Origin of the sequence: Microbacterium sp. 5K110 (assembly GCF_005774735.1) — a bacterium.
Classification (GTDB): domain Bacteria; phylum Actinomycetota; class Actinomycetes; order Actinomycetales; family Microbacteriaceae; genus Microbacterium.
In genome coordinates this window covers 1-42224 of record NZ_VBUM01000022.1, presented here as the reverse complement: position 1 = coordinate 42224, position 42224 = coordinate 1, and the positions used below count along the sequence as shown (strand labels likewise).

The 42224-nt window shown below is 71.2% G+C and carries 42 protein-coding genes and 1 pseudogene; 19 read left to right on the top strand and 24 right to left on the bottom strand.

The window, feature by feature from the left end:
- Positions 1-1138, top strand: a pseudogene (locus FE256_RS18145) (hypothetical protein); the annotation flags it as partial.
- A 188-nt stretch (positions 1139-1326) separates the two neighbouring features.
- On the top strand, positions 1327-2541 hold the full coding sequence (locus FE256_RS07415; protein ID WP_252370936.1) for an isochorismate synthase: 1215 nt from the start codon (positions 1327-1329) through the stop codon (positions 2539-2541).
- 3 nt (positions 2542-2544) lie between these two features.
- Here the strand turns inward: FE256_RS07415 and FE256_RS07410 are convergent, their stop codons facing one another.
- Genes FE256_RS07410 through FE256_RS07400 form a run of 3 tightly spaced genes read right to left on the bottom strand, consistent with a single transcriptional unit; the run spans position 2545 to position 5663 of the window.
- Positions 2545-3402, bottom strand: coding sequence for a polyphosphate kinase 2 family protein (locus FE256_RS07410; RefSeq protein ID WP_138174278.1), 858 nt, complete (start codon positions 3400-3402; stop codon positions 2545-2547).
- Positions 3403-3456: 54 nt separating this feature from the next.
- Positions 3457-5232: a 2-succinyl-5-enolpyruvyl-6-hydroxy-3-cyclohexene-1-carboxylic-acid synthase gene (gene menD, locus FE256_RS07405; protein WP_394529750.1), complete on the bottom strand. Its 1776-nt coding sequence runs from the start codon at positions 5230-5232 to the stop codon at positions 3457-3459.
- A 2-nt stretch (positions 5233-5234) separates the two neighbouring features.
- Positions 5235-5663 carry a PLD nuclease N-terminal domain-containing protein gene (locus FE256_RS07400; protein ID WP_138174276.1) on the bottom strand — a complete coding sequence of 143 codons (429 nt, stop codon included), beginning with the start codon at positions 5661-5663 and terminating at the stop codon, positions 5235-5237.
- Between the two features lie 74 nt (positions 5664-5737).
- On the opposite strand from FE256_RS07400, the gene FE256_RS07395 reads away from it, so the two are divergent.
- Positions 5738-6049 (top strand): DUF4229 domain-containing protein, encoded by a 312-nt coding sequence (locus FE256_RS07395; RefSeq protein WP_138174274.1) that lies wholly within the window; start codon positions 5738-5740, stop codon positions 6047-6049.
- Positions 6050-6069: 20 nt separating this feature from the next.
- On the opposite strand, the gene FE256_RS07390 is transcribed toward FE256_RS07395, so the two are convergent.
- The 4 genes from FE256_RS07390 to FE256_RS07375 are packed head-to-tail and all read right to left on the bottom strand — an operon-like array spanning position 6070 to position 9938.
- On the bottom strand, positions 6070-7041 hold the full coding sequence (locus tag FE256_RS07390) for a 1,4-dihydroxy-2-naphthoate polyprenyltransferase (RefSeq protein ID WP_138174272.1): 972 nt from the start codon (positions 7039-7041) through the stop codon (positions 6070-6072).
- Between the two features lie 11 nt (positions 7042-7052).
- On the bottom strand, positions 7053-8204 hold the full coding sequence (locus tag FE256_RS07385; protein WP_138174270.1) for an AMP-binding protein: 1152 nt from the start codon (positions 8202-8204) through the stop codon (positions 7053-7055).
- Between the two features lie 28 nt (positions 8205-8232).
- Positions 8233-9135, bottom strand: coding sequence for a 1,4-dihydroxy-2-naphthoyl-CoA synthase (locus FE256_RS07380; protein ID WP_138174268.1), 903 nt, complete (start codon positions 9133-9135; stop codon positions 8233-8235).
- Between the two features lie 5 nt (positions 9136-9140).
- Positions 9141-9938 (bottom strand): LLM class F420-dependent oxidoreductase, encoded by a 798-nt coding sequence (locus FE256_RS07375; protein ID WP_138174266.1) that lies wholly within the window; start codon positions 9936-9938, stop codon positions 9141-9143.
- 47 nt (positions 9939-9985) lie between these two features.
- Between FE256_RS07375 and FE256_RS07370 the strand changes: the two genes are divergently transcribed.
- A complete protein-coding gene (locus FE256_RS07370; protein WP_138174264.1) occupies positions 9986-10987 on the top strand; it encodes an o-succinylbenzoate synthase in 1002 nt (333 codons plus the stop codon).
- Here FE256_RS07370 and FE256_RS07365 read toward each other — a convergent pair.
- Complete coding sequence (locus FE256_RS07365) at positions 10974-11600, bottom strand: TetR family transcriptional regulator (protein WP_138174262.1); 627 nt, start codon at positions 11598-11600, stop codon at positions 10974-10976. The genes FE256_RS07370 and FE256_RS07365 overlap by 14 nt on opposite strands.
- Before the next feature lie 126 nt (positions 11601-11726).
- Between FE256_RS07365 and FE256_RS07360 the strand changes: the two genes are divergently transcribed.
- The gene (locus tag FE256_RS07360) at positions 11727-14624 is read left to right on the top strand and encodes an MMPL family transporter (RefSeq protein WP_138174260.1); all 2898 of its coding nucleotides are present in this window, start codon (positions 11727-11729) and stop codon (positions 14622-14624) included.
- Positions 14621-16705, top strand: coding sequence for a YhgE/Pip domain-containing protein (locus FE256_RS07355; RefSeq protein ID WP_138174258.1), 2085 nt, complete (start codon positions 14621-14623; stop codon positions 16703-16705). Before FE256_RS07360 ends, FE256_RS07355 begins: the two co-directional genes overlap by 4 nt.
- A gap of 336 nt (positions 16706-17041) precedes the next feature.
- On the opposite strand, the gene ccsB is transcribed toward FE256_RS07355, so the two are convergent.
- From ccsB to FE256_RS07320, 7 genes are all read right to left on the bottom strand, one after another.
- Complete coding sequence (ccsB, locus tag FE256_RS07350; protein ID WP_138174256.1) at positions 17042-18058, bottom strand: c-type cytochrome biogenesis protein CcsB; 1017 nt, start codon at positions 18056-18058, stop codon at positions 17042-17044.
- 4 nt (positions 18059-18062) lie between these two features.
- Entirely contained in the window at positions 18063-19772 is a 1710-nt protein-coding gene (gene resB, locus FE256_RS07345; protein WP_138174254.1) for a cytochrome c biogenesis protein ResB, read from the bottom strand.
- 13 nt (positions 19773-19785) lie between these two features.
- Positions 19786-20535: a cytochrome c biogenesis CcdA family protein gene (locus tag FE256_RS07340; RefSeq protein WP_138174252.1), complete on the bottom strand. Its 750-nt coding sequence runs from the start codon at positions 20533-20535 to the stop codon at positions 19786-19788.
- Complete coding sequence (locus FE256_RS07335; RefSeq protein ID WP_138174250.1) at positions 20532-21125, bottom strand: TlpA family protein disulfide reductase; 594 nt, start codon at positions 21123-21125, stop codon at positions 20532-20534. The genes FE256_RS07340 and FE256_RS07335 overlap by 4 nt, the downstream gene beginning before the upstream one ends.
- Complete coding sequence (locus tag FE256_RS07330; RefSeq protein ID WP_138174248.1) at positions 21125-21769, bottom strand: histidine phosphatase family protein; 645 nt, start codon at positions 21767-21769, stop codon at positions 21125-21127. The genes FE256_RS07335 and FE256_RS07330 overlap by 1 nt, the downstream gene beginning before the upstream one ends.
- A gap of 87 nt (positions 21770-21856) precedes the next feature.
- Entirely contained in the window at positions 21857-22543 is a 687-nt protein-coding gene (locus tag FE256_RS07325) for a DedA family protein (protein ID WP_138174246.1), read from the bottom strand.
- A 97-nt stretch (positions 22544-22640) separates the two neighbouring features.
- Positions 22641-23033 carry a DUF6264 family protein gene (locus tag FE256_RS07320; protein ID WP_138174244.1) on the bottom strand — a complete coding sequence of 131 codons (393 nt, stop codon included), beginning with the start codon at positions 23031-23033 and terminating at the stop codon, positions 22641-22643.
- 68 nt (positions 23034-23101) lie between these two features.
- Between FE256_RS07320 and FE256_RS07315 the strand changes: the two genes are divergently transcribed.
- The 4 genes from FE256_RS07315 to FE256_RS07300 are packed head-to-tail and all read left to right on the top strand — an operon-like array spanning position 23102 to position 27771.
- A complete protein-coding gene (locus tag FE256_RS07315; protein WP_138174242.1) occupies positions 23102-23866 on the top strand; it encodes a hypothetical protein in 765 nt (254 codons plus the stop codon).
- Complete coding sequence (locus tag FE256_RS07310; RefSeq protein WP_171024248.1) at positions 23863-25119, top strand: adenosylhomocysteinase; 1257 nt, start codon at positions 23863-23865, stop codon at positions 25117-25119. Before FE256_RS07315 ends, FE256_RS07310 begins: the two co-directional genes overlap by 4 nt.
- Complete coding sequence (locus tag FE256_RS07305) at positions 25116-26411, top strand: amidohydrolase family protein (RefSeq protein ID WP_138174238.1); 1296 nt, start codon at positions 25116-25118, stop codon at positions 26409-26411. The genes FE256_RS07310 and FE256_RS07305 overlap by 4 nt, the downstream gene beginning before the upstream one ends.
- Positions 26404-27771 carry an NtaA/DmoA family FMN-dependent monooxygenase gene (locus FE256_RS07300; RefSeq protein WP_138174236.1) on the top strand — a complete coding sequence of 456 codons (1368 nt, stop codon included), beginning with the start codon at positions 26404-26406 and terminating at the stop codon, positions 27769-27771. Before FE256_RS07305 ends, FE256_RS07300 begins: the two co-directional genes overlap by 8 nt.
- Positions 27772-27813: 42 nt before the next feature.
- Here FE256_RS07300 and FE256_RS07295 read toward each other — a convergent pair whose 3' ends face one another.
- Complete coding sequence (locus FE256_RS07295) at positions 27814-28806, bottom strand: nucleoside hydrolase (protein ID WP_138174234.1); 993 nt, start codon at positions 28804-28806, stop codon at positions 27814-27816.
- Between the two features lie 180 nt (positions 28807-28986).
- On the opposite strand from FE256_RS07295, the gene FE256_RS07290 reads away from it, so the two are divergent.
- From FE256_RS07290 to FE256_RS07270, 5 genes are all read left to right on the top strand, one after another.
- Positions 28987-30222 carry a sugar ABC transporter substrate-binding protein gene (locus FE256_RS07290; protein ID WP_138174232.1) on the top strand — a complete coding sequence of 412 codons (1236 nt, stop codon included), beginning with the start codon at positions 28987-28989 and terminating at the stop codon, positions 30220-30222.
- The gene (locus FE256_RS07285) at positions 30219-31166 is read left to right on the top strand and encodes a carbohydrate ABC transporter permease (protein WP_138174230.1); all 948 of its coding nucleotides are present in this window, start codon (positions 30219-30221) and stop codon (positions 31164-31166) included. The genes FE256_RS07290 and FE256_RS07285 overlap by 4 nt, the downstream gene beginning before the upstream one ends.
- On the top strand, positions 31163-32044 hold the full coding sequence (locus FE256_RS07280; RefSeq protein WP_138174228.1) for a carbohydrate ABC transporter permease: 882 nt from the start codon (positions 31163-31165) through the stop codon (positions 32042-32044). Before FE256_RS07285 ends, FE256_RS07280 begins: the two co-directional genes overlap by 4 nt.
- A gap of 41 nt (positions 32045-32085) precedes the next feature.
- Positions 32086-33426 carry an aspartate--tRNA(Asn) ligase gene (gene aspS, locus FE256_RS07275; RefSeq protein WP_138174226.1) on the top strand — a complete coding sequence of 447 codons (1341 nt, stop codon included), beginning with the start codon at positions 32086-32088 and terminating at the stop codon, positions 33424-33426.
- A 72-nt stretch (positions 33427-33498) separates the two neighbouring features.
- Positions 33499-34557 carry an ABC transporter ATP-binding protein gene (locus FE256_RS07270; RefSeq protein ID WP_138174224.1) on the top strand — a complete coding sequence of 353 codons (1059 nt, stop codon included), beginning with the start codon at positions 33499-33501 and terminating at the stop codon, positions 34555-34557.
- Positions 34558-34566: 9 nt separating this feature from the next.
- On the opposite strand, the gene FE256_RS07265 is transcribed toward FE256_RS07270, so the two are convergent.
- The 6 genes from FE256_RS07265 to FE256_RS07240 all read right to left on the bottom strand — a co-directional run bounded on the left by FE256_RS07265 (position 34567) and on the right by FE256_RS07240 (position 36463).
- Positions 34567-34869, bottom strand: a complete 303-nt coding sequence (locus FE256_RS07265) for a Dabb family protein (protein WP_138174222.1) — start codon at positions 34867-34869, stop codon at positions 34567-34569.
- Positions 34866-35144, bottom strand: coding sequence for a glutaredoxin family protein (locus FE256_RS07260; protein WP_138174220.1), 279 nt, complete (start codon positions 35142-35144; stop codon positions 34866-34868). The genes FE256_RS07265 and FE256_RS07260 overlap by 4 nt, the downstream gene beginning before the upstream one ends.
- A gap of 31 nt (positions 35145-35175) precedes the next feature.
- Positions 35176-35469 carry a rhodanese-like domain-containing protein gene (locus FE256_RS07255; protein ID WP_138174218.1) on the bottom strand — a complete coding sequence of 98 codons (294 nt, stop codon included), beginning with the start codon at positions 35467-35469 and terminating at the stop codon, positions 35176-35178.
- Positions 35470-35553: 84 nt separating this feature from the next.
- The gene (locus FE256_RS07250) at positions 35554-35652 is read right to left on the bottom strand and encodes a 30S ribosomal protein bS22 (RefSeq protein WP_003792170.1); all 99 of its coding nucleotides are present in this window, start codon (positions 35650-35652) and stop codon (positions 35554-35556) included.
- An 83-nt stretch (positions 35653-35735) separates the two neighbouring features.
- On the bottom strand, positions 35736-35927 hold the full coding sequence (locus tag FE256_RS07245) for a helix-turn-helix domain-containing protein (RefSeq protein WP_056224003.1): 192 nt from the start codon (positions 35925-35927) through the stop codon (positions 35736-35738).
- A 140-nt stretch (positions 35928-36067) separates the two neighbouring features.
- Positions 36068-36463, bottom strand: a complete 396-nt coding sequence (locus tag FE256_RS07240) for an ArsR/SmtB family transcription factor (protein ID WP_138174216.1) — start codon at positions 36461-36463, stop codon at positions 36068-36070.
- A 95-nt stretch (positions 36464-36558) separates the two neighbouring features.
- On the opposite strand from FE256_RS07240, the gene FE256_RS07235 reads away from it, so the two are divergent.
- Positions 36559-37974: a TrkH family potassium uptake protein gene (locus FE256_RS07235; RefSeq protein WP_171024249.1), complete on the top strand. Its 1416-nt coding sequence runs from the start codon at positions 36559-36561 to the stop codon at positions 37972-37974.
- The gene (locus FE256_RS07230) at positions 37967-38638 is read left to right on the top strand and encodes a potassium channel family protein (protein ID WP_138174212.1); all 672 of its coding nucleotides are present in this window, start codon (positions 37967-37969) and stop codon (positions 38636-38638) included. The genes FE256_RS07235 and FE256_RS07230 overlap by 8 nt, the downstream gene beginning before the upstream one ends.
- Positions 38639-38784: 146 nt before the next feature.
- On the opposite strand, the gene proC is transcribed toward FE256_RS07230, so the two are convergent.
- Positions 38785-39630, bottom strand: coding sequence for a pyrroline-5-carboxylate reductase (gene proC, locus FE256_RS07225; RefSeq protein ID WP_138174210.1), 846 nt, complete (start codon positions 39628-39630; stop codon positions 38785-38787).
- 99 nt (positions 39631-39729) lie between these two features.
- Here proC and FE256_RS07220 point away from each other — a divergent pair, with 99 nt between their 5' ends.
- Together FE256_RS07220 and FE256_RS07215 are read left to right on the top strand one after the other, a co-directional pair.
- Entirely contained in the window at positions 39730-40842 is a 1113-nt protein-coding gene (locus tag FE256_RS07220; RefSeq protein ID WP_138174208.1) for an alpha/beta fold hydrolase, read from the top strand.
- Between the two features lie 10 nt (positions 40843-40852).
- Positions 40853-41782: an LLM class F420-dependent oxidoreductase gene (locus FE256_RS07215; RefSeq protein ID WP_138174206.1), complete on the top strand. Its 930-nt coding sequence runs from the start codon at positions 40853-40855 to the stop codon at positions 41780-41782.
- 4 nt (positions 41783-41786) lie between these two features.
- On the opposite strand, the gene tadA is transcribed toward FE256_RS07215, so the two are convergent.
- Positions 41787-42221: a tRNA adenosine(34) deaminase TadA gene (gene tadA / locus FE256_RS07210; RefSeq protein ID WP_138174282.1), complete on the bottom strand. Its 435-nt coding sequence runs from the start codon at positions 42219-42221 to the stop codon at positions 41787-41789.
- Positions 42222-42224 lie beyond the last annotated feature (3 nt).

Genomic DNA, 42224 nt, shown 5'->3' with positions numbered 1-42224 from the left:
CCCCCCCGCTGAGCTGAACCGCCGCACCGTCCTCCAAGGCGCCGCCTGGACGATCCCCGTGATCGCGGCTGCATCCGTGGCACCTGCAGCGACCGCTTCGGCATCGACCCTCCTGCTGAAATTCGACAAGACCGGCTACACCGGATCGGGCTGCTCCACCGTCACCGGAGCATCCGTCAAAGCCACCGATGCCACGAGCGGCGCGGGAGTCGCCGGTGTAGCCGTGGTCGTCACCCTTCCGAACGGGTACACCTTCGACGGCGGAACGACGACATACTCAGGAACGACTGCCGCATCAGGCGTCCTCGCGCTTCCCGGCATCCATCTGCCCGCGAGTGGAAACAGCCAGACGATAACGGCGCTCGCAACCACCGGTGAGACGACGAGTTCCACTCTGAGCGTGACGTCGACGGCGTACAACACCGCGGCCCCCAACGGCTCGACCGCCGCGCCAGCCGCCAAGGCATACACCCTCGGCACACTCCCCGCGGGAACGACCATGCTCAACGCGTACTGGGCACTCTCCCCCACAGGAAACCTGTACTACGTCTACGCAAGCTCAATTAGGCTCATCGACACCAACGTCAGCTCCGCCACCGCCTGGATCGACCAAAACAACTACAACGCCGTCAACTACCTGATCGGCACAACGGCATACAACAGCGCGGCCCCCAACGGCTCCACCGCTACACCAGCCGCCAAGGCATACACCCTCGGCACACTCCCCGCGGGAACGACCATGCTCAACGCGTACTGGGCACTCTCCCCCACAGGAAACCTGTACTACGTCTACGCAAGCTCAATAAAGCTCATCGACACCAACGTCAGCTCCGCCACCGCCTGGGTCGACCAGAACAACTACAACACCGTCACCTACCTGATCGGCACGACGGCGTACAACACCGCCGCCGCCAACGGCTCCACCACTCCGCAAGCCGCCAAGCTCTACACCCTCGGTACGCTCCCCGCAGGAACGACCATGCTCGACGCGTTCTGGGCACTCTCCCCCACAGGAAACCTGTACTACGTCTACGGAAGCTCAACGAAGCTCGTCGACACCAACGTCAGCTCCGCCACCGCCTGGGTCGACCAGAACAACTACAACGCCGTCAACTACCTGCTGCAATCGTCGTGCTGAACCGAGACGTGAGCCCGCCCCAGTGATCGCAGTCGCGGTCGGCACCAGAACGGACGGTGCCGACCGCGCGCCGATCACGACGGGACGTCATGCCCCGAGTCTCAGTGGCGGTCTACTGTGGGAAGGTGCAGCAACCGGCGGACGATCTCGTGCCCCGTCTGCGCGTCGTCACCCGGGAACTGCCCCCGATGGACGACGTGCTCGACTACACCACGGGCTACGACCCCCTGTTCTGGAGCCGCCGAGGCGAGTCCCTCGCCGGCTTCGGCGACCTCCTGACGATCCGCTATTCGGGCGCGCAGCCGGGTGACGCGACCATCGCCGATCGGTGGCGTCGCATCGCCGCCGCCGCCGAGATCGACGACCCTCTGGGCCTGCCCGGCACCGGACTCGTGGCCTTCGGCTCGTTCGTCTTCGACCCCCGCTCGGAGCGCGAGAGCATCCTGCGGGTTCCCGGCACGATCGTGGGACGCCACGGCGGTCGCGCGTGGGTCACGCGGCTGGCCTTCGCCGACACCCCCGACGAGCCCGAACCCGAGCTGCCGCCCCGCTCCCCGTTCGGTCCGCACTGGTCGGCCACGCTCGGTCCCGGGAGGCAGACCGCCGAGGGATACCAGGAGGCCGTGCACCACGCCGTCGAGGCGATCGGAGTGGGTGAGGTCGGGAAGGTCGTGCTCGCCCGCGACATCGTCGGCACGGTCCCCGCCGGATCCGACCTGCGCCGTCTCGCGCGGTCGCTGCTGGAGGGGTACCCCGACTGCTGGGCGTTCGCCGTCGACGGCCTGATCGGGGCGAGCCCCGAGACCCTCGTCACCGTGTCCCGGGGCACGGTCACCGCCCGGGTGCTCGCCGGGACGACCGCGCGTGGCGGCGACGCCGACAGCGACGTCGCCGCCGCGCTCGCACTGACCGAGAGCGCGAAGGACCAGGAAGAGCACCGCTTCGCCGTGCAGAGCGTCCTGGCGGCCCTCCGCCCGCACACGTCGGCACTCGCCGCCGCCGAGCAGCCCTTCACCCTGAAGCTCCCCAACGTCTGGCACTTGGCCACCGACGTCGAGGGAGAGCTGTCCGAAGCGGCATCCTCGCTCGATCTCGTCGCCGTCCTGCACCCCACCGCGGCCGTCGCCGGGACCCCCACCGCCACGGCGATGGAGGTCATCCGACGCCTGGAGCCGTTCGACCGCGGGCGCTACGCCGGAGCCGTCGGCTGGATCGGCGCCTCGGGCGACGGCGAGTGGGCCATCGCCCTGCGGTGCGCGCAGATCGATCCCGCCGCGCCGTCGTCTCCGACCGCCCCGATCACCGCCTACGCCGGCGCGGGGATCGTCGCCGACAGCGTGCCCGAGTCGGAGCTGCTCGAGACACGCGTGAAGTTCCGGCCCATCGTCGAGGCGCTCGCGTAGGACTCAGGATGCCGCGAGGCGCTGCTTCTCGGTCTCGATGTCGTAGTCGGCCGCGGGCCACTGCGGGTCGATGTCGGCGAGAGCGCCGATGAGCAGCTGCTGGACGGCGAGGCGCGCGTACCACTTCCGGTCGGCGGGGACGACGTGCCAGGGCGACAGAGGCGTGGAGGTGCGCTCGATCGCGACCTGGTAGGCATCCATGTAGTCCTCCCAAAGGGCGCGCTCGTCGACGTCGGACGGGTTGTACTTCCAGTGCTTGTCCGGGCGGTCCAGGCGTGCGGCCAGACGGTCGCGCTGCTCCTCCTTCGAGATGTGCAGCATGACCTTGACCACCCGGATGCCGAGCTCGGCGGCCTCGGCTTCGAAGGCCGTGATCGCGCCGTAGCGACGCTCGATCTCGTCGGCGGGCGCCAGTTCGCGCACGCGCCCGATCAGCACGTCCTCGTAGTGCGATCGATCGAAGACACCGAGGCGACCGGCATCCGGGAGGCGCTTGCGGATACGCCAGAGGAAGTCGTGCGACAGTTCTTCGGCCGTGGGCTTCTTGAACGAGGCCAGCTCGACCCCCTGCGGGTCGACGGAACCGACGACGTGCTTGACGATGCCGCCCTTGCCCGCGGTGTCCATCGCCTGCAGCACCAGCAGCACCGATCCGGTGGCCGTTCCGGCGATGCTCTGCGCGAAGAGGCGTTCCTGCAGGTCGGACAGCGGCTCGACGCCGGCATCGAGGTCGGCCTTTCCGTGCTCCTTGTCGGCGTCGTACCCCGGGGTCGACCGGGTGTCGATGTCGGCGAGACGGAAGCCCGGCGCGACGCGGAGGGCGTCGGCGACGGGCGTGGACCAGCGGTTTGGCGTGCTCATCGTCACATCGTGGCGGGTGGGAGCGTGCCGCGCCAGAGGTTGACGGCCTCCGGCTCAGCGCTCGAGCGGCACTTCGATGAGCTGTCGTCCACCCGCGGGCGCGGTGAGAGCCTGGTCGAGCGCGACCCGCGTGGTCACGCGGCGATACTCCCACCCGTAGGCGAGCGCGAGCTGCTCGAGCCGGGCGTTCTGGGGGGTGTACTGCACGCGGCGCATCGCGTCGTCACCGGCCACGGCGGCGACCTCGAGCCCGTCGAAGATGGTGCCCCCGCCGTCGTTGCCGACGATCACCTGCAGGCGCGGCTCGTGCTCACCGGGCGGGAGGAGCAGCGCGCCGACGTCGTGCAGGAACGCCAGGTCGCCCAGCAGGACGCGCGTGACGCCGGGGCGCTCGCCGTCCTGGCTGGCCAGGGCCACCCCGGTCGCGGTCGCGATCGTGCCGTCGATGCCGGCGAGCCCGCGGTTGGCGTGCACCGCGACCTTCTTGCCGCCCAGCACGTCGTCGGCGACCCGCACGAGCCGCGACGAACCGAACACGAGCCGGTCGTGCGGCCACGTCGCGCGCCACAGCGCGTCCACGAGGGCCGCCCGATCGACGGGGGCCCGGATGACCTCGACCTCGGCGTTGAGGGCGCCCAGTCGCTCGTGCGGCACCGCGGACGACAGCCCGTCCGCATCGGGGGCGGGCGGGGTCAGGTCGACCGCGGCGGCGCGCGACGCGCGCATCCACTCCCCCAGCCACACCCGGTCGGCCTCGCCCGTCGCCCGCACCGCGTCGACCGCGTGCGTCGCGCCATTGAGGTTGACCGGCTCGCCCGGACCTCGCACCGCGATCACCTCCACGTCGTCGCGACCGAGGAGGTGCGTGACCTCACGGCTGAGGGTGGGGTGGCCGAACACGACGACGCGCTCGATGCGGTCGCCCAGCCCCGGGGCGCGGAGCAGAGCGCGGTACGAATGGACGACGTGGCGCCCGAACCGTGCGCCGCTGACGATCTCGGCCACCAGGGGAAAGCCGCCGTGGTGGGCGAGGTCCTCGGCCGCGGGCCCGGCATCCGCTCCGGCGACGACGACCGTCCGCGGCCCCGGGACGAGGGCGAAGGCGGCCTCGGGCTCGGGCGGCACGTCGGCGATGCCGATCCCGCCCCCGCCCTGGTACAGGGCCCCGGATGCCTCGTCGTCGGCGACCGCGTCGACGGGAGCCGGACGTGCGGCGCGGGCGATCAGCCACTCGGGGGACGCTCCGGCGAGCGGCTCGCGGAGAGGGATGTTCAGGTGCGCCGGACCGGCGGCGCGGGTGCCTTCGCCCAGGGCCGCGGCGAGCGCCGTCGCCGCGACGGCGTCGAAATCGGCGGTCTGTTTCGCCGTGGCATCCGGATCCACCTCCTCGGGGACCGGGAGATCGGCCTCGTACCGGACGGCCGCGCGGAACAGGCCCGGCTGCCGCGTCGTCTGATTCGCACCGATGCCCCGCAGCTCGGGCGGGCGGTCCGCGGTGAGGACCAGGAGCGGGACCCCCGCGTGGTGCGCCTCGAGGACGGCGGGAAGGAGGTTGGCGACGGCGGTGCCCGACGTGCAGATCACCGCGGCCGGCATCCCGCTCTCGCGAGCGATGCCGAGGGCGGTGAACCCGGCGACGCGTTCGTCGATGCGCACGTGCAGGCGCACGAGACCGGCTCGCTCGAGGTCGGCGGCGATGAGCGCGAGCGCCTGCGAGCGGGATCCGGGGCTGACGACGAGGTGACGCACGCCGCGCGAGACCAGGCCCGCCAGGAGGGCGGCGGCCGCGTCGGTGGCCGGGGCCGAGGCGCCCCGTTCGGTCGGTGCCACGGTCAGCCGACGGCGCCGCGCTGACCGCGGCCGTCGTCGTCCGTGCCCGGCTTGCCGCCGGGGCCGTCCGTGTTCGGGCCCGGCGCCGGGGGCGTGTCCCGCGGGTCGTCGGCCTCGGAATCGAGCTGCGCGAGCTCTTCTTCGAGCCGGCGGATCCGCTCGTCCTGATCGGCTCGGGCGCGAGCGGAGAGGCCGCCGAGGAATTCGGGGTCGTCGTCGGGGGCGCGGCGCAGCAGCGGGCGACCCGCACGGCCGCGACCGATGACGAACCACAGGATGCCACCGAGCACCGGCAGCACGATGACGATCACCATCCACGCGGGCTTGCTGACCCCGCGGTGGCGGGCGGCCGGTTGGACGGCGCAATCGACGATCGTGTAGACCCAGAACGCGGTCGCCACGAGCGCCAGGATCAGCAGCAGGCGTGCCATGCACCGATTCTACGTGTGCTGCCTGGACACGGGCCGGGCGCCGGGGCCCGAGGCGGCGGTCGTAGAGTGGGGGTATGCGTGCCCGTTCCGCCCTGGTCTACACGGTGCTGCGTCTGCTGGCGTTCCTCGTGCCGCTGGGCGTGCTGCTGCTCTTTCCGATCTTCCGCGAGCTGCCGTGGCTCGCCGCGGTCTTCGCCGCCCTCATCGGCCTGAGCCTGTCGCTGCTGTTCTTGCGCCGCCCCCTCGATCAGGTGACCGGCGACCTCGCCGACCGCCGCGAGGCACGGCGCGCGGCGAACCGCCGCACCGCGGCCGAGGCGGATGCCGACGCCGAGGATGCCGCCGTCGACGCCACGCGCGACGAACGGCCCGACGCCGCCCGCTGAACGCCCGGGCCGGTGCCCGCTCAGGCCACGAACGCCCAGAAGAGCAGGGCGCCGTACGCGACAGACGTGAAGCTCGTCACCTGCAGGGCCGTGACGAGCTCGCGCGGTGCGCGGTAGGTCCACACGATGAGGGTCGCCGCCAGTGCGCCGAGCAGCGCGATCAGGGTCAGCCACGCGACGGGATACACCAGGGCGAGGAACACCGCGATGCCGAAGGGGGCGAGCACGAACAGCGTGAACAGCGCTTGCGTGGCCCGGCGGCCGATGAGCACCGAGAGGGTGCGCTTGCCCGCGAGACGGTCCTGGTCGATGTCGCGCAGGTTGTTCGCCAGCAGCACGGCACAGGCCAGCAGGCCCGCCGCCACCGCGCCGAACCACGCCTCCTGCGGCAGCGACTGCACCTGCAGCCACGTGGTGCCGAGGGTCGCGACGAGTCCGAAGAAGACGAAGACGAACACTTCGCCGAGCGCGTTGTAGCCGTACGGGCGCTTACCGCCGGTGTAGAACCAGGCAGCGACGATGCACGCCGCCCCCACCGCGATGAGCCACCACTGTCCGGTGCGGATCACGAGCGCGAGACCGATGACCGCGGCGAGGGCGAAGAACGACAGCGCGACGATCAGCACCGTTCGCGGCTTTGCCTTCTTGCCGCCCGTCAGCCGGCCCGGTCCGACACGGACGTCGTCGGTCCCGCGGATGCCGTCGCTGTAGTCGTTGGCGTAGTTCACGCCGATCTGCAGCGCGAACGCCAGCGCGAGGCACGCCAGGGCGATGACCCAGTGGAAGCGGTCGTCGACGAGTGTCGCTGCCCCCGTGCCGATGAGGACGGGCGTGACCGCCAGCGGGAGGGTGCGCAGCCGCGCGGCCGCGATCCAGTCGCGCGCCGTCGCGGGGGTCGCTGCCCGCGGCGCGGGACGCTGCGCTTTCTGGGGGTTTCCGCCGGGACGTCGTTTCGGTGCGGGACGCGAACGCTTGCGAGACTGTGCTGCCACGGAGGGACAGCCTAATTCCTGGCGGAGCCGAACCGACGCCGGAGGGCCGCCCGGTCGGGTTTGCCCGAGGTCAGCAGCGGCAGCGCGTCGATCGTGATGACGCGTGCCGGGCGGGCGACCGCGCCGACGGCCGCGGCGACCGCCTCCCGCACGCGGGTGAGCAGCACCTGCTCGTCGAGGCCGGGCGCTCCGGCGACCACGACCGCCGATCCCTGGCCCCACCGCTCGTCGGCGACGGGCACGACCACCGCCGACTCCATCCCGGGGAGCGCGCGCACCGCGGCCTCGACGCGGTCGAGCGAGACGTTCACGCCGCCCGACACGATGACGTTGTCGAGACGGCCCGTGATCCTCAAGACGCCGTCGACCAGTTCGCCGCCGTCCCCGGTGCGGTACCACCGGACGCCCGCGGCATCGGTCGGAAACACCTCCCCGGTGCGGTCGGGATCCCCCACGTATCCGTCGGCGAGGGTGGGGCCCGAGATGCGCACCTCGCCGTCGACGATCGCGAGGTCGACGCCGTCCAGGGGGACGCCGTCGTAGACGCACCCGCCGCTCGTCTCGGTCGATCCGTAGGTGCGGACGATCCGCGCCCCGACGGCGTCGGCGCGTTCGCGCAGAGAGACGGGCAGAGCCTGGCCACCGATGAGGATGCGCTCGAAGGACCGCAGCGCCCGGGCGACCTCGGCGTCGGTCTCGGCCGCATCCAGCAGGCGCTGCAGTTGCGCGGGCACGAGCGAGGTGTAGGTGGGCACCCGGGAGCCGTTCTCGTACGAGGCCATCCCGAGGGCCGCGGCCGCGAAGGGTTCGGGGCGGAAGGCCCCGGAGAGCACGGCGGGCTCGCGCCCGGTCGCCAACGCCCGCACCAGCACCTGGACTCCCGCGACGTATGTCGCCGGCACCGCGAGCAGCCACGCACCTTCGCCGATCCGCGCGGCGGTCGCGAACGCGCTCGCGATGAGCGCGTTGCGGCCGATCGCGACGGACTTGGGCACCCCGGTCGACCCCGACGTCGTGATGACCACGGCGGTGCCGGCGGGCACCTCGGCCGGCAGATCCGTCCCCCCGCCGAGGCTCACGGCGGGCCCGGCCCCGAGGACCGCGTGTCGGAGCGTCCGCAGGACGTCGCGCGGATCCTCGGATGCCACCGACTTCAGCCTCACGGGAGCACCGGGCCGCGGCATCCGGGGCTCAGTAGTGCCACGGGACGTCGGACCAGTCGGGGTCGCGCTTCTCGAGGAACGAGTCGCGGCCCTCGGCGGCCTCATCGGTGCCGTAGGCCAGACGCGTGGCCTCGCCGGCGAAGATCTGCTGCCCGACGAGTCCGTCGTCGACGGCGTTGAACGCGAACTTCAGCATGCGCACGGCGGTGGGCGACTTGGTGAGGATCGTCCGTGCCATCGCCAGCGCCTCGCGCTCCAGATCGGCGTGCGGCACGACCCGGTTGACCGCGCCCATCTCGTAGGCGCGTTGGGCGGAGTACTCCTCCGCGAGGAAGAAGATCTCGCGGGCGAACTTCTGCCCGATCTGCCGGGCGAAGTACGCGGAACCGTAGCCGGCGTCGAACGAGCCGACATCGGCATCCGTCTGCTTGAAACGCGCGTGCTCCGCGCTCGCGATGGACAGATCGCAGACGACGTTGAGCGAGTGCCCACCGCCCGCGGCCCACCCGGGGACGACCGCGATGACCACCTTCGGCATGAAGCGGATCAGCCGCTGCACCTCGAGGATGTGCAAGCGTCCCGCGCGACCGTGGTCGGCGACCGCGGTCTCGTCGTCCGAGTACTTGTAGCCGTCTCGTCCGCGGATGCGCTGGTCGCCGCCGGAGCAGAACGCCCACCCGCCGTCCTTCGGACTCGGGCCGTTGCCGGTGAGCAGCACGACGCCGATGCGGTGATCCTGCCGGGCGATGTCGAGGGCCCGGTGCAGCTCGTCGACCGTATGAGGGCGGAAGGCGTTGCGCACCTCCGGCCGGTCGAAGGCGATCCGCGCGATGCGGCCGTCGTGCGTGACGTGCGCCGTGATGTCGGTGTAGTCCTCGGCACCGGGCGCCAAGGTCCACTCCGCCGGGTCGAAGATGTCGGAGACGTTCACGGGACTCAGGCGTTCTTGCTGTCCCGCCAGGCGAGCCACCGCTCGATGAGCGAGTAGTCCCACTGCGGGCCCGAGAAGCCGAGGGTGAACAGACGCGTTCCGGCGTCGTACAGGGCGTCGGCCATGTCTTCGTCACGGTCCTTGAGCTCGTTCGAGACGAGGAGCCCGGACAGGTCGCGCTCCTCGGTCTCGGCCCACCGCTGGATGACGTCGAACTTGTGCGGCAGCTCGTCGGGGGTGACGAAGCTGTGCCAGATGTCGGCGTGCCGGGCGACGATGCGCAGCGTCTTCTGCTCACCCTTGCCCCCGATCATGACGGGGATCTTGCGCGTGGGGGCGGGGTTGAGCTTTCCCCAGCGCTCGACGATGCGGTCGAGGTCGCTCGCGAGGGCGTTCAGCCGCGAGCCGGCGGTGCCGAAGTCGTAGCCGTACTCGTCGTAGTCGCGCTGGAACCAGCCCGAGCCGGTGCCGAAGAGGAAGCGGCCGGTGTCGCCGCCCTTCTTGCTGATGTGATCGATCGTGCGGGCCATGTCGGCCTGCAGGTCGGCGTTGCGGTAGCTGTTGCAGTTGACGAGGGCGCCGAACTCGACGCGCTCGGTCTGCTCGGCCCACGCGGCGAGCATCGTCCACGCCTCGAAGTGCTCGCCGTCGGGGTCCCCGTAGAGCGGGAAGAAGTGGTCCCAGTTGAACAGGACGTCCACGCCCATCTCCTCCAGGCGGAGGACGGCGTCGCGGATGTCGGAGTACTGCACGTGCTGCGGCTGGATCTGGACGCCGAGCCGGACCGGGGTGTCGAAGAGCATGGGCCCAGCCTATTCCCGGGGCTCCGGACGGAGGCCAGGATGGGACGATGAGCCCGCTCCCCCCTCTCTCCGACGTCCTCGCCACGGCGCGGGTCGTCGCCCTCCCGCTCGCGACCCGCTTCCGCGGCATCCGGACCCGGGAGGCCGTCGTCTTCGAGGGCCCCGAGGGATGGACGGAGTTCTCCCCGTTCGTCGAGTACGACGACGCCGAGGCGGCGACGTGGCTGGCGGCCTCGATCGACTTCGGATGGCATCCCGCTCCCCCCGCGGTGCGCGCGAGCATCCCCGTCAACGCGACCGTGCCCGCCGTGGCGGCGGCAGAGGTCGCCGCGGTGCTCGCCCGGTACGACGGATGCCGCACGGCCAAGGTGAAGGTCGCCGAGCCCGGTCAGGTGCTCGCCGACGACGTGGCGCGGGTGCGGGCGGTGCGCGAGGCGATGGGTCCCGAGGGCCGCGTGCGGGTGGACGCGAACGGTGGCTGGAACGTCGACGAGGCCGAGCGCGCCGTCCACGCCCTGGCCGGATTCGACCTCGAGTACGTCGAGCAGCCCTGCGCCGAGGTCGAGGAGCTCGCGGAGCTGCGCGAGCGCATCGGCTACCTCGACATCCCGATCGCCGCCGACGAGAGCGTGCGCAAGGCCGCCGACCCGCTACGCGTGGCCCGGGCCGGCGCCGCCGACCTGCTGGTGATCAAGGCGCAGCCGCTGGGCGGCGTGCGCGCGGCGATCGCGATCGTGGCGGAAGCGGGCCTGCCCGCCGTGGTTTCCAGCGCCCTGGACACCTCGATCGGCCTGTCGATGGGGCTCGCCCTCGCCGCCGCGCTGCCCCAGCTGGAGTACGACTGCGGGCTGGGCACCGCCGCCCTGTTCACCGCCGACGTCATCGCCGAGCCCTTGCGCCCCCGGGCAGGCGCCCTGGCGGTCACGCGTCCGTTCCCGACGACGTCCGGGCTCGACCGCGTCGAGGCTCCCGCCGATCGGTGCGACTGGTGGCTGCAGCGGCTCGCGCGGTGCTACCGGATCCTGCAGGCGGACGTCACTCGAGGATGAGCGCCACGATGTGCGAGAGCCGGTGGGCGAGATCGCGGCGTGCGCCGTCGGGGTCGCTTCGCGTGATGAGCGCGTGCTCCGACACCGACACCCACGTCGACAGCAGCAGATCCGTCGCTTCGTCGAGGGGCACGCGCAGCGCGAGGCCGCGCGCGTGGGCGACGTCGCGGATGAGGTGCGAGACGTTGTCGGACAGCCCCCGGTCCAGCGCGAGATAGGCCTCGGCGAAGTCGGCGTTGCGCAGCGCCTGCATGCGGATCTCCGCGCCCAGCAGCACGTCCAGCCGATCGTGTCCGGCGACCTCGAGCACCTCCTGCACGAGGTTGCGCACTTCCATGTCGGCATCCAGGCCGCGTACCTCGAGCGACTCGATGCGCTCGCGGACCGCCGACAGCGTCGTCTCGCCGGAGCGTTCGCACAGGGCGAGGAAGAGCTCCTCCTTGGACGCGAAGTTGGAGTAGAAGGCACCACGGGTGAATCCGGCGCGTTCGCAGATCGCCTCGACCGATGAGGCGTCGATGCCCTCTTCGGCGAACATCTGGGCCGCGGCATCCATCAGGCGCGTGCGGGTGTTCTCGCGTCGACGCGACGGCGCCGGTGCCGTGTCGGTCATGCCCCGACTCCTTCTGGCTTCACGGGCGAGACTCAGGTTGATGCCCACCCCGAGTCACTACGATACATTGTTGTATCCGATACGGTGCTGTATCGACCATCCGCCGACTTTCCGGGAGCAGCCACCGTGTCCACATTCCTGTACACCCTGGGCCGCTGGTCATTCCGTCACCCGTGGCGCGTCCTGTCGGCCTGGCTGCTGATCCTCGTCCTCGCCGGGGGCGGAGTCGCCCTGTTCGCCAAGGGCACCGACAACACCTTCGCGATCCCCGGCACCGAGTCGCAAGCCGGTCTCGAGATGCTCTCTCGCACGTTCCCGCAGGTGAGCGGGGCCAGCGCCGACATCGTCGTCGTCTCCGCGGACGGCACGACCGTGCGCGACCAGGGATATCAGGATGCCATCGGCACGACCGTCTCCGACATCCAGAAGCTCGATTTCGTCGAGGCCGTGACGAACCCCTTCGACGAACGGGTCTCCGGCGGCGTGTCCGACGACGGCCGCGCGGCGATCATCCGCATCCAGTTCTCCGGCGAGTCCACCGCCGTTCCCACCGCGACCGAGGACGGCCTGCGCGAGCTCAGCGCCACGCTCGGCACCGACCTGCCTTCCGGGTCGCACACCGTGCTCGGCGGCCAGCTCTTCGCCACCGAACTCCCCGCGCCCAGCATCACCGAAGCGCTCGGCGTGGTCATCGCCGCGATCGTCCTCATGCTGACGTTCCGGTCGCTCCTGGTGGCCGGGATGCCGCTGGCCACCGCGATCCTCGGTGTCGCGCTCTCGGTCGCACTCATCTTCATCGCCACCGGCTTCGCGACCGTCTCCTCCACGACCCCGCTGCTGGCGGTGATGCTGGGGCTGGCGGTCGGCATCGACTACGCCCTGTTCATCGTGTCGCGACATCAAGACCAAGTGCGCGGCGGGATGGACCCCGAGGAATCCGCCGCGCGGGCCACGGGTACGGCCGGATCCGCCGTCGTGTTCGCCGGCATCACCGTGCTCATCGCGCTCATCGGCCTCGGCTTCGCCGGCATCCCGTTCCTGACCACGATGGGCGTCGCCGCCTCGGTCGCCGTCGCGATCGCCGTGTGCATCGGACTGACCCTGACGCCCGCGTTCCTCGGGTTCGCGAAGGGGCGCGTCGTCGGCTGGGGCTTCGCGAAGAAGCGCACGAGCGCGCGCCGGCGCCGGGGGATGTCGGCACAGGAGGACACCGACGCCCTCGCGGCCGCCGCCGCGGACCGCGGAGAGAAGATCGCCGCCGAGAAGGTCCGGGCCGCGCGCAACGGCCCCGCCCGCCGCTGGGTGGGTCTGGTGACGCGGCATCCTGTGGTCACGTCCGTGGCCGTGATCGGACTTCTCGGGGTGGCAGCCATCCCCGCCGGCAGCCTCGCCCTCACCCTCCCGACCGCCGGCCAGCTGACCCCGGGCAACGAAGCGCGCACCGCCTACGAACTGACCGACGAGTACTTCGGCCCGGGCGCGAACGGCCCGCTCATCATGACCGGGACGATCGTGACCTCCAACGATCCGCTCACGCTGATGCAGAACATCGGCGACGAGGTCGCGAAGATCCCCGGCGTCGCAGAGGTGGCCCTGGCGACCCCGAACGAGACCGCCGACACCGGCATCGTGCAGATCGTGCCCGAGACCGGCCCCGAGGACCCGCGCACCGCCGACCTCGTGCGCGAGCTCCGCGCCGCCGAGGACCGCTTGTACGACGAGTTCGGCGTGCGGCTGCTGGTGACCGGCTACACCGCCGTCACGATCGACATCTCCGATCAGCTGGGAGCGGCGCTCCTCCCCTTCGGTGTGTTCGTGGTCGGTCTCTCGCTGATCCTCCTCATGATCGTCTTCCGCTCGATCTGGGTGCCGCTGACCGCCGCGGCCGGCTACCTGCTGTCGGTCGCCTCGTCCTTCGGCGTCGTGGCCGCGGTGTTCGAGTGGGGGTGGTTCGCCGACGCGCTCCACGTGGCCAAGGTCGGCCCCGTCATCAGCTTCATGCCGATCGTCGTGATGGGTGTGCTGTTCGGCCTCGCGATGGACTATCAGGTGTTCCTCGTCTCGCGTATGCGAGAGGACTACGTGCACGCCGACCGCGAGGGTCGCACGCCGCGCGAAGTGGCCCTCGGCGCCGTCCGCAGCGGATTCGTGGGCTCAGCGCGTGTGGTCGTGGCCGCAGCCGTGATCATGTTCTCGGTGTTCGTCGCGTTCGTCCCCGAGGGCGATTCGAGCCTCAAACCCATCGCCCTCGGCCTCGCTGTCGGCGTCGCCGTCGACGCGTTCCTCGTGCGCATGACCCTGGTCCCCGCCGTGCTCGCCCTTCTGGGCGCGAAGGCCTGGTGGATGCCGCGCTGGCTCGACCGACTGCTCCCGAAACTCGACGTCGAGGGTGAGGCCGTCGAGCGCGAACTGGGGTTGTCCGACTGGCCGAGCGAGCCCGCCATCGCGATCGCCGCCGACGACCTGCGCGCGACCCCGGCCTCCGACGACGCCGAACCCGCGTTCGCCGACGTGAACCTGCGCCTCGGCTACGGCGGAACGCTGCTCGTCACCGGCGAGACGCGCGTCACCCGCCCGCTGCTGCTCGCACTCGCAGGCCGCCTGTCGACGCTCGAGGGTCGCCTGCGCGTCGACGGGCTCCTCCTCCCCGAACGCGCGGGTGCCGTGCGCTCCCGCGTCGGTGTGGCGCTGCTGGACGACGCCGAAACCGCCGTCGACGAGGTCGCCCGCGCCGTCGCCGGCCGGACCCGCCTCGCCGTCCTGTGCGACGTCGATCGGCTGGACGCCGATGCCCGCGCCGACATCGCCGAGACGCTGCGACGCGCCGCCGTCGAGGCGCGCGAGCGCAACGACGACGCCGGGTCGGCCTTCACGCTCGTCGTGTCGGCCCGCGACGAACGCCGCGCGCTCGCCCTCCTCTCCGACGCGCATCGGCCCGATGTGACCTCGCTCGCGCTGCCTGCGCCCCACCGGCATCGCCCGGCCCCCGAGTCCTCCCCCGATCTCTCCGAGGTGTTCGCATGACCGTCCCCGTCGAGCGCTCCCGCTCGCGCCGCCCCGTGACCTGGCTCACGCTGATCGGTGTGCTCCTGCTCCCCGCCGTGATCGGCGGCATCCTGGTCGGTGCGCTGTACAACCCGACCGACCGCCTCGACAACATCACCGCCGCGATCGTCAACGACGACAAGGCGGTCGAACTGAACGGCCAGCTCGTGCCACTGGGCCGTCAGCTGACGGGCGGCCTCGTGAAGGGGGCCGACGACCAGCCGAGCAACATCGACTGGGTCATCTCCAATGACGCGGACGCCGCCGCCGGTCTCGAGGACGGCACCTATACCGCCGTCGTCACGATCCCCGAGAACTTCACCTCGGCCGCCCTCTCCACCCGCCCCGGTGAGACACCCGAACGCGCGACGATCGGCGTCGAGACGGCACCGAACGCGCGAGTGGTCGACGGTGCGATCACCGCACAGCTGGCCACCACCGCCTCCACGGTGTTCGGCAGCGAGCTGTCCTCGCAGTACCTCACCAACGTGTTCCTCGGCTTCACGACGCTCGGCCAACAGCTGGGCACCGCGGCCAGCGGCGCGCACCAGCTCGCCGACGGCGCGGGCCAGGCCGCCGCGGGCGCGACCGGTCTGCAGGACGGACTCGGGCAGCTCTCGAACGGCGCCGGGCAACTCGCCACCGGCGCGCAGCAGCTGGCCGCGGGAACGGGTCCGCTCGCCGACGGCGCGGCCCAGGTCGCGGGGGGCGCGACGGCCCTCGCCGGTGGCACGCGCGAAGCCGCCGCGGGTGTCGGTGACCTGGCGGGGGGCGCGAACGGCATCGCCGACGGCAACCAGGCGCTCGCCACCAACGTCAACGCCCTCGCCGACCGGATCCCGCCGCAGTTCGCGCAGGTGGCGACCGACCTGTCGAAAGCCGCTCCCCAGGTGAACGACGCGCTCGTGAAGGCCGCGGCCGCGCTGCAGAAGGCCGCCGACGACTGCACGGGCACCCCCGCGCAGTGCGATGCCCTGCGCGCCGCCGCCGCCGACGCGAACGCGGCGCTGCCGCAGGCGACGGCGACCGTGACGCAGATCGGCGAGCTCGCCGGTGAAGCCGCGCAGCTCCCCGCCGGAATCAGGTCGATCGCGGAAGCGAACCAGCAGCTCGCGAACGGCGCCCGGGGCCTCGCCGGGGGCGCGACGAAGGCGGCGAACGGTCTCTACACGATCGCCGGCGGCATCGACGGCCTCGCGGGCGGGGCGAGCCAGGTCGCCGACGGCACACGCCAGCTCGGCACGGGTGCGGCGGGCCTCAGCAGCGGCGCCGCCCAGGTGGCATCCGGAGCCTCCGGGGCCGAGGATGGCGCGGGCCAGCTCGCCGACGGCGTGCAGCAGGTCGCCTCGGGCACGTCATCCCTCGCCGACGGCCTCGACACGGCGGTCGCGCAGCTGCCCACCTACACCGACGCGCAAGCGAAGAGCCTCGCCGCCATCGTCGCAGACCCCGTGTCGGCGAACGGTGTCAGCGACTCGCTGTTCGGCACCGCCGCCGTGCCGCTGCTCGCGATGGCCGTGCTGTGGTTCGGCGGCGTGGCCTCGTACGTCGCCTTCCAGGCCGTGTCGGCGCGATCGCTCACGAGTCGGCGCGCGTCGGGGCTCGTCGCCCTCCGCAGCTTCGCCCCCGCCGCGATCATCGGCGCCGTGCAGGGTCTGCTCGTCGCGGGAGTCGTGCAGGTGGCATCCCGCTTCGACTGGGGAGACTGGGCGCTGTTCGCCCTCGTGTGCGTCGTCGCCGGAGTCGCCTTCGCCGCAGTGAACCAGGCGCTCGTCGCCCTCTTCGGGGGCGCCGGACGCTGGATCGCCGCGATCGTAGGCGCCCTGGCCCTGGCGGCGAACATCGTCTCGACCGTCCCACCGGTGCTCGCGGGCCTCGCCTCGCTTCTGCCGACCTCCCCGGCGTACGCGTCGATGCTCGGCGCCCTCGCCTCCTCGGGCGGGGTGGGCGCGGGAATCGTGGGTCTGGTCGTCTGGGCCGCGCTCGCGCTGATCGTGACGACCCTCGTCGTGGTCCGCCGTCGTACCGCATCGCTCCGCGCCGCCGCCCAGCCCGCGTAGGCGGGCGCGCGGTCGGAGCGGTGGCGGCGGGGTGTCGACCGCCCAGCCCGGGCCGCGCAGTCGGGGCATACTCGGCGGCCGAACTCCTGAGTTTCGAGCCGTGAGGCGCTGTGCCCGTGGCCGCGACCGCCACGGCCCCCGTTTCTCAGGAGTTCGGCCCCCACGCGTGGCCAGCGGGATGCCGCGACCCCGGCCGAAACTCCTGAGCTCGGGGCAGCCCCGCCACCAGACGTGCGCCCGAAACCCCCACGGTCCCCGGTTTCTCAGGAGTTCGGCCCCACGGGCACCGGGCACAGTCCGCTGCTCAGGCAGCGACGGCCACGCAGCGGCGGGGTGTCAGGACGTCAAACCGGAGTAGGCGTGCAGGCCCTTGAAGAAGACGTTGACGATCGTGAAGTTGAACAGCACGGCGGCGAAGCCGATGATCGACAGCCAGGCCGACCGGGTACCGCGCCAGCCGCGCGTCGCGCGGGCGTGGATGTAGCCGGCGTACAGGACCCAGATGACGAAGGTCCACACCTCTTTGGTGTCGAAGCCCCAGAAGCGGCCCCACGCGTCATTGGCCCAGATCGAGCCCGCGATGAGGGTGAAGGTCCAGAAGATGAAGCCGACGATCGCGAAGCGGTAGGCGAGCGACTCCAGGGCGTCGGCCGTCGGCAGCGTCTGCAGGAAGCTCCGGCGCGGGGCTGCGGCATCCGAAGAGGCGGCGGCGGCGAGCTTGCGCTCACGGCGCGCCTGCAACAGCTGCATCACGGAGAGGCCGAAAGCCAGGGCGAACAGCGCCGTGGCGAGGGACGCGACGAACACGTGGATGACGAGCCACACCGACTTCAGCGGGTCGGCCAGCGGCACGACCTCGACGTGGAACGCGAGCGTCGCGCCGCCGAGCAGCACGACCGCGAGGCCGGTGATGAGCGAGCCGAGGAAGCGCAGATCGAAGCGTGTCAAAACGATGAGGTAGACCGCGACGACCAGCAGCACACCGGTCAGGGCGAACTCGTACATGTTCGACCACGGCACGCGCTCGGCGGCGATTCCGCGCAGCACTGTACCGGCGAGGTGGAAGAGGAAGCCGAGGGCCGTGAGGGCCGTGCCCATGCGCGCCCACAGGTAGCGCGGCTTCGCGGGGGTGTTCCCGGATGCCGTCGACCCCGAGGACGCGTCGAGCACACCGCCACCACCCGCCGTGACGAGTTCGCGCGCGACGACCTCGTCCTTGGCCTTCAGCGCGAGGTCGGAGCGCCGTGCGAGGTCGATCGCGTACGCGATGAAGGCGAGCACGTAGATCGCGACGGCCGTCCACACCAGAAGGAGCGAGATCTCATCGAGGAGGAGCGGGTCGGTTCCGGGCATGGTGTCAGTCTACTTTTCCGGTGTCGGGGCGGGTCTGATCTTCCGGGACCGGAAGCGAGGGGCGGTGGCGCTCGACGACCTGGTCGACGGCGGCGGCGAGAGTGGGGTCCTCGCCGCGGGCGAGGCCGGCGTACTCGACGAGCACCGCGCCGTCCTTCGGCGTCGCCTTCACCCACATGCGTCGACGCGGCACGAACAGCGCCGCGAGCAGACCGAGGGTCGCCAGCGTGGCGAACCCGAGCACCCAGGGGCCGGCGAGATCGCGGTGGATCGACAGCGACGCGAAGCGCTTGACCGAACCCTGGTATCCCGTCGCCCCGGCCGGCGCTTCGTTCTCGAACGTGATGGTGCCGAGGCCGTTCGGCAGGTCTTGGGTCTCGCCGGGCATGAGCCGCAGGGCGGGGGTGCCGCTGTCGCCGCCGGCGATCTGCGTCATGCCGCTGGGATCGAGGGTGTAGACCGACCGCGGGGTGCCGTCGTCGATGCCGAGGTCTCCGGCGTAGACGCGCAGCGTCAGGACGGGGTACTCGAGATCTCCGAACGTCGACGTGAGCGCTCCGGTGTCGAGGGTGTCCATCGTCGGGTAGAAGAACCCGATGAGACCGAGCTGCTCGGGCATCCCGTCGGCGACCTTGACGACGCCGAGCGAGGTCATGTTGGCATCCTGCGGGAGGAAGGCGACCGAGTCGTGGAAGACCTCTTCGCCCTGGGCGTTGCGGATCGTGACCGTGGGGGCGTACCCGTTGCCGAGCAGGTAGACGCGGTCGCCCTGCACGTCGAGCGGGTGGTTGACGCGCACTTGTCCGTCCTGACGCTCGCCGTCGGGAGTCAGGGTCGTGACGTTGGCGGCGAAGTCGCCGGCCTGCCCCGATCCGGGCTGTCCCGGCGGCACGTAGCGCACGTCGAAGCGGTCGAGGGTCATGGAGTACGGCGCGAGGGCGTTGCTGTCGACGAAGCGGCCGGGGTTGAACGAGGAGTAGTCCAGCAGGCTGTTGGTGAACGCCTGACCCTCCACGAGCACGCGCTGGCCCGTGTAGGTGAAGCCGCCGCCCACGCCGACGGCGATCAGCACGCCCACCAGCGCGGCGTGGAAGACGAGGTTGCCGGTCTCGCGGAGGTACCCGCGCTCGGCCGAGGCCGAAAAGGTGCCGCGCCCGTCGTAACGGGCCACGCGGTAGCCGGCCTTCCGCAACTGCGCGGAGGCACTGTCGACGGCCGTGGCCGCGACGGAGGCGGCATCCTGCCCCGCCGGCACCGGCACGGTGACGGTGCGGTGATCGTCCAGGCGCGCGAGGCGCGCGGGCGTGCGCGGGGGCTGCGAGCGCAGGGCCTTCCAGTGGTGCTTGGTGCGCGGGAGCACGCAGCCGATCAACGAGATGAACAGCAGGATGTAGATCGCCGAGAACCACGGCGAGGTGTACACATCGAACAGGCTGAGCTTGTCGAGCACCGGCGCGAGGTCGGGGTTGTCGGTGAAGTACTGCGTGACACCGTTCGGGTCGGCACTGCGCTGCGGCACGAGCGAACCGGGGACAGCCGCGATGGCCAGCAGCAGCAGCAGCACGAGGGCGGTGCGCATGCTGGTCAGCTGACGCCATCCCCAGCGCAGCCAGCCCACGACCCCGAGGCGGGGCGAGGCGACGTCGTCGCCGGAGGGCGACGTGGAGTCGGCGTGGTCCGAGGGCCGGAGCACGCCGTCGGTGGATTCGGTCACGGTGTTCCCTCGATCAGAGCGGGAGCTGGACACTGCCGATCACCCCCTGCAGGTTCGACATCCACGAGCCCCAGACTCCCGTCACCATCAGCAGACCCAGCGCGATGAGCAGGCCGCCGCCGATGAGGTTGACGACGCGGATGTGCTTCCGCACGAACGCCACCGAGCGCGTGGCCCAGCCGAAGCCGACCGCGAGGAGCAGGAACGGGATGCCGAGCCCCAGCGAATACGCCAAGCCCAGGAGCGCGGCCCGCCCCGGGTCGCCCATGTTGTAGGACACCGACAGGATCGCCGCGAGCGTCGGGCCGATGCACGGGGTCCAGCCCACGCCGAGGGCGATGCCCAGCAGCGGAGCGCCGATGAGGCCGAGGTTGCCGCGCGCCCGGAGCCGCACGGTGCGCTGGGCGAGGCCGAAGAGGCCGATGAACACCAGTCCGAGCAGGATGATGACGACGCCCATGATGCGGGTGATGACGTCGGCGTAGCGCAGGAAGAACAGGCCCACGGTGCCGCCCAGGACGTTCACCGCCATGAACACGAGTGTGAATCCGGCGATGAACAGCAGCGTCCCGCCGACGAGGCGCCCGCGACCGGGGGCGGATGCCGAGCCCCCGCGCGGCGCGACGGATCCGCCGATGAAACCCAGGTAACCCGGCACGAGGGGCAGGACGCACGGGGAGAGGAAGGAGATCAGCCCGGCCGCGAGAGCGACGGGCAGGGCGAGCCACAGTGCTCCGTCGAAGACGAGGGCTCCCGGGTTCACGCGCTCTCCGCGAGCACGGTGCGCACCATGGCCTCGAGGATCGACGCCTCGGGCAGCTCGCCGATCACGCGGGCGGCGACCCGGCCCTGCCGGTCGAGCACGAGGGTCGTGGGGGTGGCGTTGATCGGCGTCTTCTCGGCGAAGGCGAGCTTGAGTTCGGCGTCTCCGACGGCCATGGCGCTGGAGTACGACACCCCGTTGTCGCGCGCGAACGACAGCGCGGTGGCGGGCTGGTCGTACGTGTTGATCCCGAGGAAGGACACGCCCTGACCCTCGAACGATTGGTAAGCCTGCTCGAGACGCGGGGCTTCGATGATGCACGGACCGCACGTGGCGTACCAGAAATTCACCACGAGCACCTGTCCGGCGAAGTCGGCGCTGGATACCGCGGAACCGTTGTCGAGCGATCCCGAGAACTCGACCGCCTCACCGCGCTGGTCGGGCGCGATCTCTTGCGTCTGGAACCCGTTCGCGGCGATGTACCCCTTGTTGTCACCGGCACGGTACTGATCGGCGAGCGGGTCGGCACTGCATGCCGCCAGTGTCACGGCCAGCGCCGCGGTCACGGCGAGCGAGAGGATTCGGCGCATCAGACGGCTCCTACGTCGACGGCTCCGGCGGTCGCGGCCGGCTCGGCGTACGCCACCTCGACCCAGCGGGACGTCCCGGCGGCGCCGTCTCGCCGCTCGAAGCTCGTCACGCTCGACAGCGCGCAGCGGCGCTTGCGGGGGTCGTGGCGGGTGGGTTGGTGGGAGAGGGCGAGGTGCGTGACCCAGATGGGCAGCTGGTGCGAGACCACCACGACGTCGCCCGAGGGCACGCGCTCCCACGCGTCGGCCATCGCCTCGGTCACGCGCGCGACGACGCGCTCGTACGGCTCTCCCCAGCTCGGGACGGCGGGCCGGGCGAGGTGCCGCCAGTTCAGCGGGTTCGCGAGGGCCTGCTTCATGCGCCGGCCCTCGAAGACGTTGGTGGGCTCGATCACCCGATCGTCGATGAACGGCTCGATGCCGAACAGCTCGACGAAGGGCTCGGCGGACTCGCGCGTGCGCTGCAGCGGCGACGCCACGAGCGCGCTGACCGGTCGCTCCAGGCCGCGGATGTACTCGGCGGCCTGCCGAGCCATTCGGCGTCCGTCGACGCTCAGACCGAAACCGGGGAGCCGCCCGTAGAGCACGCGGCGGGGGTTGTGGACTTCCCCGTGGCGCACGAGATGAAGGCGGTCGGCGGGCACGGCGTCCAGTCTACGGTGGCGTCTTGTGGGCCGGCTGAGCGGGGGCGGCCGTTGGTTCGACGCCGTCCTACCTCGTCGGCACCGCGCTCAGGCGTCGCGGCGGGAGGCCAGCAGCGACCGGATCCGCGCGTACATGAACCACGCGACACCCACGGCCACGCCCACGATGACGACGTACTTCAGGATGTCGGCGTACTGCTCGATGACGTGCCAGTTCTCGCCCAGGAGGTAGCCGGCCAGGACGAAGATCGTGTTCCAGATGAGGCTGCCGGCGGCCGTCAGGAGCCCGAACCGCCAGAGCGGCATCTTCGACACCCCCGCGGGGATCGAGATGAGGCTGCGGAAGATCGGCACCATCCGTCCGAAGAACACCGCCTTGCCGCCGTGCCGCTCGAACCAGGCGACGGTGCGGTCGACGTCTTCGGGGTGCAGCAGCGGAACCTTCGCCGCGATCGCCCGCAGGCGGTCGACTCCGAGCCAGCGGCCGAGGCCGTAGAGCGCGAAGGCGCCGACGACTGACCCGAGCGTGGTCCACAGCAGTGCTTCGAAGAGGGTGAACGATCCGCGGCTCGCGGTGAGGCCTGCCATGGGGAGCACGACTTCGCTCGGCAGCGGCGGGAAGAGGTTCTCGAGGGCGATCGCGATGCCCGCGCCCACGGGTCCGATGACCTCCATGAGCGAGACGGTCCAGTCGGCCAGCGAGGTCAGCCAGGACTGGTCGCCCGACGAGGAATCCGCGGACGCGCGGTGCAGGGAGAGGGTGCTGTCGGTCATCGGGTGCCTTCGCGCTCGGTGATCGGCCGCCCGTCCGGGCGCCCGCCGAGAGACTACGGGCAGCGGCTTCGCAGCACCTGTGAGGGGTGCAGGCGATTCAGGATGCCGAGACCCCGGCGCTGACGATCGCCGCGGCGACGAACCACGTCGCCGCCATCGCCACGACGCCCACCAGCGGCACCCAGAAGCTCACGCGATGACGGACCAGACGCACGATCGCGAGAACGACGGCGAGCAGCAGCACGACCCACGGGGCGATGACGGCGGACCAGAACCCGACGTTCATCAGCCCGAAATTGCACGTCATCGACCCGCACGCGTCCGAGGCGAACGCGAGGAAGAACCCGGCGTACGAACAGGCCAGGGCCGCGAGCGGAAGAAGGACGAGCAGCACGATCGTGAGCACGAGATCCCACGCCCGCCGCGCGGGGCGGGACGGCCGCTCAGGCCGGAGCATCCGATAGGACTCCGGGGAGAGGGAGTAGGTCACGAGCCACATCCTAGAGACGCGGCGTCACGAATTGGCGCCGGGGCGCCTTCGCGCCCTACGTTCGAGCCGTGTCGTCCTCCTCGTCCGCTCTGCCCGCCGGGCTCGACGGCGCGTTCCCGATCTCCTCGCGGATCCGGGACGCGCGGTCCGCCGCACCCGCCGCCGTCGCGTACGGCGGCCCACTGCCCGACCTTCCGCCCGCGATCCGTGCGGCTCTCCGCGACGCGGAGCGCATCGACGTGGTCCATGACCCGGCGGCGCCGGACCCGCTGGAGTCACGGGTGTTCGGCCTCCTGTACGCGCACGTGCGCGCCGAGCAGGTCGTCCTCGCCCTCTCCGCCCGAACGAATCTCACCCTCGCCGGCAGCACCGTGCGCATCGTCGGCGACGGCCGCGTGGCGGCAGCGCTGACGACGGTGCTGCGCCGGCTGGGCGCCGCGGTGGTCCGCGCCAGCGACGACCCGGTCGAGCGGCTCGCGGCGGCGCTGGACGGCGTGCGCGTCGAGTCCGTCGCGGCCCCCGAAGCAGCCACGGTGCACGTGACGCTCCTGACCGGTGTCGGTCACGACGCCGTGACGGCCACGGACGTGGACGGCCTCGTCGCCGACGCTTCCCCCCGACCGATGGATGCCACGGCCTGGCCCTCACCGCGCGCGCACGTGCGCACGACCCCGAAGGGAGCGCTCGTGGAGATGCCCTCACCCCTCCCCACCGCGGCGGAGCCGCCCACGGCGGCGCAGTGGCACCTCGCCGACGCGCTGCTGGCCGCGTTGCTCGTGGACGGCGGCCCCGACGACGGCCGCGGCGTGTTCGCGGCGGCGGTGACCCCGTGAGCGGCCGGATCGCCGACGCGAGCCTGTGGCGCTCGGGCCTCGATCGGATCGAGTGGGCCCGCGCGCACATGCCGGTCACCACGGCGCTCGCGGCACGACTGAGCCGCGAGGGCACCGTCGCGGGAGTACGCATCGGCGTCTCCGACGTCCTCGAGCCGAAGACGGCCACGATCGCGCTCGCGCTGGCCGAGGCGGGCGCCGAAGTGACCGTCACGTCCGCGGGACGCAACACCGACGACGCCGTCGCCGCGGCGCTGGACCACGCCGGCATCCCCGTCTACGCCCGCGCGAGCGCCGACCACGCCGAGGACCGCGCGAACGCCCTGGCGTTGATCGATCACCGACCCGAGGTGATCGTCGACGACGGAGCGTCCACGATCCGCCTCGCCCACCTCGAGCGCCCCGACGTCGTCGACCGGATGCGCGGGGCGACCGAGCAGACCACGTCGGGCGTGCGGCCCCTGCGGCGCATGGAGGCGGCCGGCGCCCTGCGCATCCCGGTCGTCGCCGCCAACGACGCCCGCTCCAAGTCGCTGTTCGACAACATGCACGGCACCGGACAGTCGGTCGTGTTCGCCGTGGCCGATGTCGCCGACCGCTCGTTCCGCGGGGCGACAGTCGTCGTCGTCGGCTTCGGCCGCGTCGGAACCGGCATCGCCCAGCACGCCGCCGCGCTCGGAGCGCGCGTCGTCGTGACCGAGACCGACCCGGTCGCGGCCCTCCAGGCCGCTTTCGCCGGGTTCCGGGTGCAGACCCTCGCCGAGGCCGTGCGGCACGCCGACATCGTCATCTCGGCCACCGGTATCCGGCACACGATCGATGTCGCCCACCTCGACGCCCTGCGCAGCGGCGCGGTGGTCGCCGTCGGCGGCGGTGTCGGTCAGGAGATCGCGCTCGACGCGGCGCACGCGGCCGGTGCGGTCGAGATCACCCGCGACGGTGCCGTCTCGGTGCTCCGGATGCCGAGCGGGGGCGAGGTGCGGGTGCTCGACGACGGCAATTGCCTCAACGTCAGCGCCGCCGAGGGCAACCCGGTCGAGATCATGGACCTCTCGTTCGGCGTGCAGTTGGCCTCGGTCGCCCACGTGCTGACGTCCCGCGATCTCGCCGCCGGCGTCCACGAGCTGCCCCGCGCGGCCGACGACGAGGTCGCCGCGATCGCCCTGGCCTCGTTCGGCGGGACGCTGGACACCCCGTCCGCGGCGCAGCAGGCGTTCCTCGCCGCCTGGAACCCCGAGGCGGACGAAGAATGACGGTCGTCGTCCACCGCGCGCCGGTCGTCCTTTCCGCGGGCTCCGCCCCGCTGTCCGACGGCGCCGTCGCGGTCACGGGCGACCGGATCCTCGCGGTCGGCCCGACCGACGAGGTCCTCGCCTCCCTCGCGGGCACGGATGCCGAGGTGCACGAGTGGGACGGCGCGCTGACCCCGGGACTCGTGAACGCCCACACCCACTTGCAGTACAGCGACATGGCCGCGGTCGGTCAGGCCGAGCACGGCGGCTTCGAGGCGTGGATGAGCGCCTTCATGGAGCTGTACCCCCTCCCCCGCGACTGGAGCGCGTCGGCGGCGGCGGGGGCCGCGCTGTGCGTGCGCGCGGGCACGACCGCGGTCGCCGAGATCGTCACCGACGCCGAGGCCGGGTCGGCGGTGCACGACGCCGGCCTCCACGGCATCGCGTTCTGGGAGGTCCTCGGCTGGACCGATCGGGCGTGGGCCGAGGGCGGCGAGAGCATCGTCCGCGCCGAGCTCGCGGCGCTCCCTCCGCACCCCGCCGTCGGCCTGTCCCCGCACGCGATCTACTCGCTCGACACGAGTGTCATCCGCGATCTCGCGCGGCTCGCCGGCGAGCTGGGCGTGCGGCAGCACATCCACGCCGCCGAGTCGGCGTGGGAGGACGCGTACGTGCGCACCGGAACCGGCGACCTCGCCGAGCGGTGGCGACAGAACGGCCGCGGCGAGTTCGCCCTGCTCCGCGACGGCGGCGTCGGCACCGGCGTCCTCCGTTATCTCGACGGCCTCGGCGCGTTGACCCCGACGACGCACCTCGCCCACGGCATCTACGTCGACACGGACGACCGCGCCCTGCTGCGCGAACGCGGGGGCAGCGTGGCGCTGTGCCCGCGCTCCAACGCGGTCATCGGTCTCGACCCGGCCCCCGTGGCCGCGTACCTGCGCGAGGGCAACGCGATCGCGGTCGGCACCGACTCGCTGTCGTCGTCGCCGAGCCTGTCGCTGTGGCATGACGTCGCCGCCCTGTACGGCATCGCCCGCAGCCAGGGGTACGACGGGGACGATCTGCACGCCCGACTGTTCGCCGCCGCGACCGCCGGAGGGGCCCACGCCCTGGGGCTGGCGGACACCGGCGTGCTCCGCGCCGGCACCCGAGCCGACCTCGCCGTCTTCCCCGTCTCGGCCTCCGCGCCGCGCGACGTCCTCGCCGAGCTCGTCGAAGCCGGGCCCGCCGAGGCCTCCCTCACCCTCATCGGCGGGCGCGTCCGCTGGGCGAACTCCTCCGATCACGAACGGACCACCGCACATGTCTGATCCCCGCCCCTTGCTGTTCGGCCTGTACGAACAGGCCTGCGTCGGCAACGGCTCCTCGGCGGCGAGCCTGTGGACGCACCCCGCCGACGACCGGCTCTCGGCGACGTCGTTGCGGTACTGGATCGACCAGGCGCGTCGCGTCGAGGACGCCGGCATGGATCTGTTCTTCTTCGGCGACGTGCTGGGCCTCTACGACACGTACCGGGGCGGTGCCGACACCGCCCTGCGGCACGGCGTCGAGGTCCCCGCCCTCGACCCGATGCTGCACATCCCCGCGCTCGCCGCCGTGACCGACCGGCTCGCGTTCGGCACCACCGTGTCGACGACGTACGAGCACCCCTTCGCCCACGCGCGCCGCTTCTCGACCCTCGACCACCTCACCGCCGGCCGCATCGGCTGGAACGTCGTGACCTCCTACCTGCCGGGCGCCGCGGCCAACTTCGGCCTCGACGTCGTGGCGCACGACAGCCGGTACGACCGTGCCGACGAGTTCCTCGACGTCGCGTACGCCCTGTGGGAGCGCAGCTGGGACGACGACGCGTTCGTCGGCGACACGGCATCCGGAGTGTTCGCGGACCCCGCGAAGGTGCACCGGATCGACCACGTGGGTGAGTACTTCCGCGTGGCCGGCCCCCATCTCGTGACCCCGTCGCCGCAACGGACCCCGGTCATCATCCAGGCGGGCTGGTCACCCCGCGGCCGCGAGTTCGCCGCACGCCACGCCGAGCTGATCTTCGTCGGGGACTCCGACCCCGTGGCCGTGCGCGAGGGGCTCGCCGGCATCCGTCGCCGAGCCGAGGAACTAGGCCGGGATGCCTCGCAGACCCGCGCGGTGGTCGGCATGAACCTCATCGTGGCTCCGACCGCGATCGCCGTGCAGGAGAAGATCGACTCGCTGCAGGCGCACTACTCCTCGGAGGCGCAATTGGCCGCCTACGCCGGGTGGGGCGGCATCGACTTCTCGCAGTACGCCGACGACGAGCCGCTGGTCAAGCGCGCGACGAACGCGACGCAGACGAAGGAGACCCGCGGTGACGCCCCCGTGCTGACCGCCGGGGACGTCCGCCGGCAGTTCTCGAAGGTCACCGCGTTCGCGGACGAGCGGTTCCTGGGAACCCCGGATGCCGTCGCGGACGCGATCGGGGCGTTCGTGGAGGAATCCGGGGTGGACGGCTTCCTGCTGCACCCGTTCCTGTCGCCGGCCTCGGTCGAGGACTTCGCCGAGCTGCTGGTGCCCGCCCTCCGCGAGCGGGGCCTGTACGGCGGGTTCCCCACCGACGGCACGTTCCGCTCGCGCCTGCGCAGCGACCGACGGGATCGTCTCGGCGACGACCACCCCGCGCGCTCCGGCGCCCGGTGAGACCGGTGCCGCGGGGCGGTCCCCGCGGCACCGACCGTCGGATCAGTCCCGCGGCGCGGGTCCCGTCGACAGAGCGTGCACGAACCGCCGCAGGAATTCGGTGCCGTCGAACGCCGTGACCGCACGCACCGTCGGGCCCTCGGGCGTGCCCCACGCGAGCGGCAGACCGTCGTGGGTCAGCGCGATGCGCGTGGCCAGCGAGTCGGCGTACGGCGTGTAGTCCACCGGTCCTTCGATCCAGCCCGTGACGATCTCGGGCCGGTGCAGGATCACGGTGGCCAGGCCGTCGTGAGCGGACGAGATCCGGCGGCCCCACTTGTACTGGTAGAAGTCGTTGTACGCGTCGAGGACCTCGCCGGCGAACGTCGCCCACGGGGTGCCCGTTCCGCGCAGCACCGCGAGGACGTGCTCGTCGAGGATCGCCGTCGCGGTGACGTTGACGCCCACCATCACGACGTTGCCGGAGTTGCGCGCGCCGAACACGATCTCGGCGGCCCGGCGGTCGTTGGCCGTGTTGGCATCCGTCAGCGTCGCTCCCCCGGGCGCCGGGTAGGGGCCCGCTCCGCCCATGATGACGACCGAGCGGTACTTCAGGAACAGGTCTGGGTCGCGCTCGAGCGCGCGGGCGATGTTGGTGAGGGGTCCGAGCGGGTGCAGATCGACCTCGCCGGGGTGCTCCGCGGCGATGCGCACGATGGCATCCACCGCGCTTTCGTCCTCCACGCGCAGCTCGGCGCGTTCGAAACGGTCGCCGAGGCCGTCGGTGCCGTGCACGAAGTCCGCGATCGAGGCCTCGCCCTCGATCGGCGCGGCCTCACCCAGGTGCAGCGGGATGTCCTCTCGGCCGGCCAGTCGCAGCACCGTCCGGACGTTGCGCGCGGAGTCCTCCACGGGGGTGTTGCCGTAGATCGTCGTGATCGCCGCGATCTCGACGTCGGGCTGCGCCAGCAGGTACATCAGCGAGTGCGCGTCGTCGAGGCCGGTGTCCGTGTCGACGAGGACGCGCCGGACGGAAGGAGAAGAGAGGGATGCCATGCTCTCACCCTGCCGGTTCCGCACCGACGACACGGCGCGGTGTTACATCACGTGACATGCCCGTTCCCTGTTCGTCACGCGAACACCCCAAAGTGATCAGTGACACGGGCGGCCCCGACCCGCGTCCCACACAGCACAGGTCGACCGGCGCCTCCGGCGTCGTCGGGAAACGGACACACCATGGCTTCCTCTCAGCGACTGCGCCGCGCCGCTCTGCCGGCGGTCGGTCTCACCGCCGCCCTCGCCCTCACCGCCTGCTCCGGCGGGCAGACGACCCCCGCCGCGACCGACGGCTTCGAGGGCGTGCAGCTCACGGTGTGGAACAACATCGACTTCGAGCCCTACCAGGGGCTGCAGAAGAAGTACTTCGAGACCTGCGCCGCCGACCTCGGCATCACCGTCGACGTGCAGACCCAGTCCGGTGACTACACCACCCGCCTGCTCCAGGCCGCGGGCGCGAAGTCGCTGCCCGACGTGGCCCTCCTCTCCACCGACACGCAGCTGCCCCAGCTCGCCTCGCAGGGGGTGCTCGCCGATCTCGGCCAGTACGACGTCTCCACCGACGGTCTCGCCGACAGCGCCGCCGACCTCGGCCGGTACGACGGCACGCTCTACGGCCTCCCCGTCCAGGTCGAGGACTACGCGATCTTCTACAACAAGGCCGCCTTCGCCGCCGCGGGGGTCGCCGAGACCGCCCCGAAGACGTTCGACGAGTTGGTCGCCCTCGCCGGTGCAGTGACAACCCCGGCGCAGAAGGGCATCGCCCTGCCCGGCATCGGCGGCGACGGCTCCACGTCGTCCTACTTCCTGCCCTTCCTGCTCTCGGCCGGGGGCGACCCTGCCGACCCCACCGGCAGCGGTGCCGTGGAGGCCGTCGACCTCTACAAGAACCTCGTCGCGAACGGCTCGCTCTCGTCGGAATTCGTCAACTGGGGCTGGAAGTCCATCGACCAGTGGACCTCCGGTGCCGCCGCCATGACCGTGTCGGGCCCGTGGAATCTCGTCGACACCTCGATCCCGTTCGAGTGGGGCACGTTCCCCTTCCCCACGGCGGAGGCCGGTGAATCGCCGAAGGTCAACCTCCTCGGCTACGCGTACGGCGTCGCCGCCAACGCGGACGCGAACAAGGAGGCCGCCGCCGCCGCGCTGGTGAAGTGCCGCGCTTCGGAGGAGAACCAGATCGAGACCGCGACCCAGGGCGGGTACATCCCCGCGCTGCAGAGCGCGCAGAAGGCCTTCGTCGAGAAGGTCCCGGCAGCCGCTCCGTTCGTCGACGCGGTCGACGGCGCCTACAACTCCGCGCAGCTCGGCACCGAGTGGAACAAGCTGCAGCAGCAGTACGTCGACGCCATTCAGGGTGCGACGGTCGGCGGGCAGACGGCTCAGGCCGCGCTGGAGCAGGCCAGCGGCAAGTGACGGCGGACACGCTGACGACGACCGGCCGGTCGGGGGCTCGTACCCCCGGCCGGTTCCGGCGTTCTCTCGCGACCCGTCAGCGGCAGGAACTGTGGGCCTTCCTCGCCCCCGCGGTGGTGTTCTTCGTCGTCTTCTTCCTCTTCCCGCTCGGGTACGGCGTGTTCATGAGCACGACGGAGTTCCGCACCGGCACCTTCATCACGGGGCGAGCCCCATTCGTGGGGACGGCCAACTTCGAGGCGATCCTGGCCGAGCCGGTGACCTTCCGGGCACTGGCGAACACGTTGACCATCACGATCGTCTCCGTCGTGATCGAGCTCGTGCTCGGGCTCCTCCTCGCCCTCCTCTTCGCCCGCACCTTCCCCGGCAGCCGGTGGCTGCCGACGTTGATCCTCCTGCCGTGGCTCCTCCCGGCGGTCGTCGTGGCGACCGTCTGGAAGTCGCTCCTGGCCGGCGACGGGCCCATCAACGACGTGCTCGGATCGCTCGGCATCCCGGTCGAGGCCTGGCTGGCCAACCCCGCCACGGCCCTGCCGGCCGTCATCGTCGTCGCCGTGTGGGCGAGCCTGCCGTACTGGGCGACCATCCTCGGCGCCGCCCTCAAACAGGTACCCGCGGAACAGCTCGAGGCTGCACAGCTCGACGGCGCGGGGGCATGGCGGCGGCTCACAGCGATCGTGCTCCCCACGATCTGGCCGGTCGTCTCCGTGCTCGTGGTGATGAGCGTGGTCTACACCCTGCTGATCGTCGACCTCGTCCTCGTCCTCACAGCCGGCGGTCCCGCCAACAGCACGGTCACCCTCGGTCTGCTGTCCTACCGGCAGGCCTTCCAGCAGTTCGAGTTCGGACTCGGCGGAGCGTACGGGATGCTGCTGCTCGGCATCAGCGTGCTGTTCGCGATCGTGTACACCGTGATGTCGATGCGCCGGGAGCGTGACGAATGACCGCGACCCTGCCTTCCGCCCCCGTGACGGTGTCCGCCCCTCCGTCCGAGCCGGTGCCCGCCGTGCGCCGTCGCCGTCGCGGCTGGACCTGGACGCTCCTGACCGTCGTGGTGCTCGCGGTCTACCTCTTCCCGGTGTATTGGATGGTCTCGGCGTCGCTGCAGCCCTCGGCGAACTCCGCCGACACCGCCTGGATCCCCGCATCGCCCGGCCTCGGTGGCTACGAGAAGGCCCTCGACGACGCCGGGGTCAGCGGGCTACGCGTCTCGATCCTCGTGTCGCTCGGCTCGGTGCTGGTCACCCTCCTCGTGGCGATCCCGGCCGCGTACGCCCTGAGCCGCTTGCGCTCGCGCGCGGTGAGTCTCGCTCTGATCCTGCTGCTGCTGGCGCAGATGATCCCCAGCGTCGTCCTGGCGACGTCGTTCTACGCGATGTTCAACTCCTGGGGCCTGCTCAACACGTTCATCGGCCTCATCCTCGCGAACTCCACCGCGGGCGTGCCGTTCGCGGTGATCGTGATGCGGGCGTTCATGCTGCGCCTGGACACCGAGGTGATCGAGGCGGCCACGGTGGACGGCCTCGGGCCCCTCGGGACGCTCTGGCGCATCGTCGTGCCGCTCTCGCGCAATGCGATCGTCACCGCCGGCGTCTTCGCGTTCCTCTTCAGCTGGGGCGACCTGCTCTTCGGACTGACGCTGGTCAACCGCAACGAGATGTACCCGATGTCGGTGCTGATCTTCGCGCTCTCGAACTCGAACCTGAACACGTGGGCCGCGACCATGGCCGCCTCGCTCATCGCGAGCGTCCCGGCGCTCGTGGTCATCCTCGCCGCGCAGCGGCACGTCAAGGCGGGTCTGACCGCCGGCGCCGGACGCTGAGACGCGGGAGGGCACCCGGCCCGCACGTAGACTGGGGGATCGTGAGCGAACGCGTCCTGGTCAACCAGCTGAAATCCCTTCCCGCCGGCCCCGTCTCGGTGTCGGGGTGGGTCGAGACCGTCCGCGATCAGAAGAAGGTGCAGTTCGTCGTACTGCGCGACGAGACCGGTGCGGTGCAGCTCGTGAACCCGGCGACGCGTCCCGCCGAGGACGCCGGTGAGCAGGATGCCGCGGCCCTTGCTCTGACCGAGACCATCGGGGCCCTCGCGAACGGCACGTTCCTCACCGTCCACGGTGAGCTCAAGCACGACGAGCGCGTGAAGCTCGGTGGCGTCGAGATCAAGGTCGGCGAACTCGACATCGCCGCCGCGGCCAACCCCGAGACGCCCATCGCCGCCGACAGCGGAATGGACAAGCGCATGGACTGGCGCTTCCTGGACCTCCGCCAGCGCCGCAACAACCTCATCTTCCGGGTGCAGACGACCCTCGAGCACGCCATGCGCACGTACTGGGTCGAGCGCGACTACATCGAGATCCACTCCCCCAAGCTCATGGCATCCCCGTCGGAGTCCAACGCCGAGCTGTTCGAGGTCCCCTACTTCGAAGACAAGACGGCCTACCTCGCGCAGAGCCCGCAGTTCTTCAAGCAGATGGCGCAGGTCGCCGGTTTCGGCAAGATCTTCGAGATCGCCCCCGCCTTCCGCGCCGACCCCTCGTTCACCAGCCGTCACGCGACCGAGTTCACCTCGATCGACGCCGAGATCAGCTGGATCGACTCGCACGAGGACGTCGCGCGCATGCAGGAGGAACTGCTGCAGACGGCCATCCGGGCGGTCAAGGACAAGCACGGCGACGAGATCCGAGAGCTGTTCGACGTCGAGGTCGAGGTGCCGAGCCTGCCCTTCCCGCGCATCCCGCTCGCCGAGGCGCGCGAGATCGTGGCCGCCCGCGGGTACGAGATCCCCCGCACCGACGGCGACCTCGACCCCGAGGGCGAGCGTCAGATCGCGGCGCACGTGCGCGAGGCCTTCGGCCACCAGTTCGTCTTCGTCACCGACTACCACCCCGAGATCCGCGCGTTCTACCACATGCGCGACGCCGAGACCGGGCTGACCAAGTCGTACGACCTGCTGTTCAACGGCGTCGAGATCACCACCGGTGCCCAGCGCGAGCACCGCGTCGATGTGCTCGTGGAGCAGGCGAAAGAGAAGGGGCTCGACCCCGAGCACCTCGACTTCTACCTCGACTTCTTCCGCTTCGGCGCCCCTCCCCACGGCGGGTTCGGCATGGGCCTCGCGCGCGTGCTGATGCTGCTGCTCGGTGAGTCGTCGATCCGCGAGGTCACGTACCTGTTCCGCGGCCCCACACGCCTGGCCCCCTGAGTTCGCCCGCCCGACTCCCGAGGTTCACTCGCCGGGCCGGGTCGGTCCACCCGTGACGCCTAACGTGTCGTCATGGTCGTCGACAGCGCCGCGTTGACCGTCCCCGCGGACGGCTCCTCCGGTGCGGGTCGGAGCATCCGCCTCGCGGATGTGGGGCGGATGCGCGCCGGCCGACGCGTGCTGGACGGCATCCATCTCGATGTGGCCGCCGGTGGCATCCTCGCCGTCGTGGGCGAGTCCGGCTGCGGCGCGACGACCCTCGCGCGGATCATCGCCGGGCTCGAACGGCCCGACGGCGGGGAAGTCCGCATCGACGGACGCGCCCGCCCCGACGCCCCGAGGATCGCCGGGGTGTTCGACGACGCCGCTCCCCGCTTCGGACGGGTGCGCGAGGCCGTGCTCGCCCGCGCCCGTCGACGCCAGCCGAGCGCCCGCGACGAGGCGGATCGCCTCCTCGCGCTCGTGGGCCTGTCCGCGCCGGACGCGCCGGTGCGCCGTCTCTCGCGCGGCGACCGCCAGCGGTGGGCGCTCGCGCGCGCCCTCGCGACCGACCCCGAGGCGCTCGTGCTCGACGACGCGCTCAGCGCGCTGCACACATCCGGGCGCGAACGTCTGCGCGACGCACTCGTGCGCGAGCTGCGCCGACGCGGGACCACCACGATCTGGATCACGCGCGACACCGCCGAGGCGATCGCGGTCGCCGACCGAGTGATCGTCCTGCATCGGGGGCGCATCGCCGCCGACGGCACGCCCGAGAAGGTGTACGCCCGCGCCGGAGAACCGGCGGTCGCGGCCGTGCTCGGCCCCGTCAGCACGGTCCCGGGCATCGTCGAGGGATCCGTCGTCGACGTCTGGGGGCAGCACGTCCCCCTCGCCGAGTCGGCACACGACGGACACTGCGAGGTCGTCGTGCGTCCGGAGAACGTCGTCCTCGTGGCCGCGGACGCCCCCGGGATGGATGCCGTCGTCGAGGAGAGCACTTTCCTGGGTAACGTGCGGCGGTCACGCGTGCGCACGAGCGACGGGAGCCTCGTCCACGTCGATCACGCGGCCGGGGCCCGCTTGGACGATCATGCTCACGTGCGGATCGCCCTCGCACCGGTGCCGGTGGCGACGCGTCCGCTCAGCTGAGCTCGGAGATCACCCGGGGAAGTCGATGGCCGCGCGGTCGGCGACGACCGAACGGATGAAGACGCCCGCCTCCTGGTGCGCGGGATGCACCTGGTAGCGCTCGAGCGCCTCGACGTCGGCGAACTCACTGACCAGCACGATGTCCCAGTTCGTCTGCGGGTAGGCGACGTTCCGTCCCACCTCGAGGTGCAGGATCTCGGGGATCTCGGCGCGCAGCGACAGCAGGCGCTCTTCGACCTGCTCTGCGTGCAGCGCACGCGTGTCGGCGTCGTCGGCCGCGAGCTTCCACAGGACGATGTGTCGGATGCTCACGCGGAGGCTCCTTCGGTATCGGCCGCGAGGAGCGCGGCACGCAGACGATCGGCGGACACGCGCCAGTGCGCGTGCAATTCTCCGTCGATGAGGACGACGGGGATCTTCTCCCACCACCGCTCGAACAGCGTGGCGTCGTCGGCGATCGATGCCTGCTCGACGATCACGCGATCGGCGACGGCGGTCGGGAGTTCGCCCACGACGGTCTCGACGATCTGCTCCGCGACGTCGCAGAGATGACAGTCGGGCTTGCCGATCAGCGTGAGGGTGGTCACTCCACCCATCCTAGGAGGACGCGTCGAGGTGTCAGGACTCGACGTCGTACCCGGAGGCGATCCACTCGCCGGTGCCGCCCTCGACGTTCGTGGCGTCGTGGCCGCGGGCCGACAGTGCCTCGACGACGCGTGCCGAGCGGCCACCGGCCTGGCAGATGACGTCGAAAGGCCCCTCGGGGAGCAGGTGCAGGTTCTCACCGATGCTCGACATCGGCAGGTTCACGGCACCCGGGACGTGCCCGGCGGTGAACTCGTCGACCTCGCGCACGTCGACGAGCGGACGGTCGCGTCCGGCGTGCAGGTCGTGGACCGAGATGGACTGCATGATGCTCCTCGAAAGGACGGAGTGGACGGAGGCCGGATACACGAAGCGCCCGTCGGGTGACAGGCGCTCGGTGTGGTGGTCGCGTTACTTCTTGTTGCGACGCTGGTGACGAGTCTTGCGAAGCAGCTTGCGGTGCTTCTTCTTCGCCATGCGCTTACGGCGCTTCTTGATGACAGAACCCACGGAAAACCTCACTAAGTCGGGGTCTGGGTGCCGATGTCGGCTCCCGGGAACGGGCAGGCGTTGTAAAAAGGCCTCGGATCAGTCTAGCCGACGTCGGACACCGGACGCTGCACAGCTTCCGCGACCGCCGATTCCGGCACCCGATAACTGCGTCCGAACCGGACGGCCGGCAGTTCTCCGGCGTGCACGAGACGGTAGACGGTCATCTTCGAGACCCGCATCAGTTCGGCGACCTCGGCGACCGTCAGGAAACGCACGTCGGGCAGCTCTGCCATCGATCACCCTCCGCACGGGTGACCTTCACCCTCTGATGTGGGAGACACTCTAGGGTCTGCCCGCGACGGCTGTAAACCTATGGGGCTTCTGTGACGGATGTGAGATGCGGATGCCGCGTTCCCGCGGCTCCGGGCCCGGCTCAGCGCCCCGGTAGCTTGCGGAACGCGGAGGCGACCGAGTGCTTGACCGAGGCGGCGGCACGCCCCACGACCTCGGCGGCATGAACCGCCGACTCGGGCAGAGCGGGTTCGTTCTCGACGTCGACCGAGAAGAACGGAACGAGCCAGTCGTCGACCTCGTCGAGCGGGGCGACGGCGAGGCTGTAAAAGCGGTGCTGCCCCTCCTCGCGGACCGAGACCAGCTCGGCCTCGCGCAGCACCTTCAAGTGCTTCGACACGGTCGGCTGGCTCACCCCCAGCGCGTGGACGATCTGCGAGACACTCGTGCCCCGCTCGCCGCCCGTCGCCCGATCCAGGAGCAGCTGAAGGATGTCGCGACGCGTGCCGTCAGCGATCACGTCGAAGATGTCCGCCATGGCATTAGGTTAGCCGCGAGCCCGCCCGAGTACCATGATCCTGGTTCCGGCCGCGAAGGGAGTCACGCATGGCGGCGACGCCCGACGAGGTGCGTATGTCGGTGCGGGTACGCCGCATCGCGTTCCGCGCATGGGACGGACTGCGCGATTTGACCACCGCCTCGCCGGCGCGTTTCGCGGTGCTGGTCTTCGTCATCCTGATCCTGCTGTTCACCGCGCTCTTCTCCCTCCCCGCCGCGTCTGCCGACGGCCGGCGCGCGCCGCTCGCGGATGCGCTGTTCACGGCGGTGTCCACGATCTGCGTCACGGGCCTGTCGACGGTCAACATGTACAGCGACTGGTCTCCGCTGGGCCGCGTGATCACGTACGTCGGCGTCAACGTCGGGGCCCTCGGCGTGCTCACCCTGGCGTCGATCCTCGGCCTGGTCATCTCCAAGCGCCTGGGACTGCGCGCCAAGCTCATCGCCGCCGGCGACAGCAATCCTCTGCGCGCGCACGGCGGCCCGGTCAACGAGGGGCAGACCATCCGCCTGGGCGAAGTGGGTCAGCTGCTGCGCACCGTCGCGCTGTCGACCCTGGTGATCGAAGCCGGTCTCGCCGTCCTCATCTACCCGTCGCTCGTCATCGGGGGGATCGACCCGCTCGTGGCGCTGTGGGAGGCGCCGTACTACGCGGCGATGTCCTTCACGAACACCGGCTTCGTGCCCAACGCCGAAGGTCTCGCCCCTTTCGCGCAGGACTACTTCCTGCTGACCGTGCTCATGATCGGCGTCTTCCTCGGGTCGATCGGCTTCCCCGTGATCTTCACGCTGTGGCGGCACTGGTGGCGGTTCCGGTTGTGGTCGCTGCACGCGAAGCTGACGATCATCACGACCGTCGTCCTGTTCTTCGCCGGCGCCGGGGTCATTCTGCTGCTGGAATACGACAACCCCCTCACCTTCGGGAGCATGGACGCGTGGGACACCACGTTCCAAGCCTTCTTCCTCTCGGCCATGACGCGTTCGGGCGGTTTCTCGGTGGTGAACGTCGGCGACCTCAACGGCGCGACCCTCGTCGTGGGCTCGATGCTCATGTTCGTCGGCGGGGGCTCGGCATCCACCGCCGGCGGCATCAAGGTCACGACCCTTGCCGTGCTGGCCCTCGCGGTGTGGTCCGAGGCCAAGGGCCGCCCGTCGGTGCAGGCGTTCGGCCGCCGCATCCCCAGCGATGTGCAGCGAGTGGCCCTGTCGGTCGTCGCGTGGGGCGCCACGATCGTGGCGCTGTCGACGGTGATCATCAGCCGGATCACGGATGCCCCGATCGAATACGTGCTGTTCGATGTCATCTCCGGCTTCGCCACGGTGGGCCTGTCGACCGGCCTGACCGCCGAGCTCCCCGATCCGGCCGTCTACGTGCTCGCGGTCACGATGTTCATGGGGCGCATTGGTACTGTGACACTCGCCGCGGCCGTCGCGGCATCCTCCCGTTCGCAGCTGTACGCGCTGCCCGTCGAAAGGCCCATCGTTGGTTGAACGGATCCGCAGCGACGCGCCCGTCCTCGTCATCGGTCTCGGGCGCTTCGGCGCGGCGTGCGCCGGCGAGCTCGACCGCCTCGACCGAGAGGTGCTCGCCGTCGACGGCAACCTCGACCTCGTGCAGAAGTGGTCGGAGCGCGTGACGCACGCGGTCCAGGCCGACGCGCGCAACATCGACGCCCTCCGGCAGATCGGGGCGCAGGACTTCCAAGTGGCGGTCGTCGCGGTGGGCTCTCTCATCGAGGCCTCGGTCCTCATCACCGCCAACCTCGTCGACCTGAAGGTGCCGCAGATCTGGGCGAAGGCGGTCTCGCAATCGCACGGCAAAATCCTCGCCCGCGTCGGCGCGAACCACGTCATCTACCCCGAGGCCGAGGCCGGCGAGCGCGTCGCGCACCTCGTCAGCGGCCGCATGCTCGACTTCATCCGCTTCGACGACGACTTCGTGCTGGCCAAGATGTACCCGCCCAAGCTCGTGCGCGGAGTCGGTCTGAACGAATCCGGCGTGCGGACGAAGTACAACGTGACCGTCGTGGGCGTGAAGAGCCCCGGCCGGGCATTCCGCTACGCGGAGGCGAACACCGTCGTCACCAACCACGACCTCATCATCGTGTCGGGCACCAACAGCGACATCGAGCGGTTCGCCGCACTGGACCGCTAGCCGTCATTGCCCAGCCCGAGCGATAAACGCTTCCTGCACTGAGAAACGCTCGCCGAAAGCGTGTCTCGGTGCAGCATGCGTTTCTCGCGGAAGAACGCGCCGGCCCGCGCCAGTATCAGATCGTCCCCTCGAACCGCAGGCGCATGTCAGGCTCCGGCGGCGAGCTCTTTCGCGCGCGCCAGCGCGGCCTCGGCGGCGTCGGCGAACGTGTCGTCGAGGCGCGCGTGCTGCAGCACCGCGACCGCGCGCTCGGTCGTGCCCTTGGGGCTCGTGACGCGGCGGCGCAGTTCGGCCGGGTCGACGTCGGACGCCGCCAGCAGCGCCGCAGCCCCGATGAAGGTCTGCTCGGCCAGCAGGCGCGCGGCGGCGTCGTCGAAGCCCATGCGCACGGCGGCTTTGGTGAATTCCTCCACGAGCAGGAACACGTACGCCGGACCCGATCCCGAGATCGTCGACAGCGCGTCGATCTGCGACTCGGGGACCTCCACGACGTGGCCGACGGTCTCGAAGAGCGACCGCACGACCGCGACGTCCTCGGCCGTGGCGGCGGGTCCGGCGGCGAGCCCCGTGACCCCCTTCCCGACGAGGGACGGGGTGTTCGGCATCGAGCGGAGCGTGGCGACCCCGTCGCCGAGGTGCCGCGCGAACGTCTCGAGCGTGACACCCGCGGCGAGGCTCACCACGACCGCGCCGGGTCGCAGATGCGGGGCGATCTCGTCGAGCAGATCGGGCACCATGGCGGGCTTGACGCCGATGAGGACGATGTCGGCGGATGCCGCGGCGGCGGTGTTCCCGTCGGGGTTGGCCTCGAGCGCCACGCTCGTGACGCCCTCGAGCCCGGCCAGCTCGGAGGCCTTGGCGATGGACCGATTGGTCGCGGTCACTCCCCCGCCGGTGAGGCCGGCAGCGACGAGACCGCGCAGGATCGCCCCTCCCATGGAACCGGCGCCGAGGAAGGCGAGCGGGGGCAGCGAGGAGGTGGCATCCGTCATGCGGGCCAGTCTACGAAGCCTGAGTGCGGGGCGCAGGGGCGGGCGTTAGAGTCGGAACGCGTCCGTAGCGGTGCGGACACGTGCGACACGGAGGACCCCATGACTCTCTTCGACGGCATCACCTCCCGCCTGGTCGACACCGGCCGGCTGAGCGTCAACGTGCTCGAACGCACGGGCGACGACCCCGGCACCGCGGCCGACCAGACCGTCGTCTTCGTGCACGGCAATGTCTCCTCCTCGCTGTTCTGGCAGGAGATCATGCAGGACCTCCCGAGCGAGCTGCGGGTGCTCGCGATCGACCTGCGCGGCTTCGGCGGAACCGAGCACACCCCGATCGACGCGACCCGCGGTGTCCGCGACTTCAGCGACGACGTGCACGCGACGCTCGAGGCCCTCGGCATCCCGTCCGCCCACTTCGTCGGCTGGTCGATGGGCGGTGGGGTCGTGATGCAGTACGCGCTGGATCACCCCGTCCTCTCGCTCACCCTGCAGGCCCCCGTCTCGCCGTACGGCTTCGGCGGCACGCGCCGGGACGGGTCGCGACTCACCGATGACGACGCGGGCGCGGGTGCCGGCGGCGCCAACCCCGACTTCGTCCAGCGCCTCATCGACCACGACACCACCGACTCCGCCCCCACCTCCCCGCGATCGGTGTTCCGCTCCGGGTACGTCGCACCGGGGTACACGAGTGCGCACGAGGACGTCTGGGTCGAGTCCATGCTCACGACCTCGACGGCCGGCGGGAACTACCCCGGGGATGCCGTGGCGTCGCCGAACTGGCCGGGCTTCGCCGCCGGGAACATCGGCGTGCTCAACACGATGGCGCCGAAGCACTTCGACGTCTCGGGCATCGTCGATCTGCCGGCCAAGCCCCCGATCCTGTGGATCCACGGGACGGCGGATGCCATCGTCTCGGACGCCTCGTTCTACGACCTCAACCACCTGGGTGCCCTCGGCATCGTGCCGGGGTGGCCGGGAGACGATGTCGCGCCGGCGCAGCCGATGGTGTCGCAGACGCGCGACGTGCTCGACGCGTATGCCGCCGCCGGCGGCGAGGTCACCGAGATCACCGTGGAGGGTGCGGGACACGCGCCGCACCTGGAGCGCCCGGCGCAGTTCCGGCAGGCGCTCCTGACCCACATCGGCTATGTCGGACGGCCGGCCGACCCCGCTCCGCCGACCGAGGCGATCATCCTGCGTTCGGCCGACTGAGGGGTCTCCGGTGGAATACTGCCTGTTCACGGAGCCCCAGCAGGGCTTCTCGTACGACGATCAGCTGGCGTTCGCACGTTCGGCCGAGACCCACGGGCTGGACGGGTTCTTCCGCTCCGACCACTATCTGCGGATGGGCGAGGGCGATCCGCTCCCCGGCCCGACCGACGCGTGGACGACGCTCGCCGGCCTCGCCCGCGAGACGTCCCGCATACGCCTGGGCACCCTGGTGTCGTCCGTGACCTACCGCGTGCCCGGCATCCTCGCCATCCAGGTCGCCCAGGTCGACGCGATGTCGGGCGGACGTGTCGAGCTGGGTCTGGGCACGGGGTGGTTCGAGCGAGAGCATGCCGCGTACGGCATCCCCTTCCCCGCCCGGCGCTTCGACCTGCTCGAGGAGCAGTTGGCGGTCGTCACCGGCTTGTGGTCGACGCCCGCCGGAGAGACATTCACCTTCGACGGCGCGCACTACCGACTGGATGCCGCGCCCGCCCTGCCGAAACCCGTGCAATCCCCCGTCCCGGTGATCGTGGGCGGAGGCGGCCCGCGGCGGACACCGGCCCTCGCGGCGCGCTTCGCGACCGAGTACAACATCGGGTTCGTCTCGGAGGACGTCGTCGCCGAGAAGTTCGCGGTCGTGCGGGCCGCGTGCGAACAAGCCGGCCGTGACCCCGGTACGCTCAAGCTCTCGGTCGCCCTGCCCACGATCCTCGGCGCCGACGATCGCGCCCTCGAGCGCCGGGCGGCGGCGATCGGTCAGACGCGCGCGCAATTCGACAACGGCGCCAACCTCATCGGGAGTGCCGACGAGATCGCGGCGAAGGTCGAGCGCTTGCGCGCGGTGGGGGCCGACCGCGTCTACTTCCAGCTGCTCGATCTGCGCGACATCGAGCACGCCGACGAGATCGGCACCGACCTGCTGCCGCTCCTGCCCCGCTGACCGGTCAGTCGCGACGGTCCTCGAAGAACTCGCGCAACAGGGTGGATGCCGCAGCCTCGGCGACACCGCCGACCACCTCGACGCGATGCGGCAGACGCCGATCGCGCAGGACGTCGTAGAGGGAGCCGGCGGCTCCCGCCTTGGCGTCCCACGATCCGAACACCACCCGCGGGATTCGCGCCTGCAGAATCGCGCCCGCGCACATGACGCAGGGCTCCAGGGTCACCACGAGCGTGCAGTCGGCGAGGTGCCACGAGCCGAGCTGCGCGGCCGCCGCGCGGATCGCGACGACCTCCGCGTGGGCGGTGGGGTCACCCGTGACCTCGCGCAGGTTGCGCCCCTCGCCGATCACACGGCCCTCCGCATCGAGGACCACCGCGCCCACGGGGACGTCCTCATGCGCTCCGGCCGCGCCCGCCAGCGCGAGCGCGCGCTGCATCGC

Excerpts from the sequence above, each read along its gene's own strand:
- FE256_RS07375 (WP_138174266.1), bottom strand. The coding sequence starts at position 9,938 with ATGCTCTTCGACACCCCGGTCCGGCTCGGCGTCCAGATCCAGCCGCAG.
- FE256_RS07295 (WP_138174234.1), bottom strand. The coding sequence starts at position 28,806 with ATGGCATCCCTCTCTTCTCCTTCCGTCCGGCGCGTCCTCGTCGACACG.
- FE256_RS07400 (WP_138174276.1), bottom strand. The coding sequence starts at position 5,663 with ATGGCACGCCTGCTGCTGATCCTGGCGCTCGTGGCGACCGCGTTCTGG.
- FE256_RS07395 (WP_138174274.1), top strand. The coding sequence starts at position 5,738 with ATGCGTGCCCGTTCCGCCCTGGTCTACACGGTGCTGCGTCTGCTGGCG.
- FE256_RS07335 (WP_138174250.1), bottom strand. The coding sequence starts at position 21,125 with ATGCGCCGAATCCTCTCGCTCGCCGTGACCGCGGCGCTGGCCGTGACA.
- ccsB (WP_138174256.1), bottom strand. The coding sequence starts at position 18,058 with ATGCCCGGAACCGACCCGCTCCTCCTCGATGAGATCTCGCTCCTTCTG.
- FE256_RS07300 (WP_138174236.1), top strand. The coding sequence starts at position 26,404 with ATGTCTGATCCCCGCCCCTTGCTGTTCGGCCTGTACGAACAGGCCTGC.
- FE256_RS07355 (WP_138174258.1), top strand. The coding sequence starts at position 14,621 with ATGACCGTCCCCGTCGAGCGCTCCCGCTCGCGCCGCCCCGTGACCTGG.
- FE256_RS07365 (WP_138174262.1), bottom strand. The coding sequence starts at position 11,600 with ATGACCGACACGGCACCGGCGCCGTCGCGTCGACGCGAGAACACCCGC.
- FE256_RS07235 (WP_171024249.1), top strand. The coding sequence starts at position 36,559 with ATGTCGGTGCGGGTACGCCGCATCGCGTTCCGCGCATGGGACGGACTG.
- FE256_RS07280 (WP_138174228.1), top strand. The coding sequence starts at position 31,163 with ATGACCGCGACCCTGCCTTCCGCCCCCGTGACGGTGTCCGCCCCTCCG.
- FE256_RS07255 (WP_138174218.1), bottom strand. The coding sequence starts at position 35,469 with ATGCAGTCCATCTCGGTCCACGACCTGCACGCCGGACGCGACCGTCCG.
- FE256_RS07270 (WP_138174224.1), top strand. The coding sequence starts at position 33,499 with ATGGTCGTCGACAGCGCCGCGTTGACCGTCCCCGCGGACGGCTCCTCC.
- FE256_RS07410 (WP_138174278.1), bottom strand. The coding sequence starts at position 3,402 with ATGAGCACGCCAAACCGCTGGTCCACGCCCGTCGCCGACGCCCTCCGC.
- FE256_RS07305 (WP_138174238.1), top strand. The coding sequence starts at position 25,116 with ATGACGGTCGTCGTCCACCGCGCGCCGGTCGTCCTTTCCGCGGGCTCC.
- proC (WP_138174210.1), bottom strand. The coding sequence starts at position 39,630 with ATGACGGATGCCACCTCCTCGCTGCCCCCGCTCGCCTTCCTCGGCGCC.
- FE256_RS07290 (WP_138174232.1), top strand. The coding sequence starts at position 28,987 with ATGGCTTCCTCTCAGCGACTGCGCCGCGCCGCTCTGCCGGCGGTCGGT.
- FE256_RS07415 (WP_252370936.1), top strand. The coding sequence starts at position 1,327 with ATGGACGACGTGCTCGACTACACCACGGGCTACGACCCCCTGTTCTGG.
- FE256_RS07220 (WP_138174208.1), top strand. The coding sequence starts at position 39,730 with ATGACTCTCTTCGACGGCATCACCTCCCGCCTGGTCGACACCGGCCGG.
- FE256_RS07370 (WP_138174264.1), top strand. The coding sequence starts at position 9,986 with ATGAGCCCGCTCCCCCCTCTCTCCGACGTCCTCGCCACGGCGCGGGTC.
- tadA (WP_138174282.1), bottom strand. The coding sequence starts at position 42,221 with ATGCAGCGCGCGCTCGCGCTGGCGGGCGCGGCCGGAGCGCATGAGGAC.
- FE256_RS07240 (WP_138174216.1), bottom strand. The coding sequence starts at position 36,463 with ATGGCGGACATCTTCGACGTGATCGCTGACGGCACGCGTCGCGACATC.
- FE256_RS07245 (WP_056224003.1), bottom strand. The coding sequence starts at position 35,927 with ATGGCAGAGCTGCCCGACGTGCGTTTCCTGACGGTCGCCGAGGTCGCC.
- FE256_RS07325 (WP_138174246.1), bottom strand. The coding sequence starts at position 22,543 with ATGACCGACAGCACCCTCTCCCTGCACCGCGCGTCCGCGGATTCCTCG.